Source organism: Sphaerisporangium melleum (assembly GCF_014646695.1).
Taxonomy (GTDB): Bacteria; Actinomycetota; Actinomycetes; order Streptosporangiales; family Streptosporangiaceae; genus Sphaerisporangium; species Sphaerisporangium melleum.
In genome coordinates this window covers 85,823-141,220 of sequence record NZ_BMNT01000022.1, presented here as the reverse complement: position 1 = coordinate 141,220, position 55,398 = coordinate 85,823, and the positions used below count along the sequence as shown (strand labels likewise).

54 protein-coding genes, 1 tRNA gene and 1 pseudogene (1 of these 56 running past the window's edge) are annotated in these 55,398 nt (G+C 71.9%); 23 read left to right on the top strand and 33 right to left on the bottom strand.

Going from position 1 to position 55,398, the window contains the following annotated elements:
• Positions 1-218 carry the start of an MFS transporter gene (locus tag IEY93_RS20575; RefSeq protein WP_189164724.1) on the bottom strand. The gene continues 1,018 nt to the left of window position 1, outside the view, so only the first 218 of its 1,236 coding nucleotides appear in the window; its start codon is at positions 216-218; the stop codon falls past the left edge of the window.
• A gap of 80 nt (positions 219-298) precedes the next feature.
• On the opposite strand from IEY93_RS20575, the gene IEY93_RS20570 reads away from it, so the two are divergent.
• Positions 299-1,177 (top strand): LysR family transcriptional regulator, encoded by an 879-nt coding sequence (locus tag IEY93_RS20570; protein ID WP_189164723.1) that lies wholly within the window; start codon positions 299-301, stop codon positions 1,175-1,177.
• A 33-nt stretch (positions 1,178-1,210) separates the two neighbouring features.
• On the opposite strand, the gene rph is transcribed toward IEY93_RS20570, so the two are convergent.
• From rph to cysS, 5 genes are all read right to left on the bottom strand, one after another.
• Positions 1,211-3,808 (bottom strand): rifamycin-inactivating phosphotransferase, encoded by a 2,598-nt coding sequence (gene rph / locus IEY93_RS20565; RefSeq protein WP_189164722.1) that lies wholly within the window; start codon positions 3,806-3,808, stop codon positions 1,211-1,213.
• A 282-nt stretch (positions 3,809-4,090) separates the two neighbouring features.
• A complete protein-coding gene (locus IEY93_RS20560) occupies positions 4,091-5,383 on the bottom strand; it encodes a glycosyltransferase family 2 protein (RefSeq protein WP_189164721.1) in 1,293 nt (430 codons plus the stop codon).
• Between the two features lie 350 nt (positions 5,384-5,733).
• Positions 5,734-5,806 (bottom strand) — tRNA-Thr (locus IEY93_RS20555).
• 166 nt (positions 5,807-5,972) lie between these two features.
• Entirely contained in the window at positions 5,973-6,953 is a 981-nt protein-coding gene (gene rlmB / locus IEY93_RS20550; protein ID WP_189164720.1) for a 23S rRNA (guanosine(2251)-2'-O)-methyltransferase RlmB, read from the bottom strand.
• 21 nt (positions 6,954-6,974) lie between these two features.
• Positions 6,975-8,372, bottom strand: coding sequence for a cysteine--tRNA ligase (gene cysS / locus IEY93_RS20545; protein WP_189164719.1), 1,398 nt, complete (start codon positions 8,370-8,372; stop codon positions 6,975-6,977).
• Positions 8,373-8,697: 325 nt separating this feature from the next.
• Between cysS and IEY93_RS20540 the strand changes: the two genes are divergently transcribed.
• Both IEY93_RS20540 and IEY93_RS20535 read left to right on the top strand, forming a co-directional pair.
• On the top strand, positions 8,698-10,332 hold the full coding sequence (locus tag IEY93_RS20540) for a DUF2637 domain-containing protein (protein ID WP_189164718.1): 1,635 nt from the start codon (positions 8,698-8,700) through the stop codon (positions 10,330-10,332).
• A gap of 131 nt (positions 10,333-10,463) precedes the next feature.
• On the top strand, positions 10,464-10,733 hold the full coding sequence (locus IEY93_RS20535; protein WP_189164717.1) for a GlsB/YeaQ/YmgE family stress response membrane protein: 270 nt from the start codon (positions 10,464-10,466) through the stop codon (positions 10,731-10,733).
• A gap of 286 nt (positions 10,734-11,019) precedes the next feature.
• Here the strand turns inward: IEY93_RS20535 and ispF are convergent, their stop codons facing one another.
• Positions 11,020-11,478 carry a 2-C-methyl-D-erythritol 2,4-cyclodiphosphate synthase gene (gene ispF, locus IEY93_RS20530; protein ID WP_189164716.1) on the bottom strand — a complete coding sequence of 153 codons (459 nt, stop codon included), beginning with the start codon at positions 11,476-11,478 and terminating at the stop codon, positions 11,020-11,022.
• 17 nt (positions 11,479-11,495) lie between these two features.
• The gene (locus IEY93_RS20525; protein WP_184978896.1) at positions 11,496-11,978 is read right to left on the bottom strand and encodes a CarD family transcriptional regulator; all 483 of its coding nucleotides are present in this window, start codon (positions 11,976-11,978) and stop codon (positions 11,496-11,498) included.
• Positions 11,979-12,240: 262 nt separating this feature from the next.
• Between IEY93_RS20525 and IEY93_RS20520 the strand changes: the two genes are divergently transcribed.
• Positions 12,241-12,870, top strand: coding sequence for a copper chaperone PCu(A)C domain-containing protein (locus IEY93_RS20520; protein WP_229691306.1), 630 nt, complete (start codon positions 12,241-12,243; stop codon positions 12,868-12,870).
• A 153-nt stretch (positions 12,871-13,023) separates the two neighbouring features.
• Here the strand turns inward: IEY93_RS20520 and IEY93_RS20515 are convergent, their stop codons facing one another.
• On the bottom strand, positions 13,024-13,713 hold the full coding sequence (locus IEY93_RS20515) for a response regulator (protein ID WP_189164715.1): 690 nt from the start codon (positions 13,711-13,713) through the stop codon (positions 13,024-13,026).
• Positions 13,710-14,822 carry a sensor histidine kinase gene (locus IEY93_RS20510; RefSeq protein ID WP_203968742.1) on the bottom strand — a complete coding sequence of 371 codons (1,113 nt, stop codon included), beginning with the start codon at positions 14,820-14,822 and terminating at the stop codon, positions 13,710-13,712. The genes IEY93_RS20515 and IEY93_RS20510 overlap by 4 nt, the downstream gene beginning before the upstream one ends.
• 175 nt (positions 14,823-14,997) lie before the next feature.
• On the opposite strand from IEY93_RS20510, the gene phoU reads away from it, so the two are divergent.
• Positions 14,998-15,657, top strand: coding sequence for a phosphate signaling complex protein PhoU (gene phoU / locus IEY93_RS20505; protein WP_189164713.1), 660 nt, complete (start codon positions 14,998-15,000; stop codon positions 15,655-15,657).
• Positions 15,658-15,758: 101 nt separating this feature from the next.
• Here the strand turns inward: phoU and IEY93_RS20500 are convergent, their stop codons facing one another.
• From IEY93_RS20500 to mshA, 3 genes are all read right to left on the bottom strand, one after another.
• A complete protein-coding gene (locus IEY93_RS20500; RefSeq protein ID WP_189164712.1) occupies positions 15,759-16,508 on the bottom strand; it encodes a phosphoglyceromutase in 750 nt (249 codons plus the stop codon).
• A 69-nt stretch (positions 16,509-16,577) separates the two neighbouring features.
• On the bottom strand, positions 16,578-17,072 hold the full coding sequence (locus tag IEY93_RS20495; protein ID WP_189164711.1) for a type III secretion system chaperone family protein: 495 nt from the start codon (positions 17,070-17,072) through the stop codon (positions 16,578-16,580).
• Positions 17,073-17,217: 145 nt separating this feature from the next.
• A complete protein-coding gene (gene mshA, locus IEY93_RS20490) occupies positions 17,218-18,507 on the bottom strand; it encodes a D-inositol-3-phosphate glycosyltransferase (protein ID WP_189164710.1) in 1,290 nt (429 codons plus the stop codon).
• Positions 18,508-18,710: 203 nt separating this feature from the next.
• On the opposite strand from mshA, the gene IEY93_RS20485 reads away from it, so the two are divergent.
• The 9 genes from IEY93_RS20485 to IEY93_RS20445 all read left to right on the top strand — a co-directional run bounded on the left by IEY93_RS20485 (position 18,711) and on the right by IEY93_RS20445 (position 27,537).
• A complete protein-coding gene (locus tag IEY93_RS20485; RefSeq protein ID WP_189164709.1) occupies positions 18,711-19,451 on the top strand; it encodes an SDR family oxidoreductase in 741 nt (246 codons plus the stop codon).
• Between the two features lie 52 nt (positions 19,452-19,503).
• Positions 19,504-20,346: a class I SAM-dependent methyltransferase gene (locus tag IEY93_RS20480; protein ID WP_189164708.1), complete on the top strand. Its 843-nt coding sequence runs from the start codon at positions 19,504-19,506 to the stop codon at positions 20,344-20,346.
• Positions 20,347-20,413: 67 nt separating this feature from the next.
• A complete protein-coding gene (locus IEY93_RS20475; RefSeq protein ID WP_189164707.1) occupies positions 20,414-22,624 on the top strand; it encodes a transglycosylase domain-containing protein in 2,211 nt (736 codons plus the stop codon).
• A gap of 179 nt (positions 22,625-22,803) precedes the next feature.
• A complete protein-coding gene (locus tag IEY93_RS20470; protein WP_189164706.1) occupies positions 22,804-23,160 on the top strand; it encodes a BlaI/MecI/CopY family transcriptional regulator in 357 nt (118 codons plus the stop codon).
• On the top strand, positions 23,157-24,083 hold the full coding sequence (locus tag IEY93_RS20465; protein WP_189164705.1) for a M56 family metallopeptidase: 927 nt from the start codon (positions 23,157-23,159) through the stop codon (positions 24,081-24,083). Before IEY93_RS20470 ends, IEY93_RS20465 begins: the two co-directional genes overlap by 4 nt.
• Before the next feature lie 271 nt (positions 24,084-24,354).
• Positions 24,355-24,834, top strand: a complete 480-nt coding sequence (locus tag IEY93_RS20460; RefSeq protein ID WP_189164704.1) for a helix-turn-helix domain-containing protein — start codon at positions 24,355-24,357, stop codon at positions 24,832-24,834.
• Positions 24,835-24,837: 3 nt separating this feature from the next.
• A complete protein-coding gene (locus IEY93_RS20455; protein WP_189164703.1) occupies positions 24,838-25,284 on the top strand; it encodes a hypothetical protein in 447 nt (148 codons plus the stop codon).
• 174 nt (positions 25,285-25,458) lie between these two features.
• Positions 25,459-25,794, top strand: coding sequence for a DUF2516 family protein (locus tag IEY93_RS20450; protein ID WP_189164702.1), 336 nt, complete (start codon positions 25,459-25,461; stop codon positions 25,792-25,794).
• A gap of 114 nt (positions 25,795-25,908) precedes the next feature.
• Complete coding sequence (locus tag IEY93_RS20445) at positions 25,909-27,537, top strand: DUF2207 domain-containing protein (RefSeq protein ID WP_189164701.1); 1,629 nt, start codon at positions 25,909-25,911, stop codon at positions 27,535-27,537.
• A 27-nt stretch (positions 27,538-27,564) separates the two neighbouring features.
• On the opposite strand, the gene IEY93_RS20440 is transcribed toward IEY93_RS20445, so the two are convergent.
• The gene (locus IEY93_RS20440) at positions 27,565-28,521 is read right to left on the bottom strand and encodes an asparaginase (protein ID WP_229691305.1); all 957 of its coding nucleotides are present in this window, start codon (positions 28,519-28,521) and stop codon (positions 27,565-27,567) included.
• Between the two features lie 117 nt (positions 28,522-28,638).
• On the opposite strand from IEY93_RS20440, the gene dtd reads away from it, so the two are divergent.
• Complete coding sequence (gene dtd, locus IEY93_RS20435; protein WP_189164699.1) at positions 28,639-29,064, top strand: D-aminoacyl-tRNA deacylase; 426 nt, start codon at positions 28,639-28,641, stop codon at positions 29,062-29,064.
• A gap of 206 nt (positions 29,065-29,270) precedes the next feature.
• On the opposite strand, the gene ygfZ is transcribed toward dtd, so the two are convergent.
• From ygfZ to IEY93_RS20420, 3 genes are all read right to left on the bottom strand, one after another.
• Complete coding sequence (ygfZ, locus tag IEY93_RS20430) at positions 29,271-30,329, bottom strand: CAF17-like 4Fe-4S cluster assembly/insertion protein YgfZ (protein ID WP_189164698.1); 1,059 nt, start codon at positions 30,327-30,329, stop codon at positions 29,271-29,273.
• A gap of 234 nt (positions 30,330-30,563) precedes the next feature.
• The gene (locus IEY93_RS20425; protein ID WP_189164697.1) at positions 30,564-30,977 is read right to left on the bottom strand and encodes a Fur family transcriptional regulator; all 414 of its coding nucleotides are present in this window, start codon (positions 30,975-30,977) and stop codon (positions 30,564-30,566) included.
• A 667-nt stretch (positions 30,978-31,644) separates the two neighbouring features.
• A complete protein-coding gene (locus tag IEY93_RS20420; RefSeq protein WP_189164696.1) occupies positions 31,645-32,133 on the bottom strand; it encodes a heme-binding beta-barrel domain-containing protein in 489 nt (162 codons plus the stop codon).
• A 100-nt stretch (positions 32,134-32,233) separates the two neighbouring features.
• Here IEY93_RS20420 and IEY93_RS20415 point away from each other — a divergent pair, with 100 nt between their 5' ends.
• Entirely contained in the window at positions 32,234-32,596 is a 363-nt protein-coding gene (locus IEY93_RS20415; RefSeq protein WP_189164695.1) for a DsrE family protein, read from the top strand.
• A gap of 75 nt (positions 32,597-32,671) precedes the next feature.
• Here the strand turns inward: IEY93_RS20415 and IEY93_RS20410 are convergent, their stop codons facing one another.
• The 4 genes from IEY93_RS20410 to IEY93_RS20395 form a co-directional block, all read right to left on the bottom strand.
• Positions 32,672-33,385 (bottom strand): type 1 glutamine amidotransferase, encoded by a 714-nt coding sequence (locus tag IEY93_RS20410; RefSeq protein ID WP_189164694.1) that lies wholly within the window; start codon positions 33,383-33,385, stop codon positions 32,672-32,674.
• Positions 33,375-34,604 carry a MurT ligase domain-containing protein gene (locus IEY93_RS20405; RefSeq protein ID WP_189164693.1) on the bottom strand — a complete coding sequence of 410 codons (1,230 nt, stop codon included), beginning with the start codon at positions 34,602-34,604 and terminating at the stop codon, positions 33,375-33,377. The genes IEY93_RS20410 and IEY93_RS20405 overlap by 11 nt, the downstream gene beginning before the upstream one ends.
• 128 nt (positions 34,605-34,732) lie before the next feature.
• Entirely contained in the window at positions 34,733-37,819 is a 3,087-nt protein-coding gene (locus IEY93_RS20400; RefSeq protein WP_229691304.1) for an ATP-binding protein, read from the bottom strand.
• Positions 37,820-37,912: 93 nt separating this feature from the next.
• On the bottom strand, positions 37,913-39,850 hold the full coding sequence (locus IEY93_RS20395) for a hypothetical protein (protein WP_203968736.1): 1,938 nt from the start codon (positions 39,848-39,850) through the stop codon (positions 37,913-37,915).
• A gap of 215 nt (positions 39,851-40,065) precedes the next feature.
• Here IEY93_RS20395 and IEY93_RS20390 point away from each other — a divergent pair, with 215 nt between their 5' ends.
• On the top strand, positions 40,066-40,788 hold the full coding sequence (locus IEY93_RS20390) for a hypothetical protein (protein ID WP_189164690.1): 723 nt from the start codon (positions 40,066-40,068) through the stop codon (positions 40,786-40,788).
• Positions 40,785-41,600, top strand: a complete 816-nt coding sequence (locus IEY93_RS20385) for a hypothetical protein (protein ID WP_189164689.1) — start codon at positions 40,785-40,787, stop codon at positions 41,598-41,600. The genes IEY93_RS20390 and IEY93_RS20385 overlap by 4 nt, the downstream gene beginning before the upstream one ends.
• Here IEY93_RS20385 and IEY93_RS20380 read toward each other — a convergent pair.
• On the bottom strand, positions 41,564-42,916 hold the full coding sequence (locus tag IEY93_RS20380) for a hypothetical protein (protein WP_189164688.1): 1,353 nt from the start codon (positions 42,914-42,916) through the stop codon (positions 41,564-41,566). The two genes, IEY93_RS20385 and IEY93_RS20380, sit on opposite strands and share 37 nt — an antisense overlap.
• 204 nt (positions 42,917-43,120) lie before the next feature.
• Between IEY93_RS20380 and IEY93_RS20375 the strand changes: the two genes are divergently transcribed.
• From IEY93_RS20375 to IEY93_RS20365, 3 genes are read left to right on the top strand one after another with little or no spacing between them, the layout of a single operon-like run.
• Positions 43,121-43,825: a hypothetical protein gene (locus IEY93_RS20375; RefSeq protein ID WP_189164687.1), complete on the top strand. Its 705-nt coding sequence runs from the start codon at positions 43,121-43,123 to the stop codon at positions 43,823-43,825.
• A complete protein-coding gene (locus IEY93_RS20370; RefSeq protein WP_189164686.1) occupies positions 43,825-44,490 on the top strand; it encodes a hypothetical protein in 666 nt (221 codons plus the stop codon). The genes IEY93_RS20375 and IEY93_RS20370 overlap by 1 nt, the downstream gene beginning before the upstream one ends.
• Entirely contained in the window at positions 44,487-45,323 is an 837-nt protein-coding gene (locus IEY93_RS20365) for a hypothetical protein (protein WP_189164685.1), read from the top strand. Before IEY93_RS20370 ends, IEY93_RS20365 begins: the two co-directional genes overlap by 4 nt.
• Here the strand turns inward: IEY93_RS20365 and IEY93_RS20360 are convergent.
• The 10 genes from IEY93_RS20360 to IEY93_RS20320 form a co-directional block, all read right to left on the bottom strand.
• A complete protein-coding gene (locus tag IEY93_RS20360) occupies positions 45,208-46,635 on the bottom strand; it encodes a hypothetical protein (RefSeq protein ID WP_189164684.1) in 1,428 nt (475 codons plus the stop codon). The two genes, IEY93_RS20365 and IEY93_RS20360, sit on opposite strands and share 116 nt — an antisense overlap.
• Positions 46,636-46,759: 124 nt before the next feature.
• On the bottom strand, positions 46,760-47,062 hold the full coding sequence (locus IEY93_RS20355; RefSeq protein WP_189164683.1) for a DUF1416 domain-containing protein: 303 nt from the start codon (positions 47,060-47,062) through the stop codon (positions 46,760-46,762).
• A complete protein-coding gene (locus tag IEY93_RS20350; RefSeq protein WP_189164682.1) occupies positions 47,059-47,898 on the bottom strand; it encodes a sulfurtransferase in 840 nt (279 codons plus the stop codon). Before IEY93_RS20350 ends, IEY93_RS20355 begins: the two co-directional genes overlap by 4 nt.
• Positions 47,899-47,913: 15 nt before the next feature.
• Complete coding sequence (locus IEY93_RS20345) at positions 47,914-48,324, bottom strand: DUF4395 domain-containing protein (protein ID WP_189164681.1); 411 nt, start codon at positions 48,322-48,324, stop codon at positions 47,914-47,916.
• Between the two features lie 88 nt (positions 48,325-48,412).
• Positions 48,413-48,496 carry a putative leader peptide gene (locus IEY93_RS39770; RefSeq protein ID WP_352231756.1) on the bottom strand — a complete coding sequence of 28 codons (84 nt, stop codon included), beginning with the start codon at positions 48,494-48,496 and terminating at the stop codon, positions 48,413-48,415.
• A 32-nt stretch (positions 48,497-48,528) separates the two neighbouring features.
• The gene (locus IEY93_RS20340) at positions 48,529-49,014 is read right to left on the bottom strand and encodes a thioredoxin family protein (RefSeq protein ID WP_229691303.1); all 486 of its coding nucleotides are present in this window, start codon (positions 49,012-49,014) and stop codon (positions 48,529-48,531) included.
• A 229-nt stretch (positions 49,015-49,243) separates the two neighbouring features.
• Complete coding sequence (locus IEY93_RS20335) at positions 49,244-50,104, bottom strand: anti-sigma factor family protein (protein WP_189164680.1); 861 nt, start codon at positions 50,102-50,104, stop codon at positions 49,244-49,246.
• Positions 50,101-50,613: a sigma-70 family RNA polymerase sigma factor gene (locus tag IEY93_RS20330; RefSeq protein ID WP_189164679.1), complete on the bottom strand. Its 513-nt coding sequence runs from the start codon at positions 50,611-50,613 to the stop codon at positions 50,101-50,103. Before IEY93_RS20330 ends, IEY93_RS20335 begins: the two co-directional genes overlap by 4 nt.
• A gap of 172 nt (positions 50,614-50,785) precedes the next feature.
• Entirely contained in the window at positions 50,786-51,463 is a 678-nt protein-coding gene (locus IEY93_RS20325) for an LmeA family phospholipid-binding protein (protein WP_189164678.1), read from the bottom strand.
• A gap of 186 nt (positions 51,464-51,649) precedes the next feature.
• Entirely contained in the window at positions 51,650-51,907 is a 258-nt protein-coding gene (locus tag IEY93_RS20320; protein ID WP_189164677.1) for a MoaD/ThiS family protein, read from the bottom strand.
• A 294-nt stretch (positions 51,908-52,201) separates the two neighbouring features.
• On the opposite strand from IEY93_RS20320, the gene IEY93_RS20315 reads away from it, so the two are divergent.
• Positions 52,202-52,921, top strand: a complete 720-nt coding sequence (locus IEY93_RS20315) for a response regulator transcription factor (protein WP_189164676.1) — start codon at positions 52,202-52,204, stop codon at positions 52,919-52,921.
• 439 nt (positions 52,922-53,360) lie between these two features.
• On the opposite strand, the gene IEY93_RS20310 is transcribed toward IEY93_RS20315, so the two are convergent.
• Entirely contained in the window at positions 53,361-55,082 is a 1,722-nt protein-coding gene (locus tag IEY93_RS20310; protein WP_189164675.1) for a bifunctional metallophosphatase/5'-nucleotidase, read from the bottom strand.
• A gap of 100 nt (positions 55,083-55,182) precedes the next feature.
• Between IEY93_RS20310 and IEY93_RS38360 the strand changes: the two are divergent.
• Positions 55,183-55,398 (top strand): annotated as a pseudogene (locus IEY93_RS38360) (mycothiol synthase); the annotation flags it as partial.

The following is a 55,398-nucleotide window of genomic DNA, read 5'->3' as shown; positions in this document are numbered from 1 at the left end:
GCGTACCCGCCCTGGGCGGCGGTCACGACCAGCGCGGCCATGGTGGTGCTCAGCCCCAGGTCCCGTCCGATCACCTCCAGCAGCGGCTGGGCGAAGTAGTTGCCCGCGACCGAGAGCCCGGTGGCCGCCGACATGAGCAGCAGCAGCCCGCGATGCAGCCGCGGCGGAACTCCGGTGATCGGGGTGGTTCTGTGCGGATGTTTCAGGGTCTGCGTCATGACTCAAGAGTGCGCGCCCTCCGATCAATGAGTCCAACACATACTTTTCATCGTGATCGATCGTGGTACACGATGGATGGATGGAACTGCAGCAACTGAGGTACGTCGTCGCGGTCGCGGAGACCAGCAACTTCACCCGGGCCGCCGAACGCCACCGGGTCGTGCAGTCGGCGCTCAGCCACCAGATCGCCGCCCTGGAACGAGAGCTGGGCGCCCGGCTGTTCGAGCGCACCAGCCGGCGCGTACGGCTCACACCGGCCGGCGAGGCGTTCCTGCCCGCCGCCCGGGAGTGCCTGGAGGCCGCCGACCGCGCGCGGGCCGACGTCGCGGCCACCGGCGGGGAGATCCGCGGACGGCTCGCCGTCGGCGCCATCCCCACGGTCACGGCCGTCAACCTGCCGATCGCACTGAGGGACTACAGCCGGCGCCACCCGCGGGTGCACATCTCCCTCACCTCGGCAGGGAGCGAAGACCTGATCGAGCAGGTCCGGCGCGGCGGCATCGACGTCGCGTTCCTCGGCCTGCCACCGCGGATGGAGCCGAAGAACGTGCGCAGTCGCCGGCTCGGCGGAGGCGAACTGGTCGCCGTGGTCGCGCCGGACCACCACCTCACGGAGAACGAACTGGACCTGCGCGACCTCGCCGACGAACCGTTCATCGACTTCCGCGCCGGCGTGGCCGGCCGGGTGCAGTCGGACGAGGCGTTCGCGGCGGCGGGGGTACGCCGCGAGGTGCCCTTCGAGGTGTCGTCCGCCGACTTCATGGTCGATCTGGTGCGGCAGGGCCTCGGCGTCGGCATGCTGCCGGCCGCGTACGCACCACGCTTCCCCGACCTGCGCGTCATCCGGCTGCGCAACGCCCCCGCACGGGTGGAGCACCTGATCTGGCACCCCCGCCCCTCCCCCGCGGCCACCGCCTTCCTCGACCTGCTCCCCCACCGCGAAAGCCTCCCCGCCTGAGCAGGCGGGGAGGCTTTCGCGGTGAGGGGGCGGTCAGGGCAGGATCTCGACGTATCCGTCGCTTCCGTGCACGCGGATCCGCTGCCCGTCGCGAATCAGCGAAGTGGCGTCCAGCACACTGACGACGGCCGGCAGGCCGTACTCCCGTGCGATCACCGCGCCGTGGGTCATCTGTCCGCCGACCTCGGTCACCAGGCCCGCGATGGCGACGAACAGCGGCGTCCAGCTCGGGTCCGTGTGCGCGGTGACCAGGATGTCACCCGGTTCCAGATCGGCCTGGGCCATGTCCAGGATGACGCGGGCGCGCCCTTCGACGGTCCCGGCGGAGACCGGGAGGCCGATCAGGGCGCCGGCCGGCACGTCGTCGCGCCGGTACGCCCCGGTGATGACCTCACCGTCCGAGGTCAGCACCCGGGGCGGCGTGAGCGCGTGGTAGGAGGCGAACGCGTCCTTACGGCGCCGGATCAGCTCGCCGTCCACCTGGTGCGAGCGCGCGACGTCGTGGAACTCCTGGAACGTGAGGAAGAAGACGTCCTCCGTCTCGGAGAGCACGCCTGCCCGTACGAGACGCTCGGCCTCGTCCAGCAGGGCCTGCTTGTAGACGAAGTAGCGGCTGATGATGCCGTACTTCGGGTACTCCCGGTAGCCGATGAAGGTCCGGACCCGGTCGATCATCCGCTTGGTCTCGGCCGCCTTCTGCTCCCCGTCCGGCAGTGCCCGCAGGCGTTCGAGCACTTCCTGCGCCTTGTTCAGCGCCTGCTGCCGTCCTTGCTCGAAGCGCCGCTCGGCGGCGCCCGGCTCGAAGTTCCTGACGTGGTCGAGGAGCACGGGCAGGAGCGTGGCAGGGCGTTCGCGCCAGCGCGGCCTCGTGATGTCGATCTCGCCGACGCAGCGCATGCCGTACCGGTCGAGGTAGGCCTCGATGGCGTCGCGCGCTTCGGCGCCGCCCGCGACCTTCGGCAGCTCGGGAAGGAAGCCGTCGTCCTCGACGTCCCGCAGGAACGCCACGACCTCCGGATGCGGGCGGATCACGTCCGCGACGTCGAGCAGCGCCAGCCCCATCTCGGACGTGATGTTGCCGGGAGCCGACAGCGTGAGGGTGTCGGCCGCGTTCTTCTCGCCCAGCCACTCCTGCAGCCGGTCGTTGAGCCACCAGGTGGCCTGCATGCCCGCCATGATCGCCTGCATGCTCAATGGATCACTGAGGACCCGCTTGTGCTCCTGGAACGCCTCCAGCAGGAAGTCGAACAGCGCCGGCCCGGTCTTGTCCCGGATGTCCCGCCGGAGGGCGGCGATGGACGCCTGGCTGCGTTCGACCAGCTCGGTGACGATGGCCGGATCGGTCGCGATCGGGGCGGGCGGGCCGCCGATCGGCGGCCCGCCGGGAGCGCCGTCCGGCGGCGCCAGGACGAAGTCGGGGCGATCGAAGAGGGTCTCCAGTGCGTCCCTGGTCAGCGGATCGGACCTGCCCGCCATCTCCAGGAAGCCGGCACGACCCGCGGGCGACGCCAGCTGCCGGGTGGCGTCGACGAACAGCCTCCCGCCGGCCTCGTGCATCGGCGCCATGGCCGTCAGCCGCCACATGGACAGCCCCAGCGGCTTCATGGGGTCGGTCATCATCTGCTGATGACCGACGGACAGGTAGACGTGGTTCTCCTGGTCATCGGCGGCGGGGATGGGGAACAGCGTGGTGATCGGCCGGCTCTGCACGATCTGGAAGTCGTCATCGACCAGGCACCATTCGATGTCCTGCGGCCGGCCGAAATGCGCCTCGATCCGCCGCCCGAGCCGCACGAGCCGCACGACCTGCGCGTTCGTCAGCGCCGGCTGCTCCTGCCGCTGCGGATCGATCGCCACTTCCCGCGTCCCGCCGCCCGGCAGGGCCTGAACGGCACGCTGCTTGGCGGCGACCGCCTCGGTGACGACCTCGCCGTCGCGCACCTTGTAGACGTCCGGGTTCACCAGGCCGGAGACCAGGGCCTCACCGAGACCGAAGGAGGCGTCCACGGTGGCGACCTTCCGGTTGCCCGTGACGGGGTCGGCCGTGAACAGGATGCCGGCCGCGTCCGGGAAGACCATCCGCTGCACGACCACGGCCATATGGACCTTGCGGTGGTCGAAGCCGTTGCGCAGCCGGTAGGTCACGGCCCGCTCGGTGAACAGCGACGCCCAGCACCGGCTCACGTGGCCGAGGACCGCCGCCGGCCCCATGACGTTCAGATAGGTGTCCTGCTGTCCCGCGAAGGAGGCCGTCGGCATGTCCTCCGCCGTCGCGCTGGACCGCACGGCGTACGCGGCGTCCTCGCCGAACCGGGCGAGCGCGCGGGTGATCGCCGCCGCCACATCGTCCGGAATGGCGACCCCTTCGAGGGTCCGGCGGATCTCCGCGCTGAGCGTGCGGATCGCCTCCCGGTCGTCCGGGTTCAGGCCCGACAGCCGATCGAGCCGATCGGCGATCGACGGCGCCTCCGCCATGATCCGCTGGAAGGCGGCCGTCGTCACGCAGAATCCGGCCGGCACCCGGATGCCCTCGATCCGCGACAGCTCACCCAGATGCGCGGCCTTGCCGCCGACGACCGCGACCTGCGACTCGCCGACCTCTTCCAGATCCAGCACGTACTGCTCGATCACCGCGGCACCTCCGAGGCCGCCACGCTCGGTCGCAGCCGATCGCCTGGGCGGTTCGTACTCGCCGCGTCCCCCGTACATCGACGACACACCCACGTCGCGCCCCCTGTTTTCTCGCCGGTGTCGTGTCCGGCCGATGATTCTGCGGCACGACCCGGGTCTTGCCGCAAGCCCCCCTGTGCGCTATACCTTGGAAGTGGCAGGGAGCGCGATCTCCTTGCCTTTTCGCTTTTCCCCTCCGCCGCTGCCTTGGAGCAGCCTCGCCGCGCACACGGCGCGCGGAGATCACAAGAGGCCGTTGAACGACTCGGCCACCGGGTAGCGGCTGAAGATCTCGGCTCGCCGCGCCGCCGACGGCCGGTGGAAGTAGAGCAGCTCGCCGGAGGCGTCCATGCACTGGACCAGGCCGGCCAGCTCGGCGCCGCGGGTCTCATCGATGACGAGAAGATCACTCGTCGCACCGCGGGCCACCAGCTCCGCCGTCGCGGCGTCGACCGTGTCCTCCTCGACCACCACGAGCCGGTAGGTGATGGGCACCGGCAGCCGGCCTTCGAGGGCCCGCGCGGCGAACTCGAAGCAGCGCATCGCCTCCACCCAGCCGATCCGCCGGTCGGCGGGATTCATGGCCAGGCCGACGATCGACTGGATCGCCACCTCGGGCGCTTGATGCTTGTCCATCATGTAGGCGAGATTGCGGACCCAGTCGCCGTACATTCCGGCGTCTATCCCCCGGCGCCGCTGGTGGTAGGCCACGGCCGAGGCGTTGAAAGCGAAGGCCAGTCCCGCCTGCCGCAGCCGATACCCGAGGTCGGTGTCCTCAAGTCCCCAGCCGAGAAAAGCCTCGTCGAAACCACCGAGCCGGCGTAAATGCTCGATGCGTACCGAGGCGTTGCAGGTGAACAGGAGATGCCAGCAGATGGCGAGCCGGTTCATGTTGCCGGAGAATTCGGCCAGCACCTGCTCGCGCGGATCACCCCAGGCGACGGCGGGCATCGCGTCAAAGGTGAATTCGCGGCGGAGGCGCTCCTCGTCGAAATCTCCGTCTCCGAGGTCCGGGCGGGGGCCGATCACCACGAGGTCATTCCTGAGCCGGTGATAACGGACGTGTTCGGCGAGATAGGCCGGCCCGACCACCGTATCGGCGTCGACCATGACGATGAGCTCCCCGGTGGCCTTGGCGATGGCCGCGTTACGAGCGGCAGCCCGGCTCGACCGATCGGTGCGCGGAAGGTAGAGGTAGGTCAGATCGTCGACCGCCAGCTCGGCGACCATCTCGCCGGTGCCGTCGGTGGAGCCGTCATCGGCGACGACGAGCTCGAAGGAGTCGCCCGGATCGAGCACGCTGTGCGCGAGGGTGTACAGCAACAGGCGTAACTTGCTCCGCGCGTTGAAGGCTGGAATGACGACGCTGACCTTCACGGAACCTCCTATGGGCGCCAACGGATGACCGGCACGGTCACGGACACGTCGAACGCCTTCGCGACCCGAATTATCAACCGTCCGCAAATGCAGTGCAACGCTCGCGGGAGCGCTTCCCCATGTGCTGACCTGTGTTTCCGAGTGATCGATGCCGGTCATCCGGGAGGCCGGGCGGCGCTGGTCAAGTTGGCGTCACGGGGCAGCGGTATCGCGCTGCGCTGGAAGCAGGAGCGTGCTGTCCGGCGACCAAAGTAGGCGCGCAGCGGTGACCTCCGGTACGTCCACGCGACGACGTTTCTGCCGGCCGGCGTTCCGGTCCATGTGGTCGCCGCTCGGCTCGGCCACGCCGAACCCGCGATCACCCTGCGAATGTACGCACACGTGATCCATGAGCAGATGGCGACGGACATCTCCGCGTAGGCCATTGAAGGCTCCGCCGCATAGCCGCTGTTGGCAAAGGTGTTAGCGAAAGGCCCCTTGCGATGATCGCGAGGGGCCTTTGAGCTGGGAGCCGACGAGGGGAATCGAACCCCTGACCTACGGTTTACAAGACCGTTGCTCTGCCGATTGAGCTACGTCGGCCGGTGTGGTGCGGTACGAGTTTAGTCGTATGCGGCGCGCACCGTCACCGATCGCGCCTACCTGGAGGATGGGGATCGCGACTGGTCAGGGCGCGATCCGGAACGGGCGTCACGCCGCCCCGGCGGCCGGCCGGGACGGAGCGGGCGTCGCCGCCGTGCTCTGCCGATCAGCGGCGGCGGTGGCGGGAGACCTCGTAGAGGGCGATGCCGGCGGCCACGCCCGCGTTGAGGGACTCGGCGGCGGCGTACATCGGGATGCGGGCCACCACGTCGCAGGACTCACGGACCAGGCGGGACAGGCCCTTGCCCTCGGAACCGACCACGACGACCAGCGGCTCGGTGACCAGGTCGACGTCGCCGATGTCGGCGGTGGCCTCGCCGTCCAGGCCGACCACGAACAGGCCCTGCTCGCGGTACTCGCGGAGGGTGCTGGTGAGGTTGGCGGCCCGCGCGACCGAGAGGTGGGCCAGCGTGCCGGCCGAGGACTTCCAGGCCCCGGCGGTGACGCCGGCCGAGCGGCGGGAGGGGACCAGGATGCCGTGCGCGCCGAAGGCGGTCGCGGACCGGGCGATGGCGCCGAGGTTACGCGGGTCGGTGACGCCGTCGAGCGCGACGATCAGCGGGACCTCGGCGGCGTCCTTGGCCCGCTCGATCAGGTCTTCGGGATGGGCGTACTCGTACGGCGGGAGCTGGAGCGCGAGGCCCTGGTGGACCGTGCCCTCGGTGAGCCGGTCGAGCTTCTCCCGAGTGGCTTCCAGCAACGCGATGCCGCGATTGGCGGCGATCTTGATCGCCTCGCGCACGCGGTCGTCGTTGTCGATGCGCTGGGCCACGTAGAGCGCGTTGGCGGGCACCTCGGCGCGCAGCGCCTCGAGCACGGGGTTGCGCCCGCCGATCACCTCGGGGGCGTCGTCCCGCTTGGCGCCGCGGGCCGGCCGGGTCTGCTGGTCGGCGGCCTTGGGCGTGATGCCCGCGCCCGCCGCCGCGGCCGCCGCGGCCCGCTGCTTGTCCTTGTACCAGTGGCGCTGGTGGGCAGGAGGAGTCGCTCCCTTGCCCTGGAGGGTCTTGCGACCCTGCCCACCGGTGCCCCGCGTGGCACCCTTGCGCTTGCCGGGCTTGCCGGTCCCTTTACCCCCACCTGCTGCCATGTCGCAAGCCTACCGGCGCGATCAGCGCGCCGGTTCCCAGCGAGGACCGGAGGGGGTGTCCTCCACGAGGATGCCCGCCTCGGCGAGCTGGTCGCGGATCGCGTCGGCCGCGGCGTAGTCCTTGCGGGCGCGGGCCGCCTGGCGCTGCTCCAGCGCCACCTTGACCAGGGCGTCCACGGTGTCGTGCAGGCCGCTCTCGGCCCTGGACTCGCGCCACTGCGGCGAGCGCGGGTCGAGGCCGAGCACGTCGAGCATGCTCTGGGTCTCGGCGAGCAGGCGGGCGACCTGCTCCTTGTTCCCCGCGGCCAGCGCGACGTTGCCCTCGCGGACGACCTCGTGCACCACCGCGAGCGCCTGTGGCACACCGAGGTCGTCGTCCATGGCGTCCACGAACGCCTGCGGGAGCGGCGCCGCCGCGTCCACGTCGTGGATCACCTCGGCCGCGCGGGTGACGAAGCCCTCGATGCGCTGGTAGGCGGTGGCGGCCTCGGCCAGGGCCTCCTCGGAGTAGTCGATCGCGGAGCGGTAGTGCGCGGCGACGAGGTAGTAACGCAGCTCGACGGCCCGCACCTTGGTCAGCATGGCGGGGACGAGCAGCGAGTTGCCGAGGGACTTGCTCATCTTCTCGGCGCCGATCTTGAGCATGCCGTTGTGCAGCCAGTAGCGGGCAAAGCCGTCGCCGGCGGCCTGCGACTGCGCGACCTCGTTCTCGTGGTGCGGGAAGATCAGGTCGACGCCGCCGCCGTGGATGTCGAAGGTCTCGCCGAGGTACTTGGTGGCCATGGCCGAGCACTCGAGGTGCCAGCCGGGCCGGCCGGGGCCCCAGGGGGTCTGCCAGGTCGGCTCGCCGGGCTTGGCGCCCTTCCACAGGGCGAAGTCGCGTCCGTCGTGCTTGGCGGAGTCGTTGTCGGTGTCGCAGGCCGCGCGCATGTTCTCCGGGCGCTGGTTGGAGAGCCTGCCGTACCGCTGGGCGTAGGACATGACGTCGAAGTAGACATCACCCCCGGCGGCGTAGGCGTGCCCCTTGTCGATGAGGCGCTGCATCAGCTCGATCATCTCGGGGATGTGGCCCATCGCCCGCGGCTCGACCGTGGGCGGGATGCAGCCGAGCGCGTCATAGGCCCAGGTGAACGCGCGCTGATTGCGCTCGGCGATCACGAACCACGGCACGCCCTCTTCGGCGGCCACCCTTATGATCTTGTCGTCGAGATCGGTGACGTTGCGGCAGAAGGTGACCTCGTACCCGGACCGGGTGAGCCACCGCCGGATGACGTCGAAGTTGACGCCGGAGCGGATGTGCCCGATATGCGGTGGCGCCTGCACTGTGGCCCCGCACAGGTAAATCGAGACCCGGCCGGGCTGGACGGGGACGAAGTCGCGGACCGCACGGGTGCCGGTGTCATATAGGCGCAGACTCACGAACGCAAGGCTAATGCCTCGCAGGCGCCGACAGGACAGGTTGCCCGACCTCACACAGCAGGGAAACCGAAGTGAATGCCATGGCCTTTCCGGACGGACCACATCCTTGACCGTCTTCTTCCATTTTGTGACTAGTTGTCCGTCATGGCGAGTTGCATAGTCTCCGTATTGTCGGTGAACCTGCGTTCGCTACCACGCATCCGCGGCCCGCCTCGCGCCCCGAGCCGTCCCGGGCCCTGCCCGAATCCCCGGCCGCCCCGGTCCCGCGTGGCGCGCCGTCGCATCCCCGCCACGATCACGCCGATTCTGTAGGCTCGAAAACGCCATGGAAGTCACATCCCCCTTGGCGGCAGGCACGTCCTCCCGCCGGTCCGGTCCCCCGCCCGTCTCCGCGCAGCCCTCCCGGGCGGCACTGCTGTTGCGCCGCATCGGGACCGCCATCGCGGGCCTGGCGATCGTGACACTGGCGGGCGCGGCCTGCGCGCTCTCCTTCGACGCGATCCGCGCCCTCGCCCTCGCCGGTGGCGCGCGGCACGATCTCGCCTACCTCTATCCCGCGGGCTTCGACGCGCTCCTGGTGATCGCGCTGATCGCGGTGTTCCTGCTGCGCTCCGCCCGGCTGCTCGCCCGCCTCCAGGCGTGGCTGGTCCTGGCCGTGCTCATCGTCGCCGCCGGCGCCGCGAATGTCGTGGGGGCGACCCAGACCACCCTGGACACGCGGGCCCTCGCCGTGGGCGCCGCCGTGACGCCTTGGCTGATGCTCCTCATCGGGCTGTGGCTCTTCCTGCTCCCGGCCGGAGCCCAGCAGACCCGGCCCGGCCCGGACACCGCCGAGGGCCGTGGTCAGGACATCGTCCCCTTCGGCCGGGAGGAACGCGACCCCGGCCAGGCTCCGCCCCTGGACGCCGCCGTGCACGCGATCGCTCCCTCAGGGGAGATCGTTCCGCACCTGGGCTCGCCGGACGACGTCGAGCCGGACGTGACCCGGGTCGTGCCGCCCACCCCGGCGCCCGAAACGCCCACGGTGGACGAGTTGCCTCCGCTCCGCGAACAGGGCCGCCGGCCTTCCGCAGACGGCGAGGACGCCGCACGGCCCGCGCCGCCCACCACCCCTTCCGTCACTTCCGGCTCCTCCGGCCGGTCCGGAGCCGGCTTTGCCGCGGCCACCGCCGACGCCCCGGCCGCCCAGGCGGAGAGCGACGCCGCCGTCCCCTCGCCCGCCGGCGTCCAGGACGTCCAGGACGCTCACCCGGCCGCCGCCGTGGCCCAGGAATCCGCCCCCCTCGCACCGGAGGCCGGCGCCGTCCCCGAGGAGGCCCCCGCCGCGGAATCCGCTGCCACGGCCCCCGAGAAGGTCGCCGACATGGGGACCGTCTCCGGCGCGCACGCGCACGGCGGGCCGGAGGCCGAGCACAATGTGCCCGCGCCCGAGCCGGAGCAGCGGCTCGTGCCCCGGCCGCGCGGGCAGGCCGTCCCTGAGCGGCGGCAGGAGCGCGACCCCGACCGGCCGCTCCGCTGGGGCGACCTGGTGCGTCCCGCCACCGGCGACGTGCTGGTCCACCCGCTGCCGGCCAAGCCCGAGCGTGGTCGCGAGATGGGTGACACGCAGCCGTACCCGAACATCACCGGCCACGAGCCCGAGCCGCCCGCGGACGCCGCGCCCGAGAAGGACTCCGCGCCCGAGAAGGACGAGGAGAAGGCCGACACCCAGCCCTACCCGCACCTGCGGGGAGAGGCCGCGCCCCTCCCCCAGGCGGACGCGCGGGAGGCGGAGGACGCCGCCTGGCAGGGCGGCGCCGTGCCCGATCCCGCGCACCAGGCGGGCAGCGCCGAGGAGCACGAGACGTCGTGGCGGCGGGCGCCGTCCGGAGAGGCCGAGACGGCGCCCGGCGAGGGCGGGCCGGCGGCTCCACCGCCGTCCGGCCGGATGCGCAGCACCCCGCTTCCCCCCGAGGAATGACGTGCCGAACATGCCGCGTTGCGGATTTCTGGCACTCTGATCAGGGTTTTCTTACTTTCTAGGATTAGTACCCCATGTGGGGGTAGCCACCTTGTCAGCGTGAAGGTGCGACCCTCAAGGGGAGGCTCAATATGTCCATTCAGACCATCCTCGGCGCGATCGTCATCGGTGCCATCATCGGAGCTCTCGGCCGGCTCGTCCTGCCCGGCCGCCAGCCCATCGGATGGCTTCTGACGATCGTCGTCGGAATCGTCGCCGCCCTCATCGGTACGGCCATCGCCCAGGTGCTCGGCGTCGCGACCACCGACGGAATCGACTGGATCGAGCTGGTTCTCCAGGTGGTCCTGGCGGTGGTCGGTGTAGGCGCCGTCGCCGCGATCCGCGGCCGGGAAAGGGTGTGACGGGGGACGTCACGCCGGTGACGTCCGCCTGAACTCCGCCGACGTACCGGCCACCGGGGACGGACTCCCGGGCCCGTAGTAGGGAACCCGACGCACGAGGACTCCGGCCACGGTGTCACGGCTCCGCCGGCACCTTCGAGATCCGCCTGGTCACCACGACCAGGCGGATCTTCGGCGTTCGGGTCCGAACCACGAAGGCCGGCCGGGCTTTCATCGGCGGGCTGCTCAGCCCGTACGCTCCCGCCGGACAACGGCCGAAGTGCCCGCCTGAACCGGCGCGCCGAGACTAGGAAGCGAAGACGAGAGCGGTGGCGATGGCGGCAATGCCTTCGCCGCGGCCGGTCAGGCCGAGCCCGTCGGTCGTGGTCGCACTGATGCTGACCGGTGCCGAGGCCGCCTCGCCGAGGACCTTCTCGGCCTCGGCGCGGCGCGGCGACAGCTTGGGACGGTTGCCGATGATCTGCACCGCGATGTTGCCGATCTCGAACCCGGACGCGCGCAGGTGACGAGCGGTCTCCTCGAGCAGCGCGACACCGGACGCGCCCGCCCATCGGGGGTCGGACGTGCCGAACAGCCCGCCGATGTCACCGAGCCCGGCGGCGGACAGCAACGCGTCGCAGCAGGCGTGCGCGGCGGCGTCGCCATCGGAGTGACCGGCGAGCCCGGTCTCACCCGGCCAGTGCAGACCGGCCAGGTGCAGCTCGCGACCTGATGCGAAAGGGTGGACGTCGACTCCGACGCCCACCCTTGGCCATATCGTGTTCAGGAGTTGAGAACCTCGTCCAGAAGCGCTTCGGCCTTGTCCTCGTTGGTCTTCTCGGCGAGCGCGAGCTCGCTGACCAGGATCTGCCGTGCCTTGGCGAGCATGCGCTTCTCACCGGCGGACAGACCGCGCTCCTTGTCGCGCCTCCAAAGGTCGCGCACCACCTCGGCGACCTTGTTGACGTCGCCGGACGCCAGCTTCTCAAGGTTCGCCTTGTAGCGGCGGGACCAGTTGGTGGGCTCTTCGGTGTGTGGCATGCGCAGGACGTCGAAGACACGCTCAAGGCCTTCTTGGCCCACAACGTCACGCACCCCGACAAGCTCGGCGTTGTCCGCAGGCACCTGTACGGTAAGGTCGCCCTTGTCGACCTTCAGCACCAGATAGGTTCTGTCCTCGCCCTTTATCGTGCGGGTCGTGATGGCTTCGATCCGAGCAGCCCCGTGGTGGGGGTAGACGACAGTGTCGCCGACCTGGAAAGTCATGTGACAAGTACCCCTTCCGCTGTACTCCAGGATACCACGCGTGAGCCCCCTCCCGGAACAGTGAAATCAACATAACTGCAGGTCAACGCCTCGATTTAGGACTTGACAACGCCTCCACTGTGTGAATGAGTCCTTCTGACATGGCCGGTGACCTGCGGCGCTGGCCCCCTCCGCACCGCGCCGCCCCCGCTGAACGAGGCATGCCGAGCACGGATAAGGTTGCCACTGGCCATACCGATGTGCACCAAGGAGACCTCGAACCGTGACCAGCACCAGCCGTCGACGGGTGATGATGATCACCGCGCTGCTCGCAGCCGCTCCGGCGCTGGCCGCATGCGGCGCGGGCGCCGATGCCAACACCAGCAACGCCTACGCCCCGACCGAGGCGAACGTGCTGATCGACAGCAACGGCTCCGCCAAGTCCTACGGCAGGAACGGCATCAAGATTCCGCAAGCGTTCCTCCTCGGTCCCGAGGCCGGGGCGCAGATCGCGCCGGGCGGCGCGGTCCCGCTCTATCTCTCCATGGTGAACTACGGCACCGCCACCGACCGCCTCGAGGGGGTGGCAGTGGCCCCGCAGGTGGCCACGTCGGTCAAGTCCCCCGGCTCCATCGCGGTGCCGCCGGGTCAGCTGGCCAACACCGGCAAGCCCGCCTCCCAGGTCGTCCTGGAAGGCATCCAGAAGCCGCTGTACGGCGGCGAGACGCTTCAGCTCACCCTCCGCTTCGCCAACGCCGGCGACATCCAGATGAACGTGCCCGTGGTCACGCGCAGCCGTGAGTACGCGAGCCTGCCGGCCGCCCCGAGCCCCGCCGCGTCGCTCCCGGCCACGCCCACTCCCGCGGTCTCCGACGCCGCGACCCCGACGCCCGACCCGAGCGCCGACAGCTGACCCTGCGGGGCGGCCTGCGGCCCCCGCACGGCCCTGTGGTGCGCGCAGGCGAGCGTGCGCGCACCACAGCACGCGGGGAACCGCCGACGACATGAGAAAAGGCCCGGTGGCCGGCTCTGGGAGCCGTGCCGCCGGGCCTTTCGCGTGGCCGGATCAGCTCTCGACGGGGTCGAACTTGTAGCCCAGGCCGCGGACGGTCAGGATGCAGCGCGGGTCGGACGGGTCGGCCTCGACCTTCGCCCGCAGACGCTTGACGTGGACGTCGAGGGTCTTGGTGTCCCCGACGTAGTCGGCGCCCCACACGCGGTCGATGAGCTGCCCGCGGGTCAGCACCCGCCCGGCGTTGCGCAGCAGGACCTCGAGCAGCTCGAACTCCTTCAGCGGGAGCTGCACCTGCCGGCCGCGCACCGCGACGATGTGCCGGTCGACGTCCATGCGCACCGGGCCGGCGGCCAGGACCGCCTGCTCGATCTCTTCGCTGTCGCCCTGCCTGCGCAGCACCGCGCGGATGCGCGCCACCAACTCGCGGGAGGAGAACGGCTTGGTGACGTAGTCGTCGGCGCCGAGCTCCAGGCCGACCACCTTGTCGATCTCGCTGTCCTTGGCGGTCAGCATGATCACCGGCACCTTGGAGCGCTGGCGCAGGGAACGGCAGACCTCGGTGCCCGGCAGGCCGGGGAGCATCAGGTCGAGGAGCACGAGGTCGGCGCCGTTGCGGTCGAAGGCGTCGAGCGCCTCCGGCCCGGTGGCGGCCACGGCCACCTCGAACCCCTCCTTGCGCAGCATGTAGGACAGGGCGTCGGAGAACGACTCCTCGTCTTCGACGACGAGCACGCGGGTCACTTCGCGGCCTCCAGAGATTTCGTTGTGCTGGGTACGGCTATCGCCGTGCCGCCGAAAGCCGGCAGACGAAGCGTGAAGGTGGAGCCCGAGCCTTCCTTGCTCCACACGGTCACCTCGCCGCCGTGGGCCACGGCGACGTGCTTGACGATGGCGAGGCCGAGACCGGTGCCGCCGGTCGCCCGTGAACGGGCGGCGTCGACGCGGAAGAACCTCTCGAAGATGCGCTCCTGGGAGCTCTCGGGGATGCCGATGCCCTGGTCGCTGACGCTCACCTCGACGGTGTCGCCGGCGGGGCGGGTGCTGACCACGACCCGGGTGTTCTCTGGGCTGTAGGCGACGGCGTTGTCGATCAGGTTGCGCAGCGCGGTGACCAGCAGCTCGTCGTCGCCCCACACCTGAAGCCCCTCGGTGCCTCCCGTGACCAGGGCGATCTCCTTGGACGACGCCTTGGTGTTGCAGCGATCCATGGCCTCGTGGACCACCTCGTCCACCGGGACGCAGCTCGGGGTGGGGATCGGCTCGCCGCCCTGGATGCGGGAAAGGGTGATCAGGTCCTGCACCAGGTAGGTGAGCCGGGCGGCCTCGTGCTGCATGCGGCCGGCGAAGCGGTCGACCGCGACGGGGTCGTCGGAGGCGTCCTGGATGGTCTCGGCGAGCAGGCTCAGCGCGCCCACCGGGGTCTTGAGCTCGTGGCTGACGTTGGCGACGAAGTCGCGGCGCACGGCCTCGACCCGGCGCCGCTCGGTCTGGTCCTCGGCGAGGACCAGCACCTGGCCGTGGGTGCCGAGCGGGGCGACCCGCACGGCGAAGGTGGTGACCTCCATGCCGAACTTGTGGCGGGCCACCTCGAACTCGCTCTCCCGGATCTCGCCGTCCCTGCGCACCTGCCGGGCCAGGGCGAGCAGCTCCGCGGCCATGAGGTGGTCTCCCTTGACCAGGCCGAACGCCCGCGCCGCCGAGCTGGCGCGCAGCACCCGGTCGTCCCGGCCGAGGACCACCGCCGAGCTGGGCAGCACCGCGAGCACGGAGGCCACCCCCTGGGGCAGGACGCTCTCGGGGTTGTCGGTCGGATCAGGGCGCTTTTTGTCCCGGGGTCGCACCGCCACCATCGCGATCGCCCCGACGACAAAACCCGCCAGAGCGGCAAGGCTTGCCACGATCTCACTCACGCTTCCGATGGTAGGCGGCTCTTTCCGCTGACCAGGCCCCCTATACCGCCTGTTTCCAGGAGAGTTCATCTGCTGGACGAAGTTCGTTCACGAACGCGCGCGTAGCGTGAGCCGCATGCGCGACGCCTTCCATGATGAACTCAACGCTCTCACCCAGCGCCTGGTGCAGATGACGCACCTGGTGCGCTCGGCGATCTCCCGTGCCACGACCGCTCTGCTGGACGCCGACCTGCAGCTCGCCGAGAGCGTGATCTCGCAGGACGCCGAGATCGACCGGCTGTACAAGGAGCTGGAGGCCGCGATCTTCGAGCTCATGGCCACCCAGCAGCCCGTGGCCGTGGACCTGCGCACCGCCATCACCGCCCTGCGGATGGGCGGCGACCTGGAGCGCATGGGCGACCTGGCCGAGCACGTGGCGAAGATCGCGCGGATGCGTCACCCCGACTCGGCGATCCCGCCGGAGCTGCGTGACACGATCCTGGAGATGGGGCAGATCGCCGAGCGGCTGGTCACCAAGACCGGCAGCTGCATCGCCAACCAGGACGTCGACCTGGCCAAGGAGCTGGACGACGACGATGACGCGATGGACCGGCTGCACCGCAGGCTGTTCCGCGTGCTGCTGTCGAAGAACTGGACGCACGGCATCGAGCCGGCGATCGACATCACCCTCACCGGCCGCTACTACGAGCGGTACGCCGACCACGCCGTACGCGTCGCCCACGACGTGGTGTACCTGGTGACGGGCGACCGGCCGGAGGTCGCCTCGGACTCCTGACGCGGGCTCACGACGAACCTGTCACGGTCGCGCCGCCCCCGCACCGGCCCCGGGTCCATCTGGCCCGGGGCTTCGTCGTGACCGTGCCTACGTGACCGTGCCTACTTGGCCTTGCCCTGGTTGGCCACGGCCTCGATGGCGGCCTTGGCGGCCTCGGGGTCGAGGTACTCGCCGCCGGGCTTGACCGGCCGGAAGTCGTCGTCCAGCTCGTAGCGGAGCGGGATGCCGGTGGGGATGTTGAGGCCGGCGATCTCTTCGTCGCCGACGCCGTCGAGGTGCTTGACCAGGGCGCGCAGGGAGTTGCCGTGGGCGACGACCAGGACGGTGCGGCCGGCGGCCAGGTCGGGCACGATGTTGTCGTACCAGTAGGGCAGCATGCGCTGCACGACGTCCTTGAGGCACTCGGTGCGCGGCAGCAGCTCGGGCGGCAGCGTGCCGTAGCGCACGTCGCCAGCCTGGGAGAACTCGTCGTCGTCGGCGATCGGCGGCGGCGGGACATCATAGGAGCGCCGCCAGAGCATGAACTGCTCGTCGCCGAACTCCTCACGGGTCTGCGCCTTGTTCTTGCCCTGCAACGCGCCGTAGTGACGCTCGTTGAGCCGCCAGGAACGCGTGACCGGCAGCCAGAGCAGGTCTGCCGCGCCGAGCGCGAGGTTGGCGGTCTGGATGGCGCGGGTGAGCACCGAGGTGTGCACGACGTCGGGGCGCAGCCCCGCCTCGACCAGCAGCCTGCCGCCGCGACGGGCCTCCTCTTCGCCCACGGGCGAGAGGGTGACATCGACCCATCCGGTGAACAGGCCCTTCGCGTTCCACTCGCTCTCGCCATGCCGCAATAGCACCAAAGTAGCCATGGGGCCAAGCTTAGGACCTGGCCGCTTTACCCGGGCAACGGCTCCGCCGTACCCGCGTGGTGGCGCCGGTCAGCCGTCCCGGCCCGCGCGCTCGATGATCCCCTCGAAGGCGCGCAGGTTGGCCAGCGACTCGCCGCGCTTGACCCGCCACTCCCACTCCCGGCGGATCGAGGAGGCGAACCCGAGCTCCAGGGCGCGGTCGAACCACTCGTCGGCGTAGGTCAGCACGCAGCCGAGCAGCCGGTCGAGCTCCTGCGCCGACACCGCCGCCAGCGGCAGGCGGCCGACGAGGTGGACGTCCCCGACCTTGTCCACGGCGAAGTGGACGCCGTACATGGCGCCGTTCTTGGTGAGCAGCCAGCGGTAGAACTCCAGGTGGTTCTCGTCCGGCCTGCGGCAGAAGAACGCCTCGACGTGCAGGGCCTGGTCGGAGACGGTGAGCCAGGTCATGGTCGCCAGCTTGTGCTGCCCGGGCAGCCGCACCAGGAACGACCTCGGATGCGGGCGCTCGTAGGAGATCTCGGCGGCCTTGAGCGCGGCCTCGACGACCGCCTCGTGATCCATCACAGTCACTCCCGGTTCGTCGGATCGGGGCGTCCAGGGTGCCGAGGGGCACTTCGGAGGGTATTCGAGAGTACTGCCCCGGCCTCGGGCGGCCATGCCACCGGCCCGCGGTGACGAGCGCCATCCGCCCGATCGCCGGCCGGGATCAGATGGGGGCCGCGACCGGGGTACGGCCCAGCCGGGCCAGGATCCCCGAGTACACATCCAGCAGACGCGCGGCGGTGGCCGACCAGCCGAACGCCGCCGCGTGCTCACCGGCGCCCACGGCGAGCGCCTCGCGCCACTGCGGCCGCTCGACGAACGCGCGCAGCGCCCTGGCCCAGGCGAGCGGGTCGTGCCCGTCGACGAGCAGGCCGGACACCCCGTCGCGCACGGCCGTGCGCAGCCCGCCCACGGCCGCCGCGGCGACCGGGGTGCCGCACGCCTGCGACTCCAGCGCGACCAGCCCGAACGATTCGTTGTGGGAGGGGACGACGGTGACGTCCGCGGCGCGGTACCAGTCGGCCAGCTCGGCCTGCGGCGCCGGGGGCGCGAGCCGCACGACGTCGGAGATGCCGAGTTCGGCGGCCAGCTCGGTCAGGTAGGAGGGACGGGCGAGCCCGTTGCCGCTCGGCCCGCCGACGCAGGCGACGAGCAGGCGCGACCGCAGCGAGGGGTCCTCGGCGAGCATGCGGGCGGCGGCCCGCAGCAGCACGTCGGGGGCCTTGAGCGGCTGGATGCGGCCGACGAAGAGCATGATGTGGGCGTCCTGCGGCAGGCCGAGCCGCCGCCGGGCGGCGTCCTTGGCCGCGGGCCGGAACACCTGCAGGTTGACCCCGGGGTTGACCACGACCACGCGCTCGCGCGGCGCGGCGTACAGGTCGATCAGCTCGCGTCCCTCGGCGGCGGTGTTGGCGACCAGGCGGTCGGCCACCTCGACGACCTGCGCCTCGCCGAGCACGCGCGCCACGGGTTCGGGCTTGTCGCCCTCGGCGAGCAGGAGGTTCTTCACCTTGGCCATGGTGTGCATGGTGTGGACGAGCGGCACGCCCCAGCGTTCCTTGGCGAGCCGGCCGACCTGGCCCGACAGCCAGTAGTGGGAGTGGATCAGGTCGTAGCGCCCGGGATCGTACATGGCCTCGGTGCGCAGCACGCCGGAGACGAAGGCGCACAGCTGGCCCGGCAGGTCCCCCTTGTCGAGTTCCTCGTAGGGGCCCGCGGTCACGTGCCGGACGGTGACGCCGGGCACCAGTTCGACGGCGGGAGGCAGGTCGCGCGCGGTCTGCCGCGTGAAGATCTCGACCTCGACGTTGAGGTCCGCGAGCCGCTTGGCCGCCTCGACGATGTAGACGTTCATCCCCCCGGCGTCACCGGTGCCCGGCTGGTCGAGCGGGGACGTGTGCATGCTGATCGTCGCGACCCGGTTGATCCGGCGTGCGACCGGCACTCGCGGCACCGACACCACCTCCAGAAGAGTACTAACCGACAGAAACTTCGTGAGATTCCCGGCATGTCAGGTCCGCACGCGCAGGCGTCCGGCCGCGCTGGCAAGATGACGTGGGGTGGCACTGGGGGCATCGCCCACCGGCACTCCGGCCGGTCCGCGCCAAGCGCGGGCCGCGTGCCCCGCAGGGCGGACGACGAGCACGAGGACGGCACATGACCAGGACTGCTGTGGTGACCGGGGCGAGCAGCGGCATCGGCGAGGCGACCGCGCGCCGGCTCGCCGCGGAGGGCTTCGAGGTCGTGGCGGCCGCGCGGCGCCGCGAGCGGCTGGACAAGCTGGCGGCCGAGATCCCGGCGATCCGCCCGGTGACGCTGGACGTGACCTCCGAGGAGTCGGTGGCCGAGCTGGCGGCCTCGCTGGAGCGGTGTGATGTGCTGGTCAACAACGCCGGCGGGGCCGTCGGGCTGGAGCCGGTCGCCGAGGCCCTGGTCGACGACTGGCGCGGCATGTACGAGGTCAACGTGCTGGGCTCGCTGCGCGTGACCAAGGCGCTGCTGCCCAAGCTGATCGCCTCCGGGGACGGCGTGCTGCTGATGCTGACCTCGACGGCCGGCCTGGTCTCCTACGAGGGCGGCGGCGGCTACTGCGCGGCCAAGCACGCGCAGACGTCGATGACCGAGACGCTGCGCCTGGAGCTGTGCGGGGAGCCGGTGCGCGTCATCGAGATCGCCCCCGGCATGGTGCAGACCGAGGAGTTCGCGCTGACCCGCTTCCGCGGGGACGCCGAGCGGGCCCGGCAGGTGTACCAAGGGGTGCCCGACCCGCTGACCGCCGATGACGTGGCGGACGCGATCGCGTGGACCGTCACGCGGCCGTCGCACGTCAACATCGACCGCCTGGTGATCCGCCCGCGCGCGCAGGCCGCGCAGCACAAGGTGCACCGGGTCTCCTGAGCGTGCCGGCCATCTCAGGAGCCCGCCCGGCGTCCCGGCGGGCGGGCGCCGGGTGAACGGCGGCGCGTCGCGCGGCGGCGGGCGGGCGCCGGGCAGGCCGGTCGGGGAGATCACCCGGGGGACGACGGGGCACAACCGGCTGCGGCGCGCCGACCGCTGGACGGCGGCCGTCTACCGCCCGCTGCTGGTCTCGGCCGAGCGTCCCCTGGTCGTGGACCTGGGATACGGGGCCTCGCACGTCACCACCACCGAGTTGTTCATCCGCCTGCGCCGGGTGCGGCCGGACGTCGAGGTGGTGGGCATCGAGATCGACCGGGCGCGGGTGGCCGCCGCCCGGCCGTACGAGCGGCCGGGTCTGTCGTTCGCGCTCGGCGGGTTCGAGCTGCCCGTGGACCGGCCGCCGCTGATCGTCCGGGCGTTCAACGTGCTCAGGCAGTACGGCGAGGGGCAGGCGTGGGAGGCGTGGGACCTGCTCCGGTCGCGGCTGGCGCCGGGCGGCGCGATCATCGAGGGCACCTGCTCGGAGATCGGGCACCGGGCCGCCTGGGTGGCGCTGGACGCGCGTGGGCCCCGCACGGTCACGCTCTCGGCCCGCCTCACCGGATTCGAACGGCCCTCGGACCTGGCGGAGCGGCTGCCCAAGACGCTGATCCACCGCAACGTGCCGGGCGAGCGGGTCCACGGCTTCCTGCGTGACTTCGACCACGCCTGGGCCCTCGCCGCGCCCTACGGCGCCTATGGCCTGCGCCAGCGCTGGATGGCGGCCGTGGCGCATCTGGCCCGCTCGTGGCCGGTGGCGCTCACCCCGCCGCTCGGCGGCCGGCGGCGCTGGCGCCTGGGCGAGGTCACCCTCCCCTGGGCCGCCCTCGCCCCGGACTCCCGTCCTTCGGCCTGACCGGTCGGCCGCCGGGCCGCACGCCAATGGTTTAGGTTTAACCCGAATGTCAATAGGGGAGTGATCGATGTTCAGCCTCGGCCGGCAGGGCCCGGAGCACGACGACGAGCCGTACGACGGGAGGCCCGCCCGAGGCGCCTGGTCGAATCTCGGACGCCTGGTCATCGCGGCGGTCGCGGCCGGAGTGCTGGTCGCCGGCCTCGCGCTGCCGGTCGTCGGCGGCACGGGCGCGGTCGTGGTGAACGCCTCCGACGAGCTGAACCTCAAACCGGCCGAGCTGGTGGAGCCTCCTCTGGCGGAGAAGACCACCGTGCTGGACGCGACGGGCCGCCCGCTGGCGCAGTTCTGGGACGTCTACCGCGAGGTCGTGCCGTTCGACCAGATCGCCGACGTGATGAAGACCGCGGTCGTCTCCATCGAGGACTACCGCTTCTACCAGCACGGCGCGATCGACCTTGAGGGCACGGCGCGCGCGCTCGCCCGCAACCTGCAGTCCGGCGGGGTGGCCCAGGGCGGCTCCAGCATCACCCAGCAGTACGTCAAGCAGGTGCTGCTGAACGCCGCGGTCACCGACAAGGAGAAGAAGAAGGCGCTGGAGGCGAGCTACGCGCGCAAGCTGAACGAGCTGCGGTTCGCGATGGCCGTCGAGCAGAAGTACACCAAGGACCAGATCCTGGAGAAGTACCTCAACATCGCCTACTTCGGCGCGGGCGCCAACGGCGTGGAGGCCGCGGCGAAGCGGTTCTTCGGAGTGCGCGCCGCAGACCTGAACCTCTGGCAGGCCGCGACCCTGGCCGGCGCCGTGCAGTTGCCGGTGGCCACCGACCCCGAGAGCGGGCGCAAGAACCGGGCGCGGCTGCTGCAGCGGCGCAACGTCGTGCTCGACCGCATGGCCCAGCTCGGCAAGATCACCAAGGAGCAGGCGGCCGAGGCCAAGGCGCACAAGCTCGGGTACAAGGGCACGCCGCTGCCCGGCAACTGCACCTCCAGCCCTTATCCGTACTTCTGCGTGTACGTGCGCGAGGAGTTCCTGCGCAACCCGGCCTTCGGCCGCACCGAGGAGGAGCGCGCCCGGCTGCTGTACCGCGGCGGCCTGACGATCAAGACCACGCTCGACCCGCGCATGCAGGCGGCGGCCGAGAAGGCCATCAAGGAGCACGTGTTCGCGACCGACGCCCCGGTCGCCTCCGAGGCGCTGATCGAGCCGGGCACCGGCGCGATCAAGGCGATGGCGGCCAGCCGCCCGTACGGCACCTCCGCCCGCCGCGGGGAGATGTCGTACAACATCGTCGCGGACAAGGCGCACGGCGGCATCGGCGGCTTCCAGGCGGGTTCGACCTTCAAGACCTTCACCCTGATCACGGCGCTGAAGCAGGGCATGAAGATCAACGACGGCTTCACCGTGGGCAGCGGCTTCCGCGCCTCGGGATACTCCGACTTCAAGAACTGCAAGGGCCAGCCCATCGGCGACCCGTCGCACACGATCACCAACGACGAGGGGGGAGGCGGGTTCCGTACGCTGCAGACGGGCACCTGGAACTCCGTCAACACCTTCTTCCTGGAGCTGGAGCGCCGCGTCGGGCTGTGCGAGACCATCCGCACCGCCATGTCGCTGGGCATCAAGCGCGCGGACGGCGCCAAGCTGACGGAGTACGAGACCTTCACCCTCGGCACCAACGAGATGGACCCGGTGACGGTCGCGAACGCCTACGCCGCCATCGCCGCGCGCGGCACCTACTGCTCCCCCATGGTGATCAGCCGGATCACCGGCCAGGACGGCAAGGTGACCGACTACCGGCCGCACTGCCGCCAGGCGCTGGACCCCGAGGTCGCGGACGCCACGGCGAACATCCTGTCGGGGGTGTTCACCAAGGGCACGATGAGCCGCGTCGGCGGCATCGGCCGCGACGCCGGCGGCAAGACCGGCACCACCGACGACCAGGCGACCGCGTGGTTCGCCGGCTTCACCCCCGACCTCGCCGGCGCGGTCAGCATCGGCGACCCGCGTGGCGCGGTGGCGCACAAGCTCAACAACGTGACGATCGGCGGCAGGTACTACCCGGCGGTGTTCGGCAACGCCATCCCGGGCCCGATCTGGAAGGACACCTTCCTGGCCGCGCTCAAGGGCGTGGAGCCGACGTCCTTCACGCCGCTCAACACCGAGCGCTTCGGCGGCTGCGGAGCCGAGTGCCGGCCCGTGAGCCCGCCGGAGGACGACCGGCCGGACCCCGACGGCAACGCCGTGGTGGTCACCCCGGGCGTGACCCGGGAGCGCTGATCCGTGTGACGCGGGCCCCGGTCCGCTCCCGGAAGGAGCGCGACCGGCCCGCGGCGGCGGGGCCGGGTGCGGTGCGCGACCGGCCCCGCGCCGGGCGCCCGTCCGCCCGCACCGGGCGTGACGCGGGACACGCTCTGCCCTCTACGCGACGTAGTACTACCCGGGGTAGGCTTGTCGATGTGAAGGGTCTCGGCGAGCTTGAACGCACCATCATGGACATTCTCTGGGCACAGAACGCCCCGCTGACGGCACGGGAGGTCGGCCGGCTGATCGCCGACCGCGATCTCGCCCCGACCACCGTGATGACCGTGCTGGACCGCCTCACCCGCAAGGGCTTCCTCACCCGCACCCGTGACGGGCGCGCCTGGCGGTACGCACCGGGCGCGAGCCGCGACGCCTACGTCGCGGAGCTTATGCTGGAAGCCCTGGACATGACCGGAGACCGTTCGGCCGCGCTCACACGCTTCGCCCAGACGGTCTCCGGGCCAGAGGCCGAAATCCTCCGCAAAGCGCTAACGGAGCTGGAAGAAGAGTGATCGCCGCCGTCCTCCTTGCCGCGCTCGCCACGGCGTGCGCGCTGGGGGCATGGCGACTGGCGTTCGCCAAGTGGCCGTGGCGGGCGCCGAGGTCGGCCATTCTGCTGTGGCAGTCGCTCGGCGTCACCTGGGGCCTGGCCAGCGTCGGCGCGCTGCTGGCGTACGCGCTGCAGCCCTACGGCGGCGGAGTGCTGTACGGCCTGCGTTCGTTCACCGAGTCGGCGGTCCTGTTCGGCATGGGGCACGGCCTGCTCCAGCCGTACGGCGTGCCACGCATGGGCGCGCTCGTCGCGGGGCTGATGCTGCTGGCCGTGCTCGTCGCGGTGCTGCTGGCGGCCGGGACGCAGACCTTCCGCGCCCGGCGGCGCCACCGCCTGCTGCTGTCCCTCATCGCCCGGGACGACCCGGGGGTGCCGGGGGTGCGGGTCGTCGACCACCCGGGCGCCGCCGCGTACTGCCTGCCCGGCCTGCGCTCGGAGGTCGTGGTCAGCGCGGGGACGCTGTCGCTGCTCAGCCGGGACGAGCTGACCGCCGTCCTGGCCCATGAGGCGGCCCACGCCCGTGAGCGGCACGATCTCGTGCTGCTGCCGTTCACCGCGCTGACCTGGGCGTTGCCGTGGGTGAGCGTGGTGCGCAACGCGCAGTCCTCGGTCGCCCTGCTGGTCGAGATGGCCGCCGACGACCGTGCCCGTCGTTACTGCTCCCCGCGCCGCCTGGCGACCGCGCTGCTGCGCTTCGGCTCGGCGGGCGCGGTGCCCGCGCCGGACGGCACGCTCGGCGCCGGCAGCGACCACGTGATGGCCCGGGTGAACCGCCTGGTCAAGCCCGGCCCCGCCCTGCCGCGCCGGGCGAGGTACGCCCTGGTGACCTTCTCGGTGCTGCTGTCGGTCTCCGCGCCCCTGCTCTGGCTCTACCCGCACTGACGCCCGGCCCCGGCGTACGCCGATGATCGCGTGCGACCTGGACGGCGATCTCGTGAAGGGCGACTGAAGCCCGTTACGCGCCCTGTGGCGACACCGCGGCGCCTGCATCGCGCCTCCTGGAACATGCCCGAGGTCATCGGGGTGGTCCCACCCCCCTCCACACCCGGTCCGTCCCGCGCCACCGGCATGCCTCTCCGGCGGGAACCGCCGCCGCTTGCTGGTGTTTGCCATGGTGTTTGCATTTGCAAGCACAGCGACGCATACTGAACGTATGGAACTACCGAAGGTGGGCTCGATCGGCGAGTACATCCGCGACCAGCGGAAGCAGGCGAAGATCTCTCTGCGTCAGCTCGCCACCCAGGCGGGGGTCTCCAACCCCTACCTGAGCCAGATCGAGCGCGGGCTGCGCAAGCCGAGCGCCGAGATCCTGAACCAGATCGCCAAGGGTCTGCGCATCTCGTCCCAGGCGCTCTACGTGCAGGCGGGCCTCATCGAGGACCGCGAGCCCGACAGCGACGTGCTGGCCGCCATCAGAACCGACCGCACCATCACCGAGCGGCAACGCCAGGTGCTCATCGATATCTACGAGTCGTTCCGCAAGGAGAACCGAGCCGAGGCTCAGGCCGAGGCCGAGCGGACCACCGAGAACGCACGGCCCGAGCCGGAGCCCCAAGGGGTCGACGCGGTTCCCGCGACGGAGGCCGCAGCCTCCCCGAACGGCCGCATACCACCGGAACCCAAGGAAGGTTGATCCATGCCCATCAACGACGAGGTCAAGAAGATCGCCGAGTCCAAGCCGTTCTACGCCGTGGCCGGTGCGGGCGACTTCGCGGTCGAGAAGCTCCGCGAGCTGCCCGAGCAGTTCCAGCGCCTGCAGACCCGGCGCGCCGAGGTCGGCGCCGTCGCGCGCGAGCTGCCCGACATGGCGCGCAAGTACGCCGCCAACGTGCAGGTCAAGGCCGAGGCCGTCGCCAAGGACCTCCCCGGCAAGGCCAAGGAGTACGCCGACACGATCAGCGCCAGGGCCGCGGGGCTGTACGACGAGTTCGCCAGCCGGGGCCGCAAGGTCGTGAGCCGGGTCACCGGTGAGACCGCCCTGGAGCTGGAGGAGGTCTCCGCCGCCGCCGAGCCGGCCATCGCCGCCCGCCCGGCCGCGCGCAAGAACTCCCGCGCCACCGGCACCCGCACCACCAAGGCCTGAGCATCCCACGCGGTGCGAGGCCCGTCCCGGAACCCCGGGGCGGGCCTCGCGCGTTGTACCGGCGGACGGCGCCCCGGGCGTCCTCTGTGCTGATCGCCCCGCCGGGGCAGGCCCAGAAGGTCCCCGTCCGGGCTAGGCTGAAGCCTGCCGTCCACATGACCCCTGGGAGAGGCGATGTTGCAGATTCACGGCGTCCTGGATCTCATCTTCTGGGTGCTGGCCATCGCGGCGTTCTGCATGTGCGCGTGGGCGCTCTTCCATGCGATCAGGACCCCTGCCCGCGCCTTCGCCATCGCCGGCAAGCTGAGCAAGCCGGCCTGGCTCGCCATCCTCGGTCTCGCGGCGCTGTTCTCCTTCGCCGCCGCGGTGGGCTACCTCGGCACGCTGAGCATCTTCACCATCGCCTCGGTCATCGCCTCGGGCGTCTACCTCGCCGATGTCAAGCCCGCGGTCGGCGAGATCGGGCGCGGCGGCTCCAGCGGCAGCAGCGGTCCGTACGGCCCCTGGTGACCCGCCCGGCGGCCCCTCAGCCGCCGGTTCACCGCCATCTGTCCCGAATGTTGTGATTGAGACGGTTTGCCGTTCCAGCGCGTCTGTCGGCACCTGCCGCTAGGCTGACGCCCCATGGTGGATCTCGTACGCCGATGCGCGGTCGCGGTCGTGCTCGGCCTGCTCGTCGCCGCTCCCGCGCACGCCGAGTCCGCGGACGCCGTGACCAAGGCCGACGTCACGGTGGAGCTGCGGGCCGGCGGCGTGCTGCACGTCAAGGAGCAGATCTCCTACACCGGCCAGGTCCGGCGCACCCTGCTCACCCGCACCCGCTACGACGACGCGCACGACCGCGTCTACCGCGTCTCCGGCTTCACGGGGGACGGCGCCCTGGCCGGCGACACCATCACCCTGCGCGGCGGCGACGGCACGGCCACCATCGAGTACGACGTCGCCGGCACGGCCAACCCGGTCGGCGGCGGCGAGGAGCTGCGGTGGTACGCCGTCAGCGGCTGGTCCGCCCCGGTGCGGCAGGCCCTGGTCCACCTGGCCGGTCCCGCCCCGATGCAGAGCCTGTCCTGCTTCGCCGGCGACCTGAGCTCCGCGACCGGCTGCACGGCGGCCTCGATGGACGAGAGCGGCACCCGCGCGGAGTTCGAGCAGCAGGGGCTCGGCCCCGGCCAGGTGCTCACCGTCGTGGCCGGTTTCCCACCGGGGGCGAGCGGCGGCCGGCCCATCCTGGAGCGGCGGTTCGAGCTGGCCAACGCCTTCACTCTCAGCCCGGTCACCGGCGGCGCGCTCGCCGGTCTGCTGGTGCTCCTGCTCGGCGGCGTCGGGCTGCTGTACTGGACCCGCGGCAGGGACGCCCGCGTCATCGGCCACGAGGCCGGCGCCCAGGTGACGGCCGTGCGCGACGGGCACTTCTCCCCGCCCGACGGCGTGCGTCCCGGGCAGATCGGCACGCTCATCGACGAGCAGGCCGACGTTGTGGACGTGACGGCCACCATCGTCGACCTCGCGGTCCGCGGATTCGTCCACATCGAGGAGCAGCCGCGCGGCGCCTACGACGCCCCCGACTGGCGGCTGGTCAAGGTGCCCGGCGCCCCGGTGAACGACCTGCTCGACTACGAGCGCGCGCTGCACATGGCGATCTTCGACGGGCGCGACGCGGTGCTGCTGTCGGAGCTGCACGGGTCGTTCGCGTCCGGGCTCGGCAAGGTGCGTGACGCGCTCTACCGCGACGTGGTCGCCCAGGGCTGGTTCGCCCGGCGTCCCGACTCGGTGCGCACCCGCTGGACCACCGCCGGGGTGTTCATCATCGCGTTCGGCGTGCTGGCCACGGTGCTGCTCGCCTGGTTCACCACCTACGGCCTGCTCGGCCTCGCGCTGATCATCGCCGGCGCCGCCCTGTCGTTCGGCGGGCAGTACATGCCGGCCAAGACCTCGCGCGGCGCCTCGGCCCTGGCCCACACGCTGGGCTTCCGGGACTACCTGGCCACCGGCGAACTCGGCGAGGTGCCCCCCGCCCAGCGCATCGAGCTGTTCTCCCGCTACCTGCCCTACGCCGTGGTGTTCGACAACGTGGACCGCTGGGCACGCGTGGTCGCCTCACTGAACGGCAACGGCCGGCAGGCCGACCACCTGTACTGGTACCACGGCCCGGCCGAGTGGGACCTGTCGAAGTTCGCCGACTCGATGCGCACGTTCACGCTGACCACCTCGGGCGCCATCTCCGCCTCCCGCCAGTTCCGCCGCGCCCTGTGACCGGCGCGGCGGTCCCGCCGGGAACGGTCACACCGGGCCGCGGACGCGGACCTCGCCGACCGGGCGGCCGCCGCCGAACTGCGGCGGGGTGGCGAGCGCCGACAGCTCCGCCGCCTCCAGGCCGAGCCCGAGCGCGCGCAACGTCGCGACGGTCACCGGCACCCGGGCGCGCTGCGCACCGTCCTCGATCTTGATGGCGCCCGCGTGGCCGTCCTCGAAGGCGAACGCCTCGAACCCCTCGGCGCCCGACTTGATCAGCAGTCCGGGGACGGCCCGCATGAGCGCGGCCTCGGACCGGGTGGTGCCCGAGGTCCACTCCGGGTGGGCCCGCATCGCGTCAGCGACGCGCCGCTCGTAGCCGCCCGGCTCGGCCAGCACCAGCGTGCGGAACGCCCGCGCGAGCCCGGCCATCGAGGAGAAGAACAGCGGAGCGCCGCAGCCGTCCACCCCGGTGGCCGCGACCCGCTCGCCGGTCAGCTCCTCGGCGGTGGCCCTGATCTGGCGCTGCAGCGGGTGGGCGGGAGAAAGGTAGTCCGCGGTGGGCCAGTCGTTGAGCGCGCAGGTGGCGAGCATCGCGGCGTGCTTGCCGGAGCAGTTCATGGTGATGCGCGCCGGGCCACCGCCCGCGCGCAGCACGCGGTGCGCCGACGCGGTGTCCAGCGGGAGGTCCTCGGGGCACTGCAGCGCGGTCTCGTCCAGCCCCGCCGTCGCGAGGATCTTCGCCACTCCCTCAAGGTGGAAGGGCTCGCCCGAGTGGCTGGCGCAGGCCAGCGCGAGCAGCTCGCCGTCCAGGTCGAGGCCGGCGCGCAGCATGCCGAGGGCCTGGATGGGCTTCATCGCCGAGCGCGGCGACGCGGCCGCCGCGACGTCCCCGTGCACGACCGCCGTCCTGCCCTCGGCGTCCATGGCGAAGACCCAGGCGCGATGCACGGACTCCACGAACCCGGAACGGACGACTTCCACTACCAGCGGCGCAACGGACACGTCATCTCCCTTCGCACCAGAGTGTACGGACCCGCGATCAGCCGCGTTCATCGCGGGTTCGGCTACCGCGGCGCCGTCGTTTCCGCGTACGCGCGGGCGGTGGGAGAATCGGGGACCATGCGTGCGGTTGTTCAGCGGGTCAGTGCGGCGTCGGTGGTGGTCGACGGGCGGACCGTGGGGGCCATCGACGAGCCGGGCCTGCTCGTGCTGGTCGGCGTGACCCACACCGACGGGCCGGCCGATGCCGCAAGGCTCGCCGCCAAGCTTTGGGGGCTGCGCATTCTGTCCGGCGAGAAGTCGTGCTCCGACATCGGCGCGCCGCTGCTGGTGGTCAGCCAGTTCACCCTCTACGGCGACGCCCGCAAGGGCCGCCGGCCGACCTGGCAGGCCGCGGCCCCCGGCCCGGTGGCCGAGCCGCTGGTCGAGGCCGTGGTCGCCGAGCTGCGCGCCCTCGGCGCACGGGTCGAGACCGGCGTCTTCGGCGCCGACATGAAGGTCTCCCTGGTCAACGACGGCCCCATCACCCTCATCCTGGAGACCTGACCTCCATCCGACCGGACGCCGGGCACCACCCGCGCGCGGCTGAGATCGTCCAGGCGTGCCGCACGAGGACGTCGCGACCCCGGCCGCGTGGGAGTCCCACCGACGACCGGAAGGCCGCGATCGTCGTCGGCTGAAGGGCCGGGTGCGCCGGGCCGTCCACAGGCGACCCGGCGCTGCGCAGGGGGCGGAACATCGCCCCGGTGGTGTCAGCGGACGCGGCGGCGCAGGGCGGGGTCGATCTGGACGTTGCGGCCGGCGTCCGGCGGCACGATGACCTCCTGGCTCGCCGCGACCCCACCCGCGAGCAGCTCGACGTCCACCGGCACGGTGCGCTTGACCACCGCCAGCGCGATCGGGCCGAGCTCGTGGTGGCGGGCGGCGCTGCCGACGAAGCCCACCTGGCCCGGCTCGGCGGCGCCCTCCACCGCGGCCTCCGGGTCGGCCTCCCGGGGCGAGCCGACGCCGAGGGTCACCGGCGCGCCGTGCGGGGGAAGGGTGTCCACACTGCCGTCCAGGTGCAGGAAGACCAGGCGGCGCGGCGGGTGGCCGAGGTTGTGCACGCGGGCCACGGTCTCCTGCCCGCGATAGCAGCCCTTGGTCAGGTGGACGGCCGCGCCGATCCAGCCGACCTCGTGCGGGATCGTCTTGTGGTCGGTCTCGAAGCCCTGCCGGGGAAGGTGCGCCTCGATGCGCAGCGCCTCGTGCGCCCACAGGCCCGCCAGGCGCAGGCCCAGCTCGCTGGGAAGCCCGGCCAGCCGCCCGCGCGGCACGAGCAGGTCGCCGCCGATGGCGATCGCCCCCTCCGGGACGGTGACACCGGTGGCGTCGGCGCCGGGGGCCCGGACGGTGACCACGGCGTACTCGGGGGTCAGGTCGGCGACCTCGACGCGCAGCATGAACCGCATCTTCTCCAGGAAGGAGATCAGCGCCGCCGAGGTGCCGGGCTCGACGTGCGCCCAGACCGCCTCGCCGTCGTCGACGAGGGTGAGGTGGTGCTCCAGCCTGCCCTGCGGGTCGAGCAACAGCGTCTGCGCCGGCGTGCCGGGGGTGAGCGTGTCGAGCTTCTGCGAGCTGAGGCTGTTCAGCCAGCCGAGCCGGTCGGGGCCGGTGATCCGGACGACCTCGCGGTCGCTCCGGTCGACCATGGCCTGCCCGCTCGCGAGCGCCCATTGCTCGGCGTACGGCTCGCCGTAGTGGGCGGCCACGGCGTCGTCGGGCGCGTCGGCGGCGACCGCTCCGGGCGTGTCAAGCAGTGGACTGCGCATGCCCCAACACTATTGCGCCCGCAACCGATCCCGTCATCCAGGAGACGGTCCGGTGGCGGGGACGGCCCCACCTGGGCCCTGAGTGGTTCTCGTGACGCCGGGACCCGCAGCCGGGCCGAGGTTCGTACCGCTCGGCGAGGCCCGCCGGAAGCCCGCCACGGCCGTGCGTCCGGGGCCCGTGCGCGGCACTGTGCCGATTCGCCGAACAGGGGCGCCGCCGAAGGCCGGGGGCCGTCAGGAGTGGCAGTCGCGGCAGCGGCCGAAGACGGTGAGGTGGTGGACGTCGGTCTCGAAGCCGAGGTCGTCGCGCAGTGCGGAGACCAGGCCGTCGACCGTCTGCGGGCTCACCTCGGTGACCTGGCCGCAGCCGCGGCAGACCAGGTGGACGTGGTCGGCCTTGCTCGCCAGGTGGTAGGTGGGGGCGCCGTGGGTGAGGTGGGTGTGGGTGACCATCCCGAGCTCTTCGAGGAGCTCCAGGGTGCGGTAGACGGTGGAGATGTTGACGCCCCTCGCGGTCTCCTGCACCTGCTCGCAGATGTCCTCCGGAGTGGCGTGGCCGAGACGGGTCACCGCCTCCAGCACCAGTTGCCGTTGCGGGGTCACCCGGTAACCGCGTGCGCGCAACTCTTCGTGCCATGTCCCGGTCATGAAACGAGTCTACGAGGATCGGCGGGCGGGAAGGTCGCGGAACCGGCCTTGCCGGGATCGCGGTCGCGGGCCGGTGACGCGCGGCCGCCCGGACGTGCCTGATCATGGCGTCCGGGCGGCGACACGCCGGGTGAGAACGGGCGCGTGGCAGAAGGGGGCCGGCTACAGCGCCGAAGGGGCAGGGGGTTGCGGTGGATGGGGTGCGGGCGGATCGACGTGCGGTTGGCAGGGGGATGGATATTCGCTTGCCCGTTCGGGATGCGCTCACGTAGCGTACGAAGCACGCAGAAGGGAGGTGGTCCAAACAATGGTTGATCATTATTGGGCTAGCGAGGTGGCTGTCCGCTAGGACATCGCCCATCGGGACCTTCGTCCAGATGTCGTGTCCCCTTTCCGGGGATCGGTGACGTCCGGCGAATCCAAGCAGACACCGGAACCCCGGGCGGCCGGCGGGGGGAGTTCTCACTCCTTCCATGGTCCAGCCGGCCCGTCTCCCGCGAGGAGGCGGAGCCCGCCCGGGGTTCTTCTGCTTTCCGCGGTCCGACCGGCCCGCCTTTCCGGGTTTCGCCGCCCGCATTCACCCCTGGCCGGCCAGGCGGCACGCGCGGGGGCCGGAGGCGGACCCGCTCCCCGGCCCGTGCCGATGCCCGGGCGTGCGGTGGAGCGGTCAGCCGACCTTCTTGAGCTCCGCGGACAGGTGCGAGGTCAGCGCCTGCCCCTCGGCGGCCATGTCGTAGGCGTACATCAGGTTGCCGTTGACCAGGCCGTACAGCCGCTGCCCCGCGGTGTACTCCTTGGCCGTGGCCGTGCGCGCCACGACGTCCGTCTGTAGCTCGATCTTGTGGAAGACCACCTCGCCGACGTAGATCTCCACGATGCCGGTCGGGTGGGAGAGCACGACCTCGAGTTGCCGCTCGGGCAGCGCGCGCCAGAATCCGGACTCGGTCGCGAGGGGCCGCACCATGTTCCCCTCGTCGTCCAGCAGCCAGGTCTTGCTCTCATAGCGCAGGAACGGCTTGCCGTTGTGCTCGAAGACGATCTCCTGGCCGAACCGGAAGCTCTCGATGGTCGGGTAGCCGCCTACCCCGGCCCCCTCCCACCTGCCCAGCAGGAAGGCGATCGGCTCGAGGTCAGGATGAATTGCCGCAGACTCCATGGCACCTGAGCCTAAATCCCCGGCCGGGAGGTCCGCGCCACGAGGATGCCACGGTGAATCGCCTGGTGGAGTGCCGTCGATCGCGAATAGGCTCGGCAGCATGGCACGATCGATGGTGATTAAGGTGACGGCGGGCGCTGACGCTCCCGAGAGATGCAACCAGGCGTTCACCGTGGCGGCCGCCGCCGTGGCGAGCGGAGTGCCGGTCTCCTTGTGGCTGACCGGCGAGTCCTCCTGGTTCGGCGTCCCCGGGCGGGCCAAGGAGTTCACCCTGCCGCACGCGACGCCGCTGGCCGATCTGCTCGACGTCGTGCTGACCGGCGGCCGGGTGACCGTCTGCACGCAGTGCGCGGCCCGGCGGGAGATCGGGCCGGACGACCTGATCGAGGGCGTCCGCATCGCCGGCGCGCCGACCTTCGTCGAAGAGGTCCTCGGCGAGGGCGTCCAGGCCCTGGTCTACTGAGCAGGAGCGTCCGGGCCGCCGGGCGGGAACGCCCGGCGGCGTCCGCCCGGGCCGGCCAGGTGGGGCGCCGCCCGCTCAGCGGGGCAGGACGGCCTTGAGGCGCTCGTCGCGCAGGCGGTCGTACCAGGCGTCGTCGATGGGCGTCAGCGGGCCGGTCGCCCAGCCCAGGAACACGTCGGCGAGCCAGGGGTTGCGGGCGAGCGCCGGGCCGTGCAGGTAGGTACCGACGATCTTGCCCGCGTGGCAGCCCTCGGTGCCGTCGCCGTTGCCGATGCCGACGATCGTGCGGGACAACGGCCGGACGCCCGGGCCGAGCCGGGTGACGCCCATGTGGTTCTCGAAGCCGGTGAGCACATGCCCGCCCAGCCCGGTGTCCACCTCGGCGGCCAGCTCGCCCACCGCGCGGGCGGGGCCCCGGGAGCTCTGGATGTCCAGCAGCCCGATGCCCTCCACCGGCTGGCCCTCCTCGCCGCCGAACACCGTGCCCATGATCTGGTAGCCGGCGCAGACCGCCAGCATCGACGCGCCCCGGTCGATCGCCCGGTGCAGGCCGCCGTCCCGGCGCAGCCGCTCGGCCGCCAGGATCTGCGGGCGGTCCTCACCGCCGCCGATCAGGTAGATGTCCCCCGAGTCGGGCACCGGGTCGGCCGAGCGGACGTAGACCGTCTCGACGGGGATGCCGCGCTTGCGGGCCCGCTGCTCCAGGATCAGGACGTTGCCCTGGTCGCCGTAGGTGCTCAGCAGGTCGGGGTAGATCCATACGATGCGCAGGGCGCTGTCAGACGGCACGGCCGAACTCCGCTCGAATCTGCTGGAAGGCGGTGTAGTTGGCGATCACGTCGACCCGGCCCGGCCGCTGCTGGGCCACGGCCGCGTCGAAGGTCTCGCAGAGCTGGAACGGCACCCCGGCCACGTCCAGCCGGAGCGCCAGGTCGAGCCGGCGCTCGCCGGTCACGTACACCGGCCGCCCGGAAAGGATGCGGAAGTCGACGTCCCACAGCCACGAGGTGTCCCGGCCGTCCGGCCCCTGGGCGTTCACCGACAGGACGATCGGCAGGCTCGGGTCGGAGACCTCGAACGCCTCCAGCCATCCCGCGGGGTTCTTGGCCAGGAGCAGCCGCAGCGACCGCCCGTCGCGCTCGACCATGGTGTAGCGGCCGGCGACCGAGGTGACCTCGCGCAGCCGGGGCAGGGCGCGCTCGACGGGGAGGCCGAACACCTCGGCGACGGCCAGGGCGATGGCGGCGTTCGCGCGGTTGGCCCGGCCGGGCAGCCGGAGGTCGAGGACCCAGCGCTGCCGGCGCGGGTCGATCACCGCGTCGTCGTCGAGGAACCAGGTGGGCTCGGGACGGCGGAAGTGGCACTCCCGGCAGGCCCAGTCGTCGCCCTTGCGGTCGAGGGGGCCGCCGCACTCGGGGCAGCACCAGGAGTCCTCTTTCCAGGGCTGCCCGCACGACACCCAGGTCACCGTCGACGCCGTCATGGCCCCCCAGGTGACCAGCGGGTCGTCGCAGTTGGCCACCACGTGGATGTCCTTGCCGGCCAGGGCGCGCCGCCATTTCTGGGCCAGCAGCCAGATCTCGCCGGCGCGGTCCATCTGGTCGCGGCTGAGGTTCATCAGGCACACCACCCCGGCCTGGGTGGTCTCCAGCACCTCGGGGAGGTACTTCTCGTCGACCTCCAGCACGCCGAACGGCGCCTGCTTGTTGGAGGCGAGCGCCGAGACGTGGCCGGCGGGCATGTTGGCGCCGAAGGCGTTGGTGGCGACCTCGCCGAGCTCCTGCAGCTCGGAAGTGATCAGCCGGGTGGTGGTCGTCTTGCCGTTCGTGGCGCTGACCAGCACGAGCTTGCGGTCGGCGGCCAGCTTGCGCAACAGGTCAGGCTCCAGGATCAGCCCGACACGGCCGCCGATCACCGATCCGTCGCCGCGTCCGGTGACCCGGGAGAGGGTCGCTGCCGTACGCCCGAGGGCACTCGCGAGCTGAGCCCGCAGCGGTAGCTGGGTCATGCCCGAGATCCTAGTGCGGCCCGCGCGAAGAGTCCCTCACGAGCGGTCAAAGCGCACCTGTCGTCCCCGCCATTCATCCCCTTCCGCGACACCGGCCGGCGGGCCGGCACCGAAAAGGGCGGCTCTGGTCAGTCCATGAAGGACAGCTCGGCCTGGTCGTCGGTGCCGCTCTCGAACGGCAGGACGAAGCGCCGCGGCCAGGACAGGACGGTCTCCAGCCAGGCGGCCCCCATCGTCTGGGCGATGTGGCGCACCCGGTCGCGCGGCTCGACGCCGATGGCGACGGTCGCGTAGTCCCGCTCGATGCCCTCGTGCTCGTCGTCCCCGAGCAGCACCCGCCACGCCAGGGCGCGGTTGCGGTCCATCTCCATGGACAGCGGGTGGTGGCGCAGCGCCTTGGCGCGGTGGCCGAGCAGCTCGGCGCGGGCCGTGCCGTCCGCGCCCTGCGACCCGTTGACGCCGGGGTGCGGGTACGGCCGGCCGGTCGGGTCGGTGCCGAACAGGGCGTACTCCATCGCCGGCGCGGGGCTGCGCAGGTCGGGCGCGGGACGGCCGTAGGGGAACAGGCGTTCCACCTCGTGCACCCAGCGGATCTGCGGGATCACCCACGCCGCGCCGAGGCGGTCGCCGGCCGCCGCGGGTTTGCCGTCCCGCGACGGGTCGAGCAGCCCGGCCGCGACCTCGGCGGCCTTCACGGTGAGCAGGGCCGGGTCGTAGCAGGTGCGCAGCGACCAGGCGCGCCGGGACACCGCGCGCTCGACCAGCGTGGCCAGCAGGCATTCGCGGCGCCGGGCCGGCAGCTCCGACCAGATGTCGGCCAGGACACGCGGCACGCCGGGCAGGGTGCGGTCGGTGCAGAAGGCCAGCACCACCGTGTCGGTCCAGATGCGCAGCCAGGCCCACTCGGGCGCGTCGGCGAGCAGGTCGGCCTCGCGCAGCTCGACCAGCGTGCACGCCTTGCCGGTGACGCACTCGTGCCCGCAGGCCGCCGAGCGGCGCCCGCGGATCGGCGGGGGCGGGCTGAGCTCGGTGTGCTCGCGGTCCTCGCCGAGCGGCACCCTGATGCGCAGCGGGCGGTCCATACCGTCGGCGAAGACGGCGGCGATGCCGGGCTGGAGCGAGACGACCTGGCGGGACTGCTCCTCGCCGAGGTTCATCGCGGCGCCGACCAGGCGGCGGTCGTCCTCGGCGGGCAGCCGGTGCACGACCTTGAGCGCGGTGTTCTTCACCACGTCGGCGATGAGCTTGGTGGGGATCTGCTCGGCCACCACGATGCCCTCACCGTACGCGCGGATCTCGGCGAGCATGCCGGCCAGCAGCTCGACCGCGTGGGTGCTGGCCCGCTGGGCGCCGCGGTCGCGCAGCAGCCGGTGGGCCTCCTCGATGACGATGACGTGCTGCAGGCCCTTGGCCTTCTCCTGGCGGGCGCGCATGCGCAGGTGCTCGACGATCCGGATGATCAGCGTGCCCATGAGGAACGCCTTGTCCTCGTCGTTGGCGACGTCCTCGATGGCCAGCACGACGTTGCGCTGCAGCAGGCCGCCGATGTCGGCCGGGTGGCCGCCCTCGAAGAACCGGCCGGCCGAGCCGACGCGCAGGCTGCGCAGCCGCAGGCTGATGAAGCCCTCGACGTCGGCCTGGACCTCTCTGCCGTACCCGATCTCCTGGATGACCTCCAGGGCGTGCGCCTGCAACTGCTCCAGCGTGGGCACGGCGGGCTGCACGGCGGCGCCGGGGATGCCGCCTCCGGTGACCACGTCCCAGCCGTTGGCCTCGTACACGCGTTGCAGCGCGAGCGACATGATCTGCGGGAACGGCTCCTCGGCGTCGAAGGCCGCCATGAACAGCGCGCGCACCATGTCGATGTGCGCCTGCACCGGGTAGCCGGGCTCGGGGGCCAGCGGGTTGACGCTGAGCGGCACGTTGTCCGGCGCCGAGGGGTTGATCACGGTGAGCGGGGCCAGGTGGCCGACCCGCCCGGCCATCGCGGCGTACTCCGACTTGGCGGGCTCGATGGCGAGCCAGGGGATGCCGGCCTGCGTGAGCTGCTCCAGCAGGTGGCGGACGGTCTGCGACTTGCCCGAGCCGGTGGCGCCGGTGACGAACGCGTGCCGGTTGAGCGTGGCGAGCGGCACCCGGAACGACCCGACCGCGCGGTCCTGCCCGTCGATGATGGCGCCGAGGTCCAGCAGCGGCTCCCCGGACCCGCCGACGTCGGCCTCGCTGGTCACGTCGAAGAACCCGGCGTCCAGCACGCGTACGCCCGGCACCTCGCGGCGGGGCAGCCCGGCCAGGGCGGCGAGCGCGCCGGCGGTGGCGGCGAACGGGGCCGCGGCGCCGTCGGCGGAGTCCTGCAGGGTGACGCCGAGCGCCTCGGCGAACCCGTACAGCGGCTCGCCGCTGGTGGAGCGGCCGAACCCGGCCAGGATGGGCAGCGACAGCGCGCTGCGCAGCCGGTAGGGGTGGTGGCTCATCTCCACCGAGCCCACGAGCACCGGGGCGATCTGCCGCAGCTCGTCCGGGCCGGCCGCGCCGGCGAGCACGCGGACGTTCCACAGCCCGGCCTCGCGGAAGGCGTCCAGCTCCTGCATGCGCCGCTCGGCCCGCTCGGCGTCGAACCGGCTGCGCTCGGAGGCGTCGCCGTACTGGCGCAGCACGTTGAGCTGGGTGCGCAGGTGGGCGACCTCTTCGTCGAGCAGGTCGGTGGGCTCGGCGACCACCAGCCAGGCGAACGGGCGCGACATCAGCGTGACCAGCGTGGACTCGAACAGGGTGGGGCGCAGCAGGTCGTCGGGCGTGGGCTCCCTGCGGCCGCCCAGCGGCGGCGCCTGCCGGCCGGGGCAGGGCGTCCAGGTGAGGTCGGCGAGGTCGGCGAGCCAGTCGTCGCCGATCTCGACGCCACGAGCGCCGCCGGGGAACAGCAGCGGCTGGGGGCCGTGCGGCGGCTCCTCGACGGTGGCGCTCGCCGCGCGGCGCGGCGGGCGCGGCGGGGTCAGCGGGCCGGCGTTGGTGATCAGCTCGAGCGGGGCGCCGGACCCGCGGGACAGCCAGCCGATGACGAATGGCCGGTTGCGCTGCGCCGCGGACAGCACGGCGGGCAGGACGGTGACGAAGTCCCACTCCGCCGACGAGCTGCGGGAGGGCGCGGTGATCGCCTGGATGCGATACCACGGACCGCTCAGCGGGAACGGCGCGCTGGACGCTGGGGAGGACACGCTTGCCTGCATATCAAGCTCGGAGCGGTTCGGCCACCGGCGTTTGCCAGGGGATTACCCGTTCAATGCCTTCAGCGGAGCGGTAGGGCCGGGTCACGAGCCCTTTCTCCAGTCGAGGCGCTCGGGCGGGGGGCCGAGGTTGGCCGGGAAGGGATCGGAGCGGTCCAGGGCCGGCTCGGGCTCGGCGGGGCCGAGCATGACCCTGCGGACCTCCTCGAACTCCCCCAGCGTCGTCTTGGGGAAGGTCAGGATGGCCGGGTTGGCGTCGGCGAGCCGTACCTGCCGTCCCTCCGCCGTGGCGTGCGTGACGATCACCGAGGTGGTCGGGAGCTGCTGGAGCTGGTGCGGCTCGATGAGGAACTCGCGGCTGCGCTGCAGCACGCGCTCCTCCCCCATGGCCTTGCTGGCCCGGCGGCCCCACTCGGTGGACTCGGTGATGCCCTCCTTGAGGTCGTCCTCGCCCTTGTCCTCCCCGCCGGGCCCGGCGGGGACCGCGTCGTCGCCGACGGTGGAGGTGTAGGAGCCGTTCAGGCCGTCCGCGGCGGGGCCCATGGTCTCGGTGAGCTGGGCCAGCTCCAGGCGGTGCTCGGTACCCATGTGCTCGCTGGCCACCCGGGCGTCCTCGGCGTTGCCCAGGCGCATGAACGCCACCGCGGCATGCCCCCGGCCGAGCCGCTCGCGGACGGTCGGGGTCAGCGAGCGGTAGGTGAGCACCAGGCCGGTCTGGGAGGTCTCGCAGGCGTCCATCAGCCGGTCGAGCACGTCGCCGCGCAGCTTGTCCGCGCCCGCCACGATGATGGTGTGGTACCAGGGCCGCTCGGACGCCGGTGACCGGCGCAGGATGTGCGTCAGCGCGGTGGCGACGTACGTGCCGAGGACGCGGTTGCCGAACACGCCGGCCTGGCGGTCCATGGAGACCACCCGCAGCCGGGCGGGCGGCAGCCGGACGGCCTCCGAGCCGAGGGTCTCCAGCTTGCGCAGCTGGGACTCAAGGGCCCAGGCGCGCTCGATGACCACCCGGTCGGTCACGCCGCGGCCGAACAGCGTGCCGATGCGTTCGAGCTGGGTGGCGGTGAGCAGGCCGTAGCGCAGGTCGTCGCGCGGGTCGCCGACCTGGGCCAGGGCGCGCAGCGCGGCGGTGACCTGGTTGATGGTGGCGTTCTCGCCGAGGACCTCCAGCACCCGCTCCAGGATGGCGTTGTCGAAGCTCAGGTCGCGGGTGGTGCGGTGCTCCTCGCTGACGCTGACGACGTGCGCGAGGACGTCGGCGAACGCCTCGGGCGGCAGTGTCGCGCCGAGGTCGAGCCGGGGCAGGTCGGTCGGCAGCACCCACACCAGCGGGTCGTCGCCGCCGCGTCTGGCGAGCTCGATGAGGTCCTTGGCGATGGCGCCCTCGGAGAGGTCGAGCACGGTGAGGTGGCCCCCGGTGTACAGGCGGGTGGCGCCGAGCAGGGTGATCAGGGCCGACCAGCCGGGGAGCGTGCCGCCGGCGACGTCGATGCGGTCGATCTCGTCGGGGACGGCGACGGCGTACCAGGTGAGCTGCTTGTCGTACCGCTCCTTCTTCGCGGCCCACTCGCGGTAGCGAGCGGCGTGCTCCTGCTGTGCCCGGGCCAGATCGTGCTCCCGCTGCTCGCGCTCCCGCCCGGCCTTCGCCTCGCGTTCGCGGATGCGCGACCGCAGCGCGCGCTCGCCCTGGTGGACGGCGTATCCGCAGACGGCGGCGATGCCGCCGGTGACGGCCAGCCCGACGGCGACGAACGACGAGGCCATGATCTCGGCGACGCCCAGCCCGAGGATGATCAGCGCCAGCAGCCCCATGAAGACCCCGACGATCTTCAACGGGCGGTTGAGCATGTCCTCCTGGAGGCGTTCCCTGCGCACCCAGGCCGGATCGACCTGGGCCGGTTCGCCGGTGATCTCGACGGGAGAGGGGCGCTTGGGCGGCGGACCGGGGTCGGGGAACAGCATCGCGTACTGCCACCCGAGGTAAATACGGTCAGCCTGCAGCTGCGCATGCTCAGGGTGCACGTCCGCCACCGGACCTCCACCTGCTTTCAAGGGGCGCGCCTGCCGGATCGCTCGCCGGCTTCTCGTGTGGTCCGCTCTCCAACTGTGACAGCGTATGAGCTGCACCCCGCATTCGGGCACGGTTCTCGCCAATCGGACGAGATTCCGCCCCATCGCCCCGACTAATGCGACAAATGAGGCGGAAGGGACGCCGTCCGCGATTACGATCGGCTGACATGACGTCGTCAACCGTCGAGATGAACGCGCCGGGCGCTTCGCCGGCGGCGCGGCGGCCCTCACTGGCCCGGCGGGCGGCGCGGCGGCTCGGCGCCGGGACGGCCGCGCTCGCCATCGGCGCGGCGGCCGTGTACGCGCACACCTTCGTCATGGACGCGGACGCCCTCGACGCCCCGCTCACCACCCACGCCGTGCCCGGCGCGGTCGCGGAGACGGGATGGTTCAGCATGCGCCTGGAACAGGTCGTGACGACCAGGACGATCAGGCTGGGCACGCCCTCGACCGACCCGGCCACCGGAACGGAGACCGTCAAGGAGACCGAGCAGGTGGGCACACCGGACATCTTCGTGGTCGCCACGGTGCAGGCCACCTCGGCCGACGAGCCGCGCCGGCTGAAGAACGCCTGGCTGCGCGCCAGGGACGGCCGGGCGTACCAGGTCACCGACCGGGTCCTCGGCATCTACACCCGGGCCGAGCGCCCCGTCCAGCACGGCTGGTGGTCGGAGCTGGACTACGTCTTCGAAGTGCCCAAGGACGCGCTGCCCGGCGCCGAGGTCGTCGTCACCGCGTCCTCCACCAACGGCGTGTACGACGGCATCTCCCCCGGCCGGTACGACCAGCTCCTCCCGGAGGTCGCCCTGTCCCTCACCACCGACGACGCCGCCGCCCGGCGGCTGCTGGAGGAGATGGCCGAGTCGGTGCGACTGGTCGTACGGCCGTGAGCCGGGACCGCGGGCGCGACCAGGCGCCGGAGCCGGAGGAGGAGCCGTTCGACGCCTTCGCCGCCAAGACGCCCGGGTCGGCGACCTCCACCGACTCCTGGGAGGCGTTCCCGACCACGTTCCCGATCCCGGTGATCCGCCCGGACGACCCGCCACCCGCGTCGTACACCCCCCGCGCACCGGCCGTCCCCGACGAGGTGCCGTCCGCGGTCATCCCCGCACCGGCCGGGCCGCGCACGCCGGTGATTCAGGACCCCGGCGGGCCGGACACGGCGGGTCGGCGGCGGGCTTCCCGGGAACGGGGAGAACGGCGGGAACGCGGGCCGCTGGCACGGGTGCTGCGCGGCACCGGACTGCTGGTGGCGACGGCGGGGCTGGTCGCGGCCACCGTGGGCGTGCAGTGGTGGGACCGGTCGGCCTGGGTGGCGGAGCGCTACCCGTCCCCGGTCGTCCACGTGGTCGGACCGGGCCAGAAGGCCACGCTGGGCGGAGTGAGCTGGCAGGCCGCCGTCACCCCCGGCTCACCCGCCGACGGGCAGGACCCCGGCACCGTGTCACTGGTCGCGGACGTCCGCGCCACCCCGGCCGCCACCGCGGAGATCGACACGTCGTTCCCGCCGGACTTCAGCGTGCGCGACCGGGCGGGGCACATCTGGCGGGCCACGGCGGAGCGGACCCCGCTCCGCTCCGCCCTGCGGGCCGGGCAGCCGGTGCAGATCACGGTGGTCGCCGTCGTCCCCGAGCGGATGCGCGACACCGCCGAGCTGGTGCTGAGCTACTCCACCCGCGAGGCGCTGCGGTTCGCGCGCTGACGGGTCGCCGCGATGTCGAAGGCCGCCGCGAACAGGCACAGCGTCAGCGTGGTGAACACCAGGTCGCGGCCGAAGTGCACCGGGATCTGGTACACCTCCCAGTCGAGCTGCCGGTGCCCGGTGCCGATCAGGTGGTAGACGCCGCGCTCGGCGTAGTCCATGCCCACGGCGAGCAGCACGTAGCACAGGCACACGAGGGTGAACAGCGGCGCGCCGCCGCGCAGGGTGAGGCGCAGCGCGTGCAGGACCGGCGGCCAGCGGTCCAGACCGGCCCGCACGGCGATCAGCCGCACCCCGCGCCGGGCCGGCCGGTGGGCGCGCCGCTCCGCCCGCGCCGCGGCCTGTTCCAGGGCGGTGCCCCTGACCACGTTCCGCCCGCTCTCGGAGTACGCCCCGTACACCAGGATGGCCAGGGTCAGCCAGGTGAGCGGGGTGAGGATCGCGCCTCCCAGGTGCGGGCGCAGCTCGCCGAGCCACTCCATGGCGGCCTGCCAGCCGGGCACCGCCTGCTCCAGCGCGGCCCACCGCGCGTTCCACCAGGTCACGACCGCGCGGCTCTCCAGCCAGGCCGACCGCCGGCCGACGAGGGTGACCACGAGCACCGCGCCGTAGAAGGTGTAGGCCAGCTCGAAGAAGGCGACGCCGAACGCGAGCCGCGGCCCGCCCCTGCGCTCGTGCAGGGCCGACAGGACGTAGCGCAGCACGACGGCGACCCCGGTGAAGATCACCGCGATCCGCAGGTCCGGCACGAGGTCGATGCCCACGTCGGGGGTCACCGGCGGCACGGGCGGCCCGCCGCCGAGCGCGTTCTCGACGCCCGCGGCGGCGAACCGGTCGTACTGCTCGGCGTAGCGCTCCATGCCGGCGTCCGCGAACCGGCGCCGGTCGGCGACCTGCCCTCCCCAGGCGAGGGAGATCGCCACGTAGGCGATGATGGCCCGGCCGAGCGCGCCGGCCAGGGTCTCGGGCTCCTCGCCCGCCGCCCGCCGGGCCGCGGTCTCGCTCAGCGCACCGCGCAGGGTGTGCAGCATGCCGACGGTGACGACCATGCCGAGCATGACCATGACGATGAACAGGAACATCGTCCCGGCCGGCCGCCACTCGCGAAGCGAGCCGTGCGAGAGCTCCGACCCGGCCACCAGCAGGACGAAGCGGCCGAGTTCACCGGCGCTGAACCACAGCGTCAGCGGCACCAGGCGCCGGACCCACAGGCCGAGCGCGTGCAGCGGCAATCCGTACGGCGAGCGCCGCCACCATCGGACGGCGCCGGCGGCCGCGGGCCGTGACCCCGCCCCCAAGGTCAACGATTCGGACATCCTGCGCATGGTACAGAGCACGTCATAATCGCGCAGCGCATCCCCGGAAGGTCCTGGTCCGCGGCCCCGGCTTCGGATGCGGGTGGTGGCGGCACGATCACGCTCGGGGATATGCCGGTTATATAGCCGTCGCTAGGTGTCTGGTGGGTATCTATGGGGCCAAAGAGGCTGAAGGGGAAGGCGTAGCGACTACCATCCTGTGCCATGACGTCCACCCCTGCCCGTGGCGCCCGACGCCGGCGACCGGTTCTCATCCCGGTCCTCGCCGTCCTGGCCGCCACGACCGTGGGCGTGAGCGCGGCCTTCGGCGGCATGGCGGACGCGCCGGAGGAGCCGCCGGAACTGCTCGCCAAGGGGGCGGAGTTCGACCAGGGCGAGATGCGCACGGTCTTCGAGGACGCCGTGGTCCGCCCGGGCGGGAAGTACGAGATGGGCGTCTCGGACAAGCGATACCTCCAGCTCATCCTCAAGGTCACCAACCAGGCCGACCACACCATCCTGGCCCAGGCCATGGACGGCGCACTGCCCACCGTGCGCACCGACACCGGCACGCTCCAGCCGCCGGCGACACCGGGCGACGGCCCCTACATCAGGTCGATCTCGCAGAACCGCCCGTACGCCCAACTGCACCCCGGCGTGCCCACCACCGTCGTGGTGTCCTTCGAGCTGCCGCCGGGAGCGCCGACGCCGAAGAAGGTGAGCATCGACCTCGCCACCTTCGAGTGGTACGAGAGCTTCTTCACGCAGGAGCGCTTCTGGCAGCGGCTGAACGGCCCGCCCGAACCGGTCTCTCCGGCGCCGGCGACCACGGCTCCCGCCAGGGGCGCGGACCTGCCCGCACCGAAGACCACCACCCCGGCCGTGGTCGCCGCGCGGGTCGAGATGCCGGTACGGGTGGAGGCGTCGTGATGGCCCTGTCGTCCGACCTCGTCCCCGACACCTCCCCGGCGCCCGCGCCGGCGGACCGGCCGCGCGGCCCGCGACGGCCGGCCTGGCACCGGATCGCCGCCGCGGTGCTGGGCGTGGCCCTCGCCGCGGGCGCGGTCTACGCGCAGACGTTCACGATGTCCGCCGACCAGCGGCGGGCGCCGCTGACCTTCTCGGCCGGCCCGCGCCAGGACGTGCGTACCGACCACTTCTCGGCCCGGCTGGAGCGGGTCGAGTTCGCCCGCTCGGTGCGGGTGAAGCGGACGTACGCCACCGATGAGGCGACCACCGACCAGGTCTTCCTGATCATCAAGATCGGGGCCACCGGGGCCAGGCGGCCACTCCAGCTCGCCCCGTTCCTGGTCACCGCGGACGGCCTGCGCTTCAACGCCACCGACAAGGTCAATCCGACCGCGACCATCACCGAGAAGTGGGTCCAGCCGGGGTGGTGGCGTTCGGCGCTCTGCTTCTTCGAGGTCCCGCCGGACAAGATCGCCGGAGCCCGGGTGGTCGTCCAGGAGAAGGTCAACGATCTGGCCGGCGACCAGTACCTGCCCGAGACGTCCTTCGACCTCGGCCTGACCGGGGCCCAGGTCCGCCAGGGCGTCGAGGGCGCCAAGGACGGCTACGAGGTGAGCGGCATATGAACGCCCAGGATCCACGGGACACCGGAGTGTGGCGGCCGCCCGCCGCCGAGCCCTCGTGGTTCACCCCCGCCCCGCGCCTGCCCCGCCCGGACGTCCGGGTGTGGCCGCCGCCCGCCCCGGAGGAGGATCAGCGGTCCACCTCCACGGTGCCGATGCCGGCCGTGACCAACGGGTCGGTGCCCCCTCGGCTGCCCTGGCCACCGCCCGGCACCCCGCCCCGGCCCGCGGCCGCCCCGGCTCCGGCCGCCGCTCCCCCTCCGTTCGGCGCCGGCCGGGCCGAGCCGCCGGCCGCGCCGGCCACCCGTTCCGCGCCGGAACGCCGCGGGATGCCCACGGCGGCGCGGATCACGCTGCAGCTCTTCGGCGCCGTCGCGCTGTCGGCGGCCCTGCTCGCCGTCACCGGATACGACGCGCTGTCCCGGTTCGAGAAGGACAACGCCCACGACGTACGCCAGGTCGCGCAGGGCCAGGAGGCCACCCTGCTGAACACCCGCTGGCGACTGCTCGGCGTTAAGGTCATGTCCCCCCAGCCGGAGAACATGGCTCCGGGCACCGTGTCGATGCAGGTCGACCTGGAGGGCACCGCGCTGAACGAGAAAGGCGTCTACTACTCGATCGCGCCTCCGGGCTTCCGCCTGGGCGACGGGACGGGCCGCACCTGGATGGCGCTCGCCTTCAAACAGCCCGACCAGCTCAGCCCCGGGACGCCCGGTCGCTTCAGCCTGGTGAGTTCGGTCCCGAAGGCAGTGGCCGGCGAGGTAGAGCTGGTGCTGTGGCCGAACGAGAACGCCGCCGCCCGGGAGATCGGCCAGGCTCTTCGCTTCGACCGCTAGCGGGCACCGCCGCCGCCCCGTCCGCCGCAGAGGCCTCGGACGCCGCGGCGGCGGCCCGGCGCCGCCGTTCCGCGCCCGCGGCGACGTCGAAGGTAGCCGCGAGCAGGCAGGTGGTCAGCACGGTGAAGACCAGTTCGACGGCGAAATCGAGAGGGACCGCGAGGACGTTGAAGTACGCCCGCGGGTGGTCGCCGCCGATCAGATAGACCAGGCCGCGCCAGGCGTAGTCGCGGCCCACCTGGAGCCCGACGAAGCACAGCGCGAAGTAGCCGAACAGCGGAGCCCCGCCGCGAACGGTCAGCCGCACGGTGTGCAGCAGCGGCACCCAGTCGGCCCACCGGCCAGCGAACCTGGCGAGCGAGCGGCGGGTCAGCGAGTGCGTCCGTTCGGTGAGCATCGCGCCCGCCTGGGTGGCCACGCCCTCCAGCCGGGTGCCCTTGATCACCCCGCCCGCGTCCTCGGCGTACGCGCCGTACATGAGGATCGCCACCGTGAGCCACGCGGCGGGCAGCACCAGCGCGTCCCACGCGTACGGCTTGACCGCCTCCACCAGCCCGCCGAGGACGGCCAGGCCCGGCACGTGCAGTGCCAGCCCGTCGAGGAGGTCGTGCCACCAGGTCCAGGCGAGGCGGCCGCCCACCCAGTCGGCGCGCGAGGCGACGACCTGAGCGCCGTAGTAGAAGACCGCCAGGTTGCAGAAGGCCGCGGCCATCGCGGCGAAGCGGCTCTCGTTGTGCTCGTACCAGAGGGTGAACAGGTAGCCGCCCACGAAGGCCACGCCCATGATGGTCAGCGTGGTGGTGAAGCTCAGGTCGGTGAGGATGCGCGCGGTGTCGACACCGTTGCCGGTCGTCAGGTCGTAGAAGGCGCCGAAAACGCCCTTGTCGTCGGACTGGCGCTGGATGTCCATGTTGAGGTAGTCGCGGACGTCCTCCAGATGCCATCCCCACGCCAGGTAGAGCGCGACGAACGGGATGATCACCCTGCCCAGGCTCGCGGTGAAGCCTTCGTCCCCGTCGCCGTCGGCGCGCCGTGCCCTGATCTCCCACAGCGAGCCGCGCAGCGCGTGGAACATGCCGACGCTGACCACCAGGTTGGCCATCACCATGACGATGAAGACGAGCATCGTCAGCGCGAGACGCAGCTCCCGCATCGACCCATGGGCGAGCTCGGTGCCGCCGACCAGCAGCCCGAATCGCACGAGCCGCCCTGCCGCGTACCACATGACCAGCGGCAGGACGCACCGCCCCGCCAGGCGCAGCGTGTGCAGCGGGAGGGACCAGACCGACGGAGTGCGGATGGATTCGGACATCCGGTGCATCCTATCGACGGCGCCCCATTCGCCGCAGCGGCATCAGCCGTTTCACCGGCCCCACCTCATGCGAAAGGCCGGCGCTCCGCAGCGGAGCACCGGCCTCAGGCGTTGGGCGTACCGGTCAGAGGGCGACCTGGAGCTGGGAGACCTCACCGAGGCGGGCCTCCACGGCGACGTCCTTGGTCACCCCGCCGCCCGCGATGATGCGGACGGTCCACGAGCCGGGGGCGGCGAAGAAGCGGAAGATGCCCTCGTCGGACACCACGACCTCACCGGTGAACTCCCCGGAGTGGTCCAGCAGGCGGGCGTAGGCCGTCCCGGCGCCGGTGACGACGCCCTGGATGACGGCCTGCGTCGACAGGTCGATCCCCGCCGGTAGCGCGACGGTCTGCTCGGGTGCTGCGCACCCCTGGATGGTGGTCATCGGGCCTCCCCTAGTTCGATCGGCACGCCCACCAGCGAGCCGTATTCGGTCCAGGAACCGTCGTAGTTCTTGACGTTCGCCTGGCCCAGGATCTCGTGCAGGACGAACCACGTGTGGGCGGAACGCTCGCCGATGCGGCAGTAGGCGATCGTGTCCTTGTCGAAGTCGACGCCGGCGTCGCCGTAGAGCTTGCGCAGCTCGTCGTCCGAGCGGAAGGTGCCGTCGTCGTTGGCCGCCTTGGACCACGGGATGCTGCGCGCGGTCGGGACGTGACCGCCGCGCTGCGCGGCCTCCTGCGGCACGTGCGCCGGGGCGAGGAGCTTGCCGGTGAACTCGTCGGGCGAGCGGACGTCGACGAGGTTGAGCTTGCCGATCGCGTTGACGACGTCGTCGCGGAACGCGCGCAGCGAGAGGTCCTGGTCCTTGGCGACGTACTGCGTCGCGGGACGCGAGGGGATCTCCTTGACCAGCTCGCGGGACTCAAGCTCCCACTTCTTGCGGCCACCGTCGAGCAGGCGGATGTTCTCGTGGCCGTAGAGCTTGAAGTACCAGTAGGCGTACGCGGCGAACCAGTTGTTGTTGCCACCGTAGAGGACCACGGTGTCGTCGTTCGCGATTCCCCGAGCCGACAGAAGAGCCTGGAATCCCTCACGGTCCACGAAGTCGCGGCGGACGGGGTCCTGCAGGTCCTGCTTCCAGTCGATCTTCACGGCGCCACGGATGTGGCCCTTGTCGTAGGCGCTGGTGTCCTCATCGACCTCGACGAGAACGACACCAGGGGTGTCGAGGTTGGCCTCGACCCAGTCGGCGTCCACCAGTACGGCGGAGCGGCTCATTAGGGAACCTCCCGTTTATCGGGTTGCGGCGGGCAGTAGACGGCGGATGATCAAGTACATTTCGCAGCCCAGGCAGAAGCCGAAGGCGGCGTTGAGGAAGGCGGCGAGCAGAGCCACGGCGGTCGCGCCGAGCGCGAGCGCCGAGGACTGCGCGGCGAACCCGGCCAGACCGGCGAAGGCGAAGACCAGGCCCACACCCTGTGCGAAACGGGGCGGGGCGGGGTCCTCGAACTCCGCCGGCGGGCCGAGTCTCGGCCGCACCAACCGTCTGAAGATCAGCCCGTACGGTGACACCCCTGCGACGCCCAGAGCGAAGACCACCGTCTGGGCGAGGAGCGACCAGGCGCTGCCGGTGATCAGAACCACCGCCAGAACCACCGTTGTGACGGCCGCGGCGAAACGCGTGCTGCGTGGATCGACCTGCATGACGAGGCGCTCCTGAAGGGATCGTGCCGAAAAGCTGGTTATCGGGCACTATTCAGATCGGCGCGGCGGACGGCCGCGGGGATCGCCCTCAGGCCATGCGACAGAGCGCGGTGGCGACGCGGCAGAAATCGACCGCGCGCCGCTTCGTCAGCAGCTCTGTCGTGGGTGTCATGTGCACGACAGTACCCGCCGTCTCGCCATCTGTCACGCCCCGTCCGGGTCATGAGACGCGGTGAAACCAAGAGCCGCGATCACATCGACCTTGCGGGGCTGGCCTGACGCCTTCTTGACCACCCGGCCATCGTGATCGAGGACGAGCACCGTGGGCGTGCGCAGGACGTCGAACCGGCGCACCAGGTCCAGGCGGGACTCGGCGTCGATCTCGACGTGCCGCACGCCCGGCAGCATGCCGGAGACCTCCGACAGCACCCGCCTGGTGGCACGGCAGGGCTGGCAGAACGCGGTGGAGAACTGCACGAGCGTGGCGCGTTCCCCGAGCTCGGCTCCGAGATCGGCGGCGGCGACCCTGTTCCCGTGCCCGGCGTCGCCGTCCATCCCGCTCCTCACCGCGCGCACCGCACCGTCGCGCCGCCGCATCGCCAGGCCGGCGACGAGACCCACGGCGAGCGTCGCGCAGAGCACCACCAGACCTGTCATCGCCAGCCACAACAGCGCCCCACCGTGCACCATTCCCACCCCCGTGGACGGCGACGAAGAGCCCACGAGCGCCGAGCGCAGCGAGGCCGAGCCCCGAGACTCTCCCGAGCCTCCCCTTTTGCCCCTCCTGCCCCCCGGCCGCTCGTGGCGCGGCGGTGCTCTGAGGAGGAGAGAGCGAGTGCGAGGAACGAGCGCTCGTGAACGACGACGAAGAGCGCCGCCTCAAGGGCGCCACGAGCACGCCGAGAGGAGCGAGGCCGAGTTACGGGGTGTAGTCGATGGACAGCAGGCGCTTGCCGGTGGAGTCGCTGATGACGAAGCCGCGGATGCGGTCGATGGTCAGCTCGGTGTGCCCGGCGAAGGTCGCCTCGGCCGTGTTCTTGTCACCGCCGCCGACCGTCCAGCTCGCCACCGGCGACTCGGTGCCGTCCAGTCCCAGGGCGATGACCCGGCAGGAGGTGCCGTCGGCGACGCCGCTGACGCTGACCTCGATCGACGTGCCCTCGCCTCCGGGGGTCATGACGATGCGCGCCTGCACCGGCCCCTGCCGCTTCTCGAGCGGGACGCGGGTCTGCGGACCGGGCGACCGCAAGGCCGCAGGCGGCGGCGTGCCCTGCTGCAGGTCCGCGGCGACCAGGGGCGACTGTACGGGCGCCTGAGTGCCGCCGAACCGCTTGGCCTCGGCCGGCCCCTCCCCGGTGGACTGCTGGCCGCGGGCCGCCGCTTCCGGTGCCGCGCGGCTCGCGGCCGGCGCGCCCACGGCGACGACGGCGGTATCGCCGCCACCGGAGGGCCGCCCGTCGGCGACCATCCAGGCCGTCCCGCCGACGACCACGGCGAGCACGGAGGCCGCCAGGCCGAACATCAGCCGGTGCAGCCGGCGGCGCCGGGCGGAGGCGGCGATCAGGCGGTCCAGGACGGCCTGCGGTGGCCGGGACGCCTGTTCGATGTCCTCCTCCGAGACCCGGGCGAGCAGGTCGCCGAGCCCGCTGATCTCCTCGAACTCGGCGCGGCACTCCGGGCAGGTCGCGAGGTGGGCCTCGACCAGCACGGCCTCCTCCGGGTCGAGCGCGCCGAGCGCGTACACGCCCAGCGACATCCGCAGGTCCGCACAGGCGCTCATGGCGCGAGCCCCCGTTCCTCGAGTGCGAGCTTCAGGGCGCGCAGCGCGTAATAGGTGCGTGACTTGACCGTGCCGGGCGGGATGCCCAGCGCTTCGGCGGCCTCCTTGACCGACCGCCCCCGGTAGTAGGTCTCCAGCAGCACCTCGCGGTGCTCGGGGCGCAGGGTCGCGATGGCGTCGGCGACCCCCCAGGACTCCAGGGCGCGCTCCAGCTCGTCGTCGGCCGGCAGGACCGCGAGGGCCTCGTCGCCGGTCTCCTGGGGGCGGGAGCGGCGTGCGCGGTGCTGGTCGACGACCAGGTTGCGGGCGACGGTGAACAGCCACGCCCGCACCGGGCGGTCGGTCAGCACGTCAGGGTGCTTCCAAGCCCGCAACAGCGTCTCCTGTACCACGTCCTCCGCCTTGCCCGGATCGCCCGTCAGCCGCAACACGTAACCGTAGAGTGACCCGGCGTGCTCGTCGAAAAGAGTGCGTATCAGCTGCTCGTCGGCGGTTCCGGCGGGACTCACATCCTCATGACGTACGGCCGGCGCCTGCGGTTCAGCCGGCGGCCCGGGGGTTCGCGCGGCGGACGTCCCCGCCACGGATTCCGGCCGGCCGGCCACCGCGTGGGCCGATGGCCCGGCGGTCCGTTCGAGCGGGAGTTCGGGTACGGGGCCGGCGAGGGGGTCGATCACGGGGTCAGTCACGCAGCGGCACGTCCGTCGCCCTGCCCTCGACCGCGAGCCCCTCGGGGATGGAGCGCACCCGCTCGATCTTGAGGTTGAGCGGGAGTTCCTTGACCGGAACGGTGAAGCTCAGCAGGCGCGTGGCGTTCGGCACCTGGATGCCGTTGACGTTCTCCGGGGTCAGCCGTATTCCGCCCTTGATCACTTCGATCTTCATCTTCGCCGTGACCGGGATGGTCACCCCGGCGACGGTGACGTCGCCGGTGACCTGGAGGGTGTCGTCGCCGTTGCCGCGTACGCGCAGCCCGCGGGGGGCGCGGGCCTCCAGGGTCTGCCGCGAGATCACCACGGTGCCGGTGACCTCGTCGGCGCGCACGTCGGCGGTGGCGGAGTTCTGGATCAGGTCCATCAGCGGGGCGCGGACGCCGCGCAGGACGGCGTCGACGCGCTCGACATGGGCGCCGCCCGGGACCGAGATCCGCCCGATCGAGACCGTGACCTCCTCGTACCGGCCGGCGATCGCCTGGGTGAGGAACGGGATCCCGTGTACCTCCACGGCCGGCGGCGTGGCCAGGTCGTACCGTGCGGCGACCTGGCGGGCCACCTCGCGCTGGACACCGGCGACGGCGACGCGGTCGAGCACGGCCAGCAGGACGCCCAGCAGGATGAGAGAAACGAAAAGCTTGCGCATCCGGCTCCTTCGCGGTCCAACCGCATCACAGTACCCGCGCCGCCGCCCTCATTCCCCCTGCAATCGGGGCGAAACGACCCATCGGCGGGCCCCGCACATCACGGTCACGGAGCGTCGCCGGAGAGGTGGAAATTCGTGGAATCGGACCGGGTCGCACCGCCGGAAAGCCGTACGCGAGGTGGGGTGTCAGCCTCCGGCGAAGGGCGGCAGGACCTCGATGGTCGCCCGCTCCGGCAGCTCGATGCCGTGGGGGTCGCGAGTGCCGGCGGGCGCGCCGTCGATGAGGAAGGACGAGAGTCCGAGGACGCGCGTAAGGTGCGGATTGCCATGTTTTGATGTGATTTGTGCCACTAGATCGCCCAGCGTGTCGGCCTCGTACGGCTCCTCCGCCAGCCCGGCGGCCTCCTTCGCCGCCGCCCAGTAGCGCACCGTTGCCCTTGCCATAAGTGCCCTTCTCCCGGTCGATGTCCAATATCGCACACGTATTGATGACGCACCGCGAGGGAATGGTTACGGTTGTTTCCCGCGTGATGGACCGTTCACCTGACGGACGCGCCTATGGCCCCGTCTTTCTCGTGGGCTATCCTCACCTACTGACGGGACCTGGGCGACGTAGCCTCCGGGTCCTTTACGTGTTTGTACGGCTGCCGCCGTCACAACACGGGGAGGAGGCAGATGCGGTGAGTGAGCGAAACCGTGTCGCCTCACCCCCGATCAGCCTCTGGATTAGGAGGTGCTGTGAGTAACCTGCTCCTGCTCACGAACGCTCTGGAACCCTCGGCGGAGGTCCTGCCCGCGCTAGGGCTGCTGCTCCACTCGGTCCGGGTCGCGCCCGCCGAGGCGTCGGCGCTGATCGACGCTCCCCCCGCCGACGCGGTGCTGGTCGACGCGCGAAGGGAGCTCGTACACGCCAAGAGCCTGTGCCGCCTCCTGCGCACGACCGGCATCGACTGCCCCCTCATGGTGATCGTCACCGAGGGCGGGCTGGCCGCGATGACCGCCGAGTGGGGGGCCGACGACGTGCTCCTCGACACGGCCGGCCCCGCGGAGGTCGAGGCCCGTCTCCGGCTGGCCGTCGGCCGGCTCTCGATCGCGGCCACCGACGAGGTGCCCGACGAGATCCGCAGCGGTGACCTGTCGATCGACGAGGCCACCTACACCGCCCGGCTGCGCACCCGCGCACTCGACCTCACCTTCAAGGAGTTCGAGCTCCTGAAGTACCTCGCGCAGCACCCCGGCCGGGTCTTCACCCGCGCCCAGCTGCTGCAGGAGGTCTGGGGGTACGACTACTTCGGCGGCACCCGCACGGTCGATGTCCACGTGCGACGCCTGCGCGCCAAGCTCGGCGCCGAGTACGAGTCGCTGATCGGAACGGTCCGCAACGTCGGCTACCGCTTCGTCCCCGACCGCGGCGGCGAGCAGGCCGACGAGCGCGAGCCCGCGCCCGCCCGCCACTGACCCGACTCTCACCCCGCCGAAGCGGGTCGCCGAACCGGGCCGCCGACGACGCCGGCCCTTCGCTGACCTGCGCCGCGACGCACGCGCGCACCACGGTGCGCCCCCGCGACGCCGCCTGCCGTGCATCCCTGCCGGCTGCCCGCCGCATGTTCCCGCACGCCTGCTCCCGGACGCGGCACCCACGCCGTTTCCCTGGTGCGGTGTGACCGCTCGTCCCTTGTTGCGGTGTGACCGCTCGTCCCTTGATGCGGTGTGGCCGCTCGGCTCCGCCGGGTGTCCGCGACGCCCCCGTGATCGGCTTCTCCCGCCGGCGAGACCCGGTTAACCCCGCCGGGCACCTTCCCGGACGCGAAGGACGCCCCCGCGGACGGTGCCGCGAGGGCGTCCCTCTTGAGTGCCGGTTCTGCGGGTCAGGACGACCCACGGGTGGTGGCGCCGGTCAGCCGGCGACCGTGATGCGGTTGAGCGCGGGCGGCGCGATCGGCGAGTGCGCCCCCATGTACGCCACGAACGCGTCGATGTCCAGCGGGCCGCTCCACAGGCCGGTGCCCTCCTTGAACACCGAGAAGCCGTCGCCGCCGCCGACCAGGAAGTTGTTGGCCGCGACCCTGATCTGCTGGGCGTCCGTCACGGGCGTTCCGTTGATCTTGATGTCGGAGATCCGCGAGCCGATCGGCTGGCTGCGGTTCATCGTGTAGGTCAACGACGCCGACGGCTGCAGAATGCGCACCGTCGCGCCGCCGCTCTGCCACTGCTGCTCCAGCAGCGCGTCGAGCTGCGCCCCGGTCAGCGTCACGACCTGCATGAGGTTGTTGAACGGCTGCACGGTGAACGCCTCGCCGTAGGTCACCACGCCGGCCCCCTCGGAGCCGCTCTGCGCGTAGGTGAGGTCCGCCCGGACACCGCCCGGGTTCATCAGCGCGATCTCGGCGTTGCCGCCGGTCTTGGTCGCCTCGAGCTGGGCGTCGGCGATCACGTCGCCGAGCGCCGTCTCGCCGGAGTCCCCCGCCGTACGGGTGAGGTCCGCGGTGATCTGGCCGACCGGCTTGTTGGCGACCGTCGCGACCCGGTCCTTCCAGGTCTGCACGAACTGCGCGATCCCGGCGTCCGGCGTGACGTCCCGGGTGACGACGTGGTTGTCCGCGGCGACCGAGGACCGCACGACCTCGCCGGTCTTCTTGTCCACGTTGAAGTCGATCGTCGTCAGCACCCGGCCGAACGACGAGCCCTGGGTGTAGACACGGTCCTGGCCGGCCGGGTCCTTGGTCTTGCAGATGTACGCCTGGTGCGAGTGCCCCATGACCACCAGGTCGACGTCCGGGCTCAGCCCCTGGGCGATGCGGGTGCCCGCGCCCGGGGTGACCGGGCAGGCGTCCGGGCTCTGGTTCGGGGCGACCGAGTCACCCTCGTGGACCAGCACCACGATGGCCTTCACGCCCGCGCGCTTCAGCAGCGCCGCGGCCCGGTTGCCGGACTCGACCTCCTCGGCGAACTTCAGGCCCGCGATGCCGGAGGCCGTCACGATGGTCGGCGTGGTCTGGGTGACCAGGCCGATGAAGCCGACCTTGACCCCGTTGATCTTCTTGACGGCGACCGGGGGCAGCGCGTAGCGGTCGTGCTTCTCCTTCAGCACGTTCGCGCCGAGGTACTCGTACTTGGCGCCCTTCCACTTCCCGGCCGGGGAACAGCCGTCGGTGGGGTGGCAGCCGCCGTTCTGGATGCGCTTGAGCTCGGTGATGCCCTCGTCGAACTCGTGGTTGCCGACGGAGGAGACCTGCAGGCCGAGCTTGCCGAGCAGCTCGACGGTCGGCTCGTCGTGGTAGGCGGCGGAGATCAGCGGCGAGGCGCCGATGAGGTCACCCGCGGCGACCACGGTGGAGTGGTCGTTGACCAGCGACTGGAGATGGGTCGCCAGGTACGCCGCCCCACCCGCCGGAACCGAGGTCCCGCTCTCGTTGACGATGGCGCCGCCGGAACCCGTCGGCGGCTCCAGGTTGCCGTGGAAGTCGTTGATCGAGATCAGCCGGACGGGGACCGTCACGGGGGGCTTCGGCTTGGCAGGGTGCGCCGCGGCGGCGGGGGCCGTGCCGGCGGCGAACGCGAGACCGGTGGCCGCGACGATGCCGGCGACCGCGATCCGCGTGAACGATCGAGAGGTCATAACTCTCGAGACTAGGGAGGCAATCTAAGCGCAAAACGACGCAGAGATAACGATTAGCCCCACGACTTGGTGACGTCTTCCGCCCGATTAAAGTCGGAACATGAACGCGCGCGTGGAAATCCGTGAGCGGCTCGGCGACCAGGAAGTGGCCGACGTGGCCGCCCTCGTCGACGCCGCCACCGACGCCGACTCCGTCCGTCCCCTCAACGAGCACGTCATGCTCCACCTGCGCTACGGCGGCGATCCGGGCGCCCGCGCCGTCCTGCTCTACGCGGACGACGACCTCGCCGGATTCGCCCACATCGACCCCACCGAC

Excerpts from the sequence above, each read along its gene's own strand:
- IEY93_RS20570 (WP_189164723.1), top strand. The coding sequence starts at position 299 with ATGGAACTGCAGCAACTGAGGTACGTCGTCGCGGTCGCGGAGACCAGC.
- IEY93_RS20560 (WP_189164721.1), bottom strand. The coding sequence starts at position 5,383 with ATGACCGGCATCGATCACTCGGAAACACAGGTCAGCACATGGGGAAGC.
- rlmB (WP_189164720.1), bottom strand. The coding sequence starts at position 6,953 with ATGGCAGCAGGTGGGGGTAAAGGGACCGGCAAGCCCGGCAAGCGCAAG.
- IEY93_RS20540 (WP_189164718.1), top strand. The coding sequence starts at position 8,698 with ATGGAAGTCACATCCCCCTTGGCGGCAGGCACGTCCTCCCGCCGGTCC.
- IEY93_RS20535 (WP_189164717.1), top strand. The coding sequence starts at position 10,464 with ATGTCCATTCAGACCATCCTCGGCGCGATCGTCATCGGTGCCATCATC.
- IEY93_RS20525 (WP_184978896.1), bottom strand. The coding sequence starts at position 11,978 with ATGACTTTCCAGGTCGGCGACACTGTCGTCTACCCCCACCACGGGGCT.
- IEY93_RS20510 (WP_203968742.1), bottom strand. The coding sequence starts at position 14,822 with ATGGTGGCGGTGCGACCCCGGGACAAAAAGCGCCCTGATCCGACCGAC.
- phoU (WP_189164713.1), top strand. The coding sequence starts at position 14,998 with ATGCGCGACGCCTTCCATGATGAACTCAACGCTCTCACCCAGCGCCTG.
- IEY93_RS20500 (WP_189164712.1), bottom strand. The coding sequence starts at position 16,508 with ATGGCTACTTTGGTGCTATTGCGGCATGGCGAGAGCGAGTGGAACGCG.
- IEY93_RS20495 (WP_189164711.1), bottom strand. The coding sequence starts at position 17,072 with ATGGATCACGAGGCGGTCGTCGAGGCCGCGCTCAAGGCCGCCGAGATC.
- IEY93_RS20485 (WP_189164709.1), top strand. The coding sequence starts at position 18,711 with ATGACCAGGACTGCTGTGGTGACCGGGGCGAGCAGCGGCATCGGCGAG.
- IEY93_RS20475 (WP_189164707.1), top strand. The coding sequence starts at position 20,414 with ATGTTCAGCCTCGGCCGGCAGGGCCCGGAGCACGACGACGAGCCGTAC.
- IEY93_RS20460 (WP_189164704.1), top strand. The coding sequence starts at position 24,355 with ATGGAACTACCGAAGGTGGGCTCGATCGGCGAGTACATCCGCGACCAG.
- IEY93_RS20455 (WP_189164703.1), top strand. The coding sequence starts at position 24,838 with ATGCCCATCAACGACGAGGTCAAGAAGATCGCCGAGTCCAAGCCGTTC.
- IEY93_RS20450 (WP_189164702.1), top strand. The coding sequence starts at position 25,459 with ATGTTGCAGATTCACGGCGTCCTGGATCTCATCTTCTGGGTGCTGGCC.
- IEY93_RS20445 (WP_189164701.1), top strand. The coding sequence starts at position 25,909 with ATGGTGGATCTCGTACGCCGATGCGCGGTCGCGGTCGTGCTCGGCCTG.
- dtd (WP_189164699.1), top strand. The coding sequence starts at position 28,639 with ATGCGTGCGGTTGTTCAGCGGGTCAGTGCGGCGTCGGTGGTGGTCGAC.
- ygfZ (WP_189164698.1), bottom strand. The coding sequence starts at position 30,329 with ATGCGCAGTCCACTGCTTGACACGCCCGGAGCGGTCGCCGCCGACGCG.
- IEY93_RS20425 (WP_189164697.1), bottom strand. The coding sequence starts at position 30,977 with ATGACCGGGACATGGCACGAAGAGTTGCGCGCACGCGGTTACCGGGTG.
- IEY93_RS20420 (WP_189164696.1), bottom strand. The coding sequence starts at position 32,133 with ATGGAGTCTGCGGCAATTCATCCTGACCTCGAGCCGATCGCCTTCCTG.
- IEY93_RS20415 (WP_189164695.1), top strand. The coding sequence starts at position 32,234 with ATGGCACGATCGATGGTGATTAAGGTGACGGCGGGCGCTGACGCTCCC.
- IEY93_RS20405 (WP_189164693.1), bottom strand. The coding sequence starts at position 34,604 with ATGACCCAGCTACCGCTGCGGGCTCAGCTCGCGAGTGCCCTCGGGCGT.
- IEY93_RS20390 (WP_189164690.1), top strand. The coding sequence starts at position 40,066 with ATGACGTCGTCAACCGTCGAGATGAACGCGCCGGGCGCTTCGCCGGCG.
- IEY93_RS20380 (WP_189164688.1), bottom strand. The coding sequence starts at position 42,916 with ATGTCCGAATCGTTGACCTTGGGGGCGGGGTCACGGCCCGCGGCCGCC.
- IEY93_RS20375 (WP_189164687.1), top strand. The coding sequence starts at position 43,121 with ATGACGTCCACCCCTGCCCGTGGCGCCCGACGCCGGCGACCGGTTCTC.
- IEY93_RS20370 (WP_189164686.1), top strand. The coding sequence starts at position 43,825 with ATGGCCCTGTCGTCCGACCTCGTCCCCGACACCTCCCCGGCGCCCGCG.
- IEY93_RS20365 (WP_189164685.1), top strand. The coding sequence starts at position 44,487 with ATGAACGCCCAGGATCCACGGGACACCGGAGTGTGGCGGCCGCCCGCC.
- IEY93_RS20360 (WP_189164684.1), bottom strand. The coding sequence starts at position 46,635 with ATGTCCGAATCCATCCGCACTCCGTCGGTCTGGTCCCTCCCGCTGCAC.
- IEY93_RS20355 (WP_189164683.1), bottom strand. The coding sequence starts at position 47,062 with ATGACCACCATCCAGGGGTGCGCAGCACCCGAGCAGACCGTCGCGCTA.
- IEY93_RS20350 (WP_189164682.1), bottom strand. The coding sequence starts at position 47,898 with ATGAGCCGCTCCGCCGTACTGGTGGACGCCGACTGGGTCGAGGCCAAC.
- IEY93_RS20345 (WP_189164681.1), bottom strand. The coding sequence starts at position 48,324 with ATGCAGGTCGATCCACGCAGCACGCGTTTCGCCGCGGCCGTCACAACG.
- IEY93_RS39770 (WP_352231756.1), bottom strand. The coding sequence starts at position 48,496 with ATGACACCCACGACAGAGCTGCTGACGAAGCGGCGCGCGGTCGATTTC.
- IEY93_RS20340 (WP_229691303.1), bottom strand. The coding sequence starts at position 49,014 with ATGGTGCACGGTGGGGCGCTGTTGTGGCTGGCGATGACAGGTCTGGTG.
- IEY93_RS20335 (WP_189164680.1), bottom strand. The coding sequence starts at position 50,104 with ATGAGCGCCTGTGCGGACCTGCGGATGTCGCTGGGCGTGTACGCGCTC.
- IEY93_RS20325 (WP_189164678.1), bottom strand. The coding sequence starts at position 51,463 with ATGCGCAAGCTTTTCGTTTCTCTCATCCTGCTGGGCGTCCTGCTGGCC.
- IEY93_RS20320 (WP_189164677.1), bottom strand. The coding sequence starts at position 51,907 with ATGGCAAGGGCAACGGTGCGCTACTGGGCGGCGGCGAAGGAGGCCGCC.
- IEY93_RS20310 (WP_189164675.1), bottom strand. The coding sequence starts at position 55,082 with ATGACCTCTCGATCGTTCACGCGGATCGCGGTCGCCGGCATCGTCGCG.